The 57671-nt window shown below is 47.4% G+C and carries 49 protein-coding genes (2 of these 49 cut by a window edge); 35 read left to right on the top strand and 14 right to left on the bottom strand.

The window, feature by feature from the left end; genetic code table 11:
- The 3 genes in view from NBH07_RS16420 to trhA are tightly spaced (at most 17 nt apart) and all read left to right on the top strand, a layout consistent with a single transcriptional unit that may run on beyond the window.
- Nucleotides 1-371, top strand: the end of a protein-coding gene (locus NBH07_RS16420) for a heavy metal translocating P-type ATPase (RefSeq protein WP_009275106.1). It extends 1843 nt beyond the left edge of the window; 371 of the gene's 2214 nt are visible here — the last part of the coding sequence; its start codon lies off the left edge, out of view; the stop codon is at nt 369-371.
- 15 nt (nt 372-386) lie between these two features.
- On the top strand, nt 387-593 hold the full coding sequence (locus NBH07_RS16415; protein ID WP_005857310.1) for a heavy-metal-associated domain-containing protein: 207 nt from the start codon (nt 387-389) through the stop codon (nt 591-593).
- Nucleotides 594-610: 17 nt separating this feature from the next.
- The gene (trhA, locus tag NBH07_RS16410) at nt 611-1261 is read left to right on the top strand and encodes a PAQR family membrane homeostasis protein TrhA (RefSeq protein ID WP_009275107.1); all 651 of its coding nucleotides are present in this window, start codon (nt 611-613) and stop codon (nt 1259-1261) included.
- An 80-nt stretch (nt 1262-1341) separates the two neighbouring features.
- Here the strand turns inward: trhA and NBH07_RS16405 are convergent, their stop codons facing one another.
- The 7 genes from NBH07_RS16405 to gadC form a co-directional block, all read right to left on the bottom strand.
- Nucleotides 1342-2661, bottom strand: coding sequence for a TldD/PmbA family protein (locus NBH07_RS16405; RefSeq protein WP_005862700.1), 1320 nt, complete (start codon nt 2659-2661; stop codon nt 1342-1344).
- A gap of 1 nt (nt 2662) precedes the next feature.
- Nucleotides 2663-4195 carry a TldD/PmbA family protein gene (locus NBH07_RS16400; RefSeq protein WP_008779793.1) on the bottom strand — a complete coding sequence of 511 codons (1533 nt, stop codon included), beginning with the start codon at nt 4193-4195 and terminating at the stop codon, nt 2663-2665.
- Nucleotides 4185-5426, bottom strand: coding sequence for an anaerobic sulfatase-maturation protein (locus NBH07_RS16395; RefSeq protein ID WP_005857302.1), 1242 nt, complete (start codon nt 5424-5426; stop codon nt 4185-4187). Before NBH07_RS16395 ends, NBH07_RS16400 begins: the two co-directional genes overlap by 11 nt.
- A gap of 24 nt (nt 5427-5450) precedes the next feature.
- Nucleotides 5451-7217 (bottom strand): ArnT family glycosyltransferase, encoded by a 1767-nt coding sequence (locus NBH07_RS16390; protein WP_039848603.1) that lies wholly within the window; start codon nt 7215-7217, stop codon nt 5451-5453.
- Between the two features lie 98 nt (nt 7218-7315).
- Nucleotides 7316-8872 carry a DUF4435 domain-containing protein gene (locus tag NBH07_RS16385; RefSeq protein WP_156682370.1) on the bottom strand — a complete coding sequence of 519 codons (1557 nt, stop codon included), beginning with the start codon at nt 8870-8872 and terminating at the stop codon, nt 7316-7318.
- 138 nt (nt 8873-9010) lie between these two features.
- A complete protein-coding gene (locus NBH07_RS16380; protein WP_005857296.1) occupies nt 9011-9223 on the bottom strand; it encodes a hypothetical protein in 213 nt (70 codons plus the stop codon).
- Nucleotides 9224-9383: 160 nt separating this feature from the next.
- Nucleotides 9384-10871 (bottom strand): glutamine/gamma-aminobutyrate antiporter GadC, encoded by a 1488-nt coding sequence (gene gadC / locus NBH07_RS16375; protein WP_005857294.1) that lies wholly within the window; start codon nt 10869-10871, stop codon nt 9384-9386.
- A gap of 197 nt (nt 10872-11068) precedes the next feature.
- Between gadC and NBH07_RS16370 the strand changes: the two genes are divergently transcribed.
- The 6 genes from NBH07_RS16370 (at nt 11069) to nhaA (ending at nt 18438) form a co-directional block, all read left to right on the top strand.
- Nucleotides 11069-11815, top strand: coding sequence for a potassium channel family protein (locus NBH07_RS16370; RefSeq protein ID WP_005857292.1), 747 nt, complete (start codon nt 11069-11071; stop codon nt 11813-11815).
- Between the two features lie 156 nt (nt 11816-11971).
- The gene (uvrA, locus tag NBH07_RS16365; RefSeq protein ID WP_005857289.1) at nt 11972-14827 is read left to right on the top strand and encodes an excinuclease ABC subunit UvrA; all 2856 of its coding nucleotides are present in this window, start codon (nt 11972-11974) and stop codon (nt 14825-14827) included.
- Nucleotides 14824-15045 carry a hypothetical protein gene (locus tag NBH07_RS16360; RefSeq protein ID WP_005857287.1) on the top strand — a complete coding sequence of 74 codons (222 nt, stop codon included), beginning with the start codon at nt 14824-14826 and terminating at the stop codon, nt 15043-15045. Before uvrA ends, NBH07_RS16360 begins: the two co-directional genes overlap by 4 nt.
- Before the next feature lie 3 nt (nt 15046-15048).
- A complete protein-coding gene (locus NBH07_RS16355; protein ID WP_005857285.1) occupies nt 15049-15648 on the top strand; it encodes an IMPACT family protein in 600 nt (199 codons plus the stop codon).
- A 107-nt stretch (nt 15649-15755) separates the two neighbouring features.
- Nucleotides 15756-16964 (top strand): cation:proton antiporter family protein, encoded by a 1209-nt coding sequence (locus NBH07_RS16350; protein WP_005857283.1) that lies wholly within the window; start codon nt 15756-15758, stop codon nt 16962-16964.
- Between the two features lie 112 nt (nt 16965-17076).
- Complete coding sequence (gene nhaA / locus NBH07_RS16345; protein WP_009017309.1) at nt 17077-18438, top strand: Na+/H+ antiporter NhaA; 1362 nt, start codon at nt 17077-17079, stop codon at nt 18436-18438.
- Between the two features lie 112 nt (nt 18439-18550).
- Here the strand turns inward: nhaA and NBH07_RS16340 are convergent, their stop codons facing one another.
- Both NBH07_RS16340 and NBH07_RS16335 read right to left on the bottom strand, forming a co-directional pair.
- Nucleotides 18551-18802: a GlsB/YeaQ/YmgE family stress response membrane protein gene (locus NBH07_RS16340; protein WP_005857281.1), complete on the bottom strand. Its 252-nt coding sequence runs from the start codon at nt 18800-18802 to the stop codon at nt 18551-18553.
- Between the two features lie 97 nt (nt 18803-18899).
- Complete coding sequence (locus tag NBH07_RS16335; RefSeq protein WP_121956769.1) at nt 18900-20666, bottom strand: glycoside hydrolase family 13 protein; 1767 nt, start codon at nt 20664-20666, stop codon at nt 18900-18902.
- 105 nt (nt 20667-20771) lie between these two features.
- On the opposite strand from NBH07_RS16335, the gene NBH07_RS16330 reads away from it, so the two are divergent.
- Complete coding sequence (locus NBH07_RS16330) at nt 20772-22214, top strand: alpha-amylase (protein WP_009017311.1); 1443 nt, start codon at nt 20772-20774, stop codon at nt 22212-22214.
- A gap of 8 nt (nt 22215-22222) precedes the next feature.
- Here the strand turns inward: NBH07_RS16330 and pbpC are convergent, their stop codons facing one another.
- The 3 genes from pbpC to NBH07_RS16315 are packed head-to-tail and all read right to left on the bottom strand — an operon-like array spanning nt 22223 to nt 26233.
- A complete protein-coding gene (gene pbpC / locus NBH07_RS16325) occupies nt 22223-24769 on the bottom strand; it encodes a penicillin-binding protein 1C (protein WP_039848605.1) in 2547 nt (848 codons plus the stop codon).
- Nucleotides 24741-25178, bottom strand: a complete 438-nt coding sequence (locus NBH07_RS16320; RefSeq protein ID WP_009017313.1) for a DUF6078 family protein — start codon at nt 25176-25178, stop codon at nt 24741-24743. The genes pbpC and NBH07_RS16320 overlap by 29 nt, the downstream gene beginning before the upstream one ends.
- An 11-nt stretch (nt 25179-25189) precedes the next feature.
- Entirely contained in the window at nt 25190-26233 is a 1044-nt protein-coding gene (locus NBH07_RS16315; protein ID WP_009017314.1) for a virulence RhuM family protein, read from the bottom strand.
- Between the two features lie 168 nt (nt 26234-26401).
- On the opposite strand from NBH07_RS16315, the gene NBH07_RS16310 reads away from it, so the two are divergent.
- Nucleotides 26402-31936 (top strand): alpha-2-macroglobulin family protein, encoded by a 5535-nt coding sequence (locus NBH07_RS16310; RefSeq protein ID WP_250833559.1) that lies wholly within the window; start codon nt 26402-26404, stop codon nt 31934-31936.
- 212 nt (nt 31937-32148) lie between these two features.
- Nucleotides 32149-32520, top strand: a complete 372-nt coding sequence (rbp, locus tag NBH07_RS16305) for an RNA-binding regulator (protein ID WP_009017316.1) — start codon at nt 32149-32151, stop codon at nt 32518-32520.
- A gap of 28 nt (nt 32521-32548) precedes the next feature.
- Here rbp and NBH07_RS16300 read toward each other — a convergent pair whose 3' ends face one another.
- A complete protein-coding gene (locus NBH07_RS16300; RefSeq protein ID WP_009017317.1) occupies nt 32549-33475 on the bottom strand; it encodes a helix-turn-helix domain-containing protein in 927 nt (308 codons plus the stop codon).
- Nucleotides 33476-33695: 220 nt separating this feature from the next.
- On the opposite strand from NBH07_RS16300, the gene NBH07_RS16295 reads away from it, so the two are divergent.
- Nucleotides 33696-35915, top strand: coding sequence for an outer membrane beta-barrel family protein (locus NBH07_RS16295; RefSeq protein ID WP_008779806.1), 2220 nt, complete (start codon nt 33696-33698; stop codon nt 35913-35915).
- Nucleotides 35916-36060: 145 nt separating this feature from the next.
- Here NBH07_RS16295 and NBH07_RS22660 read toward each other — a convergent pair whose 3' ends face one another.
- Nucleotides 36061-36291: a DUF6722 family protein gene (locus NBH07_RS22660; RefSeq protein ID WP_005857263.1), complete on the bottom strand. Its 231-nt coding sequence runs from the start codon at nt 36289-36291 to the stop codon at nt 36061-36063.
- 129 nt (nt 36292-36420) lie between these two features.
- Between NBH07_RS22660 and NBH07_RS16290 the strand changes: the two genes are divergently transcribed.
- The 22 genes from NBH07_RS16290 to NBH07_RS16185 form a co-directional block, all read left to right on the top strand.
- Nucleotides 36421-38763 (top strand): ATP-dependent helicase, encoded by a 2343-nt coding sequence (locus NBH07_RS16290; RefSeq protein WP_011966254.1) that lies wholly within the window; start codon nt 36421-36423, stop codon nt 38761-38763.
- Nucleotides 38764-39174: 411 nt separating this feature from the next.
- Nucleotides 39175-40314, top strand: a complete 1140-nt coding sequence (gene nspC, locus NBH07_RS16285; RefSeq protein WP_005857258.1) for a carboxynorspermidine decarboxylase — start codon at nt 39175-39177, stop codon at nt 40312-40314.
- Nucleotides 40315-40334: 20 nt separating this feature from the next.
- Complete coding sequence (locus NBH07_RS16280; protein ID WP_005857256.1) at nt 40335-40574, top strand: hypothetical protein; 240 nt, start codon at nt 40335-40337, stop codon at nt 40572-40574.
- Nucleotides 40564-40905 (top strand): toxin RelE, encoded by a 342-nt coding sequence (locus tag NBH07_RS16275; protein WP_005857254.1) that lies wholly within the window; start codon nt 40564-40566, stop codon nt 40903-40905. Before NBH07_RS16280 ends, NBH07_RS16275 begins: the two co-directional genes overlap by 11 nt.
- A gap of 23 nt (nt 40906-40928) precedes the next feature.
- Nucleotides 40929-41882, top strand: a complete 954-nt coding sequence (gene ftsY, locus NBH07_RS16270; protein ID WP_005857252.1) for a signal recognition particle-docking protein FtsY — start codon at nt 40929-40931, stop codon at nt 41880-41882.
- Nucleotides 41879-43177 carry a 30S ribosomal protein S12 methylthiotransferase RimO gene (gene rimO, locus NBH07_RS16265; protein WP_005862651.1) on the top strand — a complete coding sequence of 433 codons (1299 nt, stop codon included), beginning with the start codon at nt 41879-41881 and terminating at the stop codon, nt 43175-43177. The genes ftsY and rimO overlap by 4 nt, the downstream gene beginning before the upstream one ends.
- A 77-nt stretch (nt 43178-43254) precedes the next feature.
- Nucleotides 43255-43545, top strand: a complete 291-nt coding sequence (locus tag NBH07_RS16260) for an HU family DNA-binding protein (RefSeq protein ID WP_008778384.1) — start codon at nt 43255-43257, stop codon at nt 43543-43545.
- Nucleotides 43538-44629 (top strand): HU family DNA-binding protein, encoded by a 1092-nt coding sequence (locus NBH07_RS16255; RefSeq protein ID WP_005857245.1) that lies wholly within the window; start codon nt 43538-43540, stop codon nt 44627-44629. The genes NBH07_RS16260 and NBH07_RS16255 overlap by 8 nt, the downstream gene beginning before the upstream one ends.
- 168 nt (nt 44630-44797) lie before the next feature.
- Nucleotides 44798-45793 carry an AAA family ATPase gene (locus tag NBH07_RS16250; protein ID WP_009017321.1) on the top strand — a complete coding sequence of 332 codons (996 nt, stop codon included), beginning with the start codon at nt 44798-44800 and terminating at the stop codon, nt 45791-45793.
- Nucleotides 45794-46663, top strand: coding sequence for a DUF58 domain-containing protein (locus NBH07_RS16245; RefSeq protein WP_005857241.1), 870 nt, complete (start codon nt 45794-45796; stop codon nt 46661-46663).
- 9 nt (nt 46664-46672) lie between these two features.
- A complete protein-coding gene (locus NBH07_RS16240; protein ID WP_008779809.1) occupies nt 46673-47782 on the top strand; it encodes a hypothetical protein in 1110 nt (369 codons plus the stop codon).
- 3 nt (nt 47783-47785) lie between these two features.
- Nucleotides 47786-48772 carry a vWA domain-containing protein gene (locus NBH07_RS16235; protein WP_005857237.1) on the top strand — a complete coding sequence of 329 codons (987 nt, stop codon included), beginning with the start codon at nt 47786-47788 and terminating at the stop codon, nt 48770-48772.
- A gap of 13 nt (nt 48773-48785) precedes the next feature.
- Entirely contained in the window at nt 48786-49805 is a 1020-nt protein-coding gene (locus NBH07_RS16230; RefSeq protein ID WP_009017322.1) for a VWA domain-containing protein, read from the top strand.
- Between the two features lie 12 nt (nt 49806-49817).
- Nucleotides 49818-50558 (top strand): tetratricopeptide repeat protein, encoded by a 741-nt coding sequence (locus NBH07_RS16225; RefSeq protein ID WP_005862642.1) that lies wholly within the window; start codon nt 49818-49820, stop codon nt 50556-50558.
- Between the two features lie 32 nt (nt 50559-50590).
- Nucleotides 50591-52402 (top strand): BatD family protein, encoded by a 1812-nt coding sequence (locus tag NBH07_RS16220; RefSeq protein WP_005857231.1) that lies wholly within the window; start codon nt 50591-50593, stop codon nt 52400-52402.
- A 4-nt stretch (nt 52403-52406) separates the two neighbouring features.
- Complete coding sequence (locus NBH07_RS16215; protein WP_005857229.1) at nt 52407-53174, top strand: tetratricopeptide repeat protein; 768 nt, start codon at nt 52407-52409, stop codon at nt 53172-53174.
- A gap of 3 nt (nt 53175-53177) precedes the next feature.
- Nucleotides 53178-53870, top strand: a complete 693-nt coding sequence (locus tag NBH07_RS16210) for a phosphatase PAP2 family protein (protein WP_009017323.1) — start codon at nt 53178-53180, stop codon at nt 53868-53870.
- Between the two features lie 139 nt (nt 53871-54009).
- Entirely contained in the window at nt 54010-54282 is a 273-nt protein-coding gene (locus NBH07_RS16205) for a hypothetical protein (RefSeq protein WP_005857225.1), read from the top strand.
- A 114-nt stretch (nt 54283-54396) separates the two neighbouring features.
- On the top strand, nt 54397-55515 hold the full coding sequence (locus NBH07_RS16200; protein WP_005857223.1) for a universal stress protein: 1119 nt from the start codon (nt 54397-54399) through the stop codon (nt 55513-55515).
- Nucleotides 55516-55633: 118 nt separating this feature from the next.
- Nucleotides 55634-56398 (top strand): hypothetical protein, encoded by a 765-nt coding sequence (locus tag NBH07_RS16195; RefSeq protein WP_009275124.1) that lies wholly within the window; start codon nt 55634-55636, stop codon nt 56396-56398.
- A 72-nt stretch (nt 56399-56470) separates the two neighbouring features.
- Entirely contained in the window at nt 56471-57076 is a 606-nt protein-coding gene (locus NBH07_RS16190) for a rhomboid family intramembrane serine protease (protein ID WP_009275125.1), read from the top strand.
- 98 nt (nt 57077-57174) lie between these two features.
- On the top strand, nt 57175-57671 hold the beginning of the coding sequence (locus NBH07_RS16185) for an SGNH/GDSL hydrolase family protein (RefSeq protein ID WP_005857217.1). Its footprint extends 952 nt past the window's final position; 497 of the gene's 1449 nt are visible here — the first part of the coding sequence; it begins with the start codon at nt 57175-57177; the stop codon falls past the right edge of the window.

The following is a 57671-nucleotide window of genomic DNA, read 5'->3' as shown; positions in this document are numbered from 1 at the left end:
CCGCCGGAAGGAAAGTGGCTATGGTTGGGGATGGTATCAACGACTCGCAAGCTTTAGCCCGTGCGGATGTGAGCATTGCGATGGGTAAGGGAACGGATATCGCCATGGATGTGGCGATGGTCACGTTGATTACTTCGGATTTGATGTTATTGCCGGATGCGATCCGCTTGTCGAAACGTACGGTTCGCTCGATCCACCAGAATTTATTCTGGGCATTTATCTATAACTTGATCGGAATCCCATTGGCGGCGGGTGTCTTATTCCCGGTGAACGGACTGTTACTGAACCCGATGTTGGCGAGCGCCGCGATGGCTTTCAGTTCCGTGTCGGTGGTATTAAATAGCTTACGGTTGAAATGGAGTAAACTTTAAATAATAAGTAGAGATATGGCAACATTAAAATTTAAGACAAACGCTAAATGTGGCGGATGCGTGGCGGCTATCGGCGCTAAGTTGAATAAATTAGTAAAAGAGGACGCATGGTCGATCGACTTGAAATCTCCGGATAAGACATTGACCATAACGACCGATCTTCCGGCGGAGACCATTCTTTCCGCCGTATCGGAGGCCGGTTTCAAGGCCAGCGCCTTGTAGTCGTAGCGATCGGATGGATGAGAAAACAAAGACAAACTCATGGTGAGGAAGTTGCGAATGTGCTTACGCATGGCGCGGGTATGTTGTTCGGCTTAACGGCGATTATCGTCTTGATGATCGCCGGGATTCGTACAGGTGATCCGTGGGTGATCGGTAGTTTCGCCGTTTATGCGTTGTGCATGACTTCCTCGTATGTGACATCTACCTTTTACCACGCCGCTTCCGATCCCAAGCGAAAATGCCAGTTGCGCCGTTGGGATCATAGCGCTATTTATTTGCATATCGCGGGTACTTATACGCCATTTACCTTGGTGGCTCTCCGCGACGAGGGTTTCTGGGGCTGGGGATTATTTATTACGGTTTGGCTGGCCGCGGTTATCGGCGTATGGTTTAGTTTCCGTCGGATGAAGAAAAAGGATAATCTGAAAACGGTTTGTTATCTGCTGATGAGTTGGGTGGTGATTATCGCTTTCAAACCTTTGATCGATGTTTTCCAGCGTACGGATTCGATGTATGTCTTATATTGGCTGATCGGAGGAGGCTTGTTCTATTCCTTAGGAACGATTTTCTTCTTTCTGGATAAATATAAATATATGCATTCCGCATGGCATTTATTCGTTCTCGGGGGAACGGTTTGCCATTTTATAGCGATCTATAATTTGGTGTAAGGAAAAACAAAGAAGCCGGAACTGTGTTTAGCGGTTCCGGCTTCTTTTATTCTTGTTCTTCCGTATGTTGTTTCTCGTATTTATAATCCGCTAAAATCAACCCCATTGAAAAGCAAGGAAGGGATTCGCCAGCTGGAGGATAGGCGGGGGTCGTTTCCGACTTCCGCTAGGTTACTCCATAGGGAGAGCATATTACCCGTGGCGTTCATCTCGGAGATCGGTTGGGATAGCTTGCCTCTCTCGATCAAGAAACCTTCCACGCCATACGAGAAATCGCCGGTCGTGCTATTGCAGTTTCCACCGTTGAAGCCGGTCACCAATATACCTTTGTCGATAGAGGCGATCAATCCGTCCAGATCCTTATCACCATTCCGCATGGTAAGAATCGAGGGAGAGCCGATCGTTTGTTCCATGCCCATCTTGTTGGCGGAATACGTATCGATATAATACGTTTTCAATATACCCTGCTCGAATACCGGAAGACGTTTCGTGGCAACACCCTCGCTATCGAAATAACGTGCGCCGGAAGCCTTTACCAAATGAGGCTCATCTATCAAGGTCATCTTGTCGCTCGCTACCTTTTGGTCGATCTTATCCAACAAGAAAGAGTTCTTTTGCTGGATGGAGGAACCGTAAATGGCTCCGATTACTGGAGAAAGCAGACGACTGGAGTTCATGTTATCCACGATCATGGTATATTTACCGGACGCCACTTTCCGCTGTCCCAGTTTTCGAAGCACCCGTTCCAGCGCTTTCGTACCGATACCGGTCTTCACCAGCTCGTCATAATACAAGGAAGAGTCGTACCAATAAGACTCGGGACGGGCGTCACCCTCCCCACGGATGCTGACACTCCCCACCAAGCCATAAGAGGAACCAGAAGCCTCGCCTTCGAAACCGTTGCTGGCTACCATGTACTTAAAGTCTTTCTCGTCGCTGTAGGAAGCGTTGGCGGAGATGATCCGGTCGTCCTTGCCCATGATTTCCTCACAGACGCTCATGGCCAACGCTACCTTGTCGTCCGGTTGCACGGAGTCGAAATTCGGGTCGACCAATCGCAAGTCCGCCGCCCCACCTTTATAATACAAGGAAGCGTCCGGCAGCGTGCGAGCCTTGTCCTCGGCGAGGAAACGAGTGGCGGCGATACCATCCTTGATGAACTTCTCCAGCTCTTTCTTATCCAAGCGATTGGTAGAGTAGGAGCCGTAACGGCCGTCCACGAACAAATGAACCACCATGCTGTTCTCGGATGCCTGTTGCAGACGGTCTATTTTCATATCCCGTATCTCAAACGAACTGCTGGAACCATTGTAAAGCGTGACACGTGAAGATTGGCAACCATTCTTCAAGGCATATTCCATGGCCCATTGAGCCAATTTCTTATTTTCGTTTGTTATCATATTAGTTTTCTCCTCCTACTGTAAGTTTGCTGACTAAGGCCGACGGCATACCGCAGGTTACCGGGCAAGACTGTCCATCCTTACCGCAGGTCCATGTGCCGTTATCCATTTTATAATTATTACCCACCATCGTGATATCCGCCAACGCTTTCGGGCCGTTACCGATGATATTGATATCCTTGATAGGTTGGGTAAGCTTGCCGTTCTCGATCAAGTAACCATCCTTCACGAAGAAGGTAAAATCGCCCGCGCCGATCTGTACCTGCCCGTTCGTGAAGTTGGCGGCATAGATACCTTTCTTTACGGTAGAGATGATCTCCTCTTCCGTCACGTTGCCCGCTTCCATATAAGTGGCACGCATACGGGGGATAGGCATCTGACGGAAAGACTCCCGGCGGCCATTGCCCGTAGAGGGGATGCCGTAATGTTTCGCGCTGATACGATCGTGCAGATAACTGGTCAAGACTCCCTCCCGTACGATATAGGTTTTTTGTCCGTCCACACCCTCGTCATCGATATTGACCGAGCCCCGGTTGAAAGGAATCGTGCCGTCGTCCACCACGTTGATATGCTCGTTGCAAACTTTCTTGTTCAGTTGATCAGAGAAAATAGAGGTGTTCTTACGGTTGAAATCCGCCTCGAAAGCATGGCCGATCGCCTCGTGCAATAAGATGCCAGAGCCACCGGCACCCATGACAACGGGCATTTCCCCGCCTTTAGGCTTGATCGCCTGAAATAAGATAGAGGTCTTATCCACCGCCTCTTGGGCAAGCTCGTCGATCAGGTCGTCCGTCAGGAATTCCGCTCCCATACGAAAAGCCCGTGCGGCGTACGAGTTCTCGATCTTCCCGTTATCCTCCATAATACAGACGGCACTCAAAGCACTCATCGGGCGATAATCGTAATAAATCTGCCCTTCCGAGTTACAGAATAAGATATGAGAGGTCGTGTCTCCCAAAGAGGCCATCACCTTGGTGACCCGCTTGTCCTTGGCGAAGATCTGATCGTTCAGTTTCTGCAAGAAAGGCATCTTGTCATTAATGGCTATCTCGTCCCAAGGTGTTTGTACGCTATAGAAATTGTTCGTACACGCTTTTTCCGTCAGGTTTATTGCGGTGGTGTTCGCCGATCCGGTGGCGATCCGTGCGGCCGTGCGAGCCGCCTTCAGCATCTCGTCTAAGGTAACGTTCTCTACGTAGGCGTATCCCGTTTGGTCACCAGCCAAGACTCGTACGCCCATCCCAAAATCGATGTTGGATGAGGCACGGTTTACGGCACCATCCTGCAACCCCACGTTGTTCCTGTATGAATGCTCGAAAAACAAATCGGCATAATCCCCGCCTTTCTCCAAGGCTGCCGCCAATACCTTCCTCAAATCCCCCTCACTCACCTTGAAATAATTCATAGCGAATGAAATACCGGCTGCTTTATCCCCCTCACTACCGGTGCAACTTCCTAGTAAGGAAGGAGCCGCTAATGTTCCAAGCATAACCATACCTCCTGTTTTAATGAAATCACGTCTGTTAATATTCATGTTGTTGTTGTTTAGCCCAATCCATCACGTTTGCGGGTGGACGTTGATTCAATAATTCTTTTTTCATAAAGTCCATGTAAGGAGCTACATGCTTGAAGAATTTCTTGTATCCCTTACATAGATAATTTAGTCCCGGCTCTCCATTCGGCGTATGGAGAAACCGGTTTTTCGGGCACTCTCCATGGCAAGCGAAAAGATATTCGCATTCCTTGCATTGCGTAGGGAGCTTATCTTCTTTATCCGTTCCAAACTTTTGTTGTACCGGACTGTACATCATCTCCGTTAATGTCTTTGTTTGGATATTCCCGAGTTTGTATTCCGGGAATACGAAATGGTCGCAAGCATATACGTCGCCATTGAACTCCATTACCCCGGCGTGACCGCAATGGCGAGCCAAGGAGCAGACCCCGGGTTGTTCGCCTACCCAGTTCGCCAAGGTGGAATCGAATAATTGGATGTAGAACTTGCCGACATCCTCTTTTAGCCACTCGTCGAACAAGGCGCAAAGGAAATCCCCCCATTTCTCGCTATCTACCGAGAACGGAGCTAGCTCGATCGCTGCGTCTTGCTCCTCGGGAGAAGATAGCTTGGTGCCTTCCTTGTGCCGGCCGATACGCTCCACGATCGGGGCGAATTGGATGAAACGGCAATCCAGTTCCTTGAAGAAATTATAGAATTCCAGCGGATAATCCACGTTATAATCATTCACGACGGCCATGGCGTTATACTCTACCCCATGTTTTTTCAGCAACTCGATTCCCTTCATCACCTTATAGAAAGAGGGGAGTCCCTGCCGGTTCCTACGGTATTCGTCGTGGAACTCTTGCGGGCCATCGATAGATACACCCACCAAGAAATTATTTTCCTTGAAAAATTGGCACCACTCATCATTCAATAGGGTACCATTGGTTTGGATACAGTTATCTATTTGCCGTCCTCCCGCATACTTACGCTGCAACTCCAAGGCTTTTTTATAGAAGCTGATCGGCCGCATCAGCGTCTCGCCTCCATGCCATGTAAACAAGACTTCTTGCATGGTTTGGCATTCCATGTATTCCTTGATGAACTTCTCGAGTATCTGATCTGTCATGATGTGATTCTTTACATCCGGATAGAACTTGCTTTTCTCAAGGTAATAACAATACTCGCATGCCAAATTACAAACAGAACCAATCGGTTTCAACATGATGTAGACCGGCTTAGCGAAAGGGGAAATATAGGAACTATTCATGGTATATTATTAGATGTTACATTTCTATTTCAACTCGAACTCGCTAAGTACAATTTTTTGTTTTAGTTCGCTGAACGTTTGATCGGACTTAGTCAGTGTACGGAAGGTATATTTATCCCCGTATGTGGAAAGTACCTTTTCCATCTCATTTTCTCCGATCAAGAAATAACCTTTGGCGGGTGTTTCTTTATCGAAGTCATGGAAGATATTTCCCATATAGAAGTTTAACCCGTACAGATTCCGATAAATCCGAAGGTTATTTACGACATATACATTCTTTTTATTCAATGGATATTCTTTCAGGATACGTTCAGCGAAAACACGGCAAGAATCCCCTTCACGAATACCTCTCATAATGACACCATCAATTAATAAATTAACCGAGAATGTCAAGGCTATCGTAGCGTAGAGAATCTTGATATTTATTTTCTTGAACATCTGGTAATAGACCGTTCCTAATATCAATAGATTTATGAAGATAATACAGATCGTAAGCGTGCTGGGATGAACCAATACTTTTGATACCATTCGTACCATGTCCAAGGTCGATGCGTTTTGTGTATATTGACCGACGATACCAACAGGATCAATAATACCGAATACCGTAAGCAAGATCGCTATCATGACGACACTTACTACGGAAGCTAAAAAGGCAGCGAATACCCGAGTTACTTTCGTACGGTATTCTGTAATATATAAGGCATACTGAGCCAAGAACAAGGCAATGAACGGATAAGCCGGCATTAAATATACGCTTCGTTTACTGGAAGGGATCGAATAGAAGAAAAGGATGCCGATTAAAGCAACCAAACTAAATAAACGAACTTTTTCCATGGAGCGGATACGTTTCCACGTATTCTTTAAGATCTCTTTAATAGGTTGCTCAGGCTTGCTAAGTTTCAGCCCGAATAAAGAGAAGAAAAAGAAAATAGTCCAAGGTATAAAGCCTGCCGCCAACGTCATGAAATTGTACCAAACACCATTCTCATGCCCCAGATCATAGGAAATTTCAGGAGTGTTTAGGTGTAAGAAACGAGCGAAATTCTCCGCTAATACGACATTAAGGAACTCATCTCCCCCCTGCTTCCATGCGGCGGTATACCACAACATCGGTAGGAATAAAGAGGAAATTCCCGCATATAATAAAGTCTTGAATATGGTGAGATAACTGTATTGACCTAACATTAATAGATAAATGCCGAATACGAATAGGGGCAATACTACGCCTACCGGTCCTTTGGTCAGAACGGCGCATCCTAATAATAAAGGTATGAATATGGGAAGTCCTTTCAGCTCTAATTTATCTTCCCATCGATATAGCTGGAAAAGCCCTATGACGATGAAAGTAGTGAGCAACATATCCACCCGAGTCGTCATGGCCGCCCGATGTATCTCTACGCAGGTGACCAATAGGAGGGTCGCTATGAATGCCTCCTGAAACTTTACGATTCGTTTACCGAAAAAGACCAATACGAACCCGATCAAGGAAATAAAGGCTAAAGCCGATGGCAAGCGGGAGGTGAACTCGGAAACATATCCCTGTGGATAGGAGAAAGCAGCCATTAACCAATGCGCCATCGGTGGCTTAAAAGCGAACTCGTTGGCGTAGGATTGTGGCAAGACCCAATTGCCCGTCTCGAGCATGGAGATCGCTACGGCCGCTTCCCGGGGTTCCCCTTTGGTGGAGAAGTCGCCGAGGCCGATCCAAGGTAACACAGATATAATACAGATTACTACCATCATGGTTACCGGCTTTTGCAAGTAAAGATATTGAAGTGTAGGTGTACGCATATGACAATTAATATATAGGGCTTTGGCCCATTAATGTTATAAAACAGTTTGCAAAAGAACAATTTTTTATGGACTTTCCCCGCATTTTTAGAAACTTTTTATGTGCCCAATGAATATTTGATAGCCTTTCGTATCGCTTCCGCATCCTCCTTGTTTTCCTTTAATATGGAGAGAATCAGGTTTAAATAACTCTCTTTGTTACTGATACCGCAGATTGCGCATAGGCGGCTCTGTGGTAACATCCCTTTTTGATTATAAACACGGAGGATGCTTTTGTAGTTCTCCGTTTCTATATAAGACTCGAACTCTTCTTTTATGTTTTTGTATATTTCTTCCACATGGATGTTCAGACGGATACTCTCTACATGTTCGGTTAATTGCTCCACCGTCGTTATCTTGCGATCAACGGTAGTCTCCAGTTTTTTACGGACTTGATGTTTGGCATGAAGGATTACTTGCGAGTCCAGTTCTTTTTGGAAAAGACGTACTACGTTTTCTTTCACTTGCTTGAAAACATCGTCCGGATCTTTCATCAACCGTTTGGCGACCGTCTTGATCACATCCTCTATCATCAATAGGTTCTCCACTTCCGCTACGTCCGGTACATAAATATGTTGTTCCCGTAGATAGTTTATTTCTCCTTGTGTACGCCTATCACGATCTACGATACCTTTGCTATCTAATGTATGGAAGTCTTTCAGTTGGCCGAACGCTTTGGTTGTCTCGATTACTTTTTGGCAACCACCCATCGGTTTCACCAAATAATCGGGGAATATGAAGGGGTAAAGCTTGCTGTCGATACTGTTCGTGTCGGTCCCTTCGATAAACAAGATCGGTTTCCGGCTGCCAAGTATTTCCATATATACTTCTTCCGGGAAACTTTCATTACTCTCGATCAACTCGTAATCCCATACGGAATGATCCGCGTCGTAAGAACGAATCCAGATCCGTTTGCTGTCGGAGCGGGAGGTGGCGAAATCAATGTCATGTGTGAGATAAACAAACGTACAGTCCGGACGTATCGCCTCAATCTCGTCCCAAAGCTGGTTCTTTATGGAGTTGTGGAGAAGGGTTTCCGGCTCTTCGATCACGAGCAAGGCGTTCGGGCATGCGCATAATGCGGCCCCAATCAAGTAGAACACCAGTTTCTCGCTATCGCTCATGCGTCCGGCGGTGTAGGAATTTGAATCACGCCCCGTGGATACAAGCTCGATAAATCCCGACTTTCGTATCAGACGATTATGCGGAAACATCTTTTCCCAGATCGCTTGTATAATATCTATCTTGGTGATCGGAGGATCTACTTCGTTATTAGTCTTGCAGGCTTCCTTGAAATTGACTGCCGCCTCGAACTCCTCGCTCTGGAGTTGCAAAATCAGTTTCTCGTATTCAGAAATACGTGGCATGAACAGTCGTTCTTTGATCATAGACTGTAAACGTGCGAATTCATTGGAGGCCGATAATTTAGATTCGTCATCGCTGATGAATAAGGCATGTATACCGGATATTCTTTTCGCTTGACCCGCATATCTCTCCAATAAATCTCTGCCAAAAGAGCTTTTTCCCGCACCGTTCGCTCCGATCACGACTAATATCTTCGTGTCTAGCATGATGGGATGTGTCACATTAACTTTCGTTGGGAGTGTTAGTTCCATACATGTTATTGATTAGGTTTTCAAAGATAAGCTTTTTCTTTGAAAGTTCGCACGAGACCTAAAAAATAAAGTGCCTTTTCCGAAACATCCTTAAAGACGGGAAAGGCACTTTTATTAAAACCTTAGCAGAGTTTTTTCTTATTTGCTCTTCTCCAAGATAACGCGAGCGAGGCGAGCTTGTATTTGCATTAATGTATTAACATCCTCGTTCTCGAAATTGATGTCAGCTACTTTTAAGCTTCTTTTGGAAACTACCGGAGCCGATTTAGCAGCCATTAATTCTTGTACTAATTCATCTACTTGCTCTTTGATTTTCTCTGCCTTTTTTGAATAATCTACTGTACGTGCCATAGTTCTTTTGATATTTTATTTTATGAATACTATCGCAAAGATAATTACATTTTTATAATACACATAATAAAACGTAAATATTCTGTGCTATTTTTACGAAAAAGTCCGAGCTACAATATTTTCGCAGCCCGGACTAGGTTATTATCGAGATGAATGTGTGTTATGCTTTTGTCGTATTCGTCTCGGATACGTCATTTTTTACTTCCCAATGGAACGGTTCGAATTCAGTGTTCGGATCTACCCAAGATGCTTTCTTAGACGCATAGATAATAAACGGTGCCGCAACGACAACAATTACACCGATGAAGAGAACGGCGAACCAAACCGTATTATTTCCTGTAGAAATCTGGCTAGGAGGAATGAAACTTAATACGAACGCTAATAAGGAACCACAGAATCCTAAACCTCCGATCAACCACATCAAGCCATTGCCACCTTTTCCGATACGGAAAGGACGACCTGCCTTTTTCATCTTATAACGTAATGCGATCGCTCCGGAGAACATCAACATATACATTATTAAATATAAGATCACCGTAAGCTGTGATAAGATCTGATAAAAGCTTTGTACGGATGGCATTACCACGAATAATAAGCTAAGAAGTGTAACAGCCGCTCCTTGGATATAAAGGATGTTTTTCTGTACGCCGATCTTATTGGTCTTCTGGAAGAACGGGGGCAGATAACCTGCTTTACCAACTGCGAATATACCTTTGGAAGGACCAGCGACCCATGTCAATACTCCTGCTAATACGCCAAATGCCAAAGCGATAGCGATAATTGGGGATAACCATGAGGCATGAATGTACTTGAAGTAATTGTCGAATCCCACTAATAAACTTTGCGTAAGATTGATGTCTTTCTCTGGGATAATAATACCCAACGCAAAAGTTCCTAGTACGAAGATTACAACGGTGATCAAGGCACCGATAAATACAGCTTTCGGATAGTTTTTAGAAGGATTGTCAACGTCTTTCACGTGAATACCGCCCATTTCCATACCTGCGTAAAAAAGGAAGATACTTGCGGCTAAGACTAAGTTGTCGAATTTACTGAAGTCGGGGAAGAAGTTACTGTGGAAATCCATATTGGAATGCCCGCCAGTCGCTAGGTATACGATACCTAAAATGATGAGTAACGCCGCTGGTATGATAGTACCTACCATACCTCCGATTTTCGCTACTTTTCCAACCCAACTCAATCCCTTTAGTGAGATAAATGTAGCCAGCCAATAAATAATTAACACGATCGCTAATGTGTAGTATTTGTTATTCGCCAGCAGCATATCTTCGGGATGATCCATACCGATGAAGGCGATGGATACGGCTCCAAAAGTTAATACTGTCGGATACCAGATCGTACTTTCAATCCATTGAACCCAGATAGCCAGAAAGCCTAGACGTTTTCCATAGGCCTCACCTACCCAACGGAATACACCACCTTGTTTGTCTTGGAACATTGCCGCTAATTCCGCTGCCACCAAAGAGGTCGGGATTAAGAATACGATTGCCGCGAATAAGTAATAGAAAGCCGAACTTAGTCCGTATACGGCTTCTGCTGGCAGTCCGCGTAAAGATACTACTGCCGTCACGTTCATGATTGCTAGGGTAAACACACCTAGCTTTACTGTCTTGTTGATATTTGCCATAGATTTATGTTTTAAAAATGAGAATTACTTCTCTCGTTTAAGTCTGAGTTTATAACAGCGAATCAAAGAAGATGTTTTGTTTTTGCTACGTAAAACTTGGTTAATTAACACATTTCGCTGTTTAAACAAATGGTATATGAGGTTTGTTGTCATAAACCAAAATGAAAAGGATTATAATTAAATAAATAGTAACGCTTATGAAAATGGCCGTATTTGATTTCGCATTGAGAAAGAAGGGAGTATATGGTGTGTTACATATCATTATACTATTGTTGTCGCTGTTCTTGGTTATCAGTATCTCCATCGATACATTTAAGAATATTCCCTTTTACACGCAAACTTCTTATAAGAAGATTCAATTATGGATCTGTTTGTTTTTTCTTTTCGATTTTGTTTTGGAATTTTTCCTGTCGAAAGATAAATTACGTTATTTGCGAACGCACTTTATTTTCTTGCTCGTAGCGATCCCTTACCAAAATATAATAGAATATTATCATATTATCACCTCACCCGAGCTTAGTTATTTCTTACGTTTCGTTCCTTTGGTACGGGGTGGGTATGCGTTGGCGATCGTGGTGGGATGGTTGTCGTACAATAAGGCGTCGGGCTTGTTTGTCTCTTACTTGACGATGTTGCTGGCCACGGTTTATTTCTCAAGTCTTATATTTTTTGTCTTGGAGCACAAGGTGAACCCGTTGGTGGCTAATTATGGGGACGCTCTATGGTGGGCGTTTATGGATGTGACAACGGTTGGCTCTAACATATCCGCTATTACGGTTACGGGGCGAGTCCTTTCGGTCGTATTGGCTGCTTTGGGCATGATGATGTTTCCAATATTTACGGTATATGTGACAAGCCTTGTCCAAAAAAGTAACGAGGAGAAAAAAAGGTTTTATGAGAACATGCAGGCTCCTTCTCCCCAGCCAGAGGTGAAGGATAAATAGAAACTCTAGTTCCTACAGTGGATACTGCGAGGTCTTCCCGTAGGGAACAAACAGGCTGGAGGAAGTGGCGGAGATTACACTATGATTTGCTGGAAAGTTTGATTGGCTTCTGTTTTTTTCGTATCTTTACGGCCCCTAAAACCAGATAGGTAAAAGATGATAAAAGATAAGCAGGCATTGGAAGGCGGGCGCATATCCATACTTGGCGCACGTGTTCATAATCTGAAGAATATAGATGTAGAGATTCCGAGGAATAAGTTGACGGTGATTACCGGCATGAGTGGTAGCGGCAAGTCATCATTGGCGTTCGATACGATTTTCGCTGAGGGACAAAGGCGGTATGTGGAGACATTCTCGGCTTACGCCCGGAATTTCTTAGGGAATATGGAGAGACCCGATGTGGATAAGATAACGGGTCTGAGTCCGGTTATCTCCATTGAGCAAAAGACAACCAATAAGAATCCTCGTTCCACCGTCGGTACGACTACCGAGATCTATGACTTTTTCCGTTTGCTTTACGCTAGGGCGGGAGAGGCCTATTCCTATTTGAGCGGGGAGAAGATGGTGAAATATACCGAGGATCAAGTCTTACGGCTGATCTTGGATGAGTACAACGGGAAAAAAACGTATCTCTTGGCTCCGTTGGTCCGTAATCGTAAGGGGCACTATAAGGAACTTTTCGAGCAGATACGTAAAAAAGGATATCTGAACGTCCGTGTCGATGGCGAGTTGAAAGAGATCTTCCATGGGATGAAGCTGGATCGTTATAAGATGCACAGCATCGAGGTGGTGATCGATAAGATGATTGTCTCCGAGGCAGACGAGCGTCGTTTGAAAGAGAGCTTGAAGATCGCCATGAAGCAAGGCGATGGCCTTGTGCTGATACTGGATGCCGAGACTAACGAGGTTCGCCATTATAGTCGTCGTTTGATGGACCCGGTGACCGGATTGTCTTACAGTGAGCCGGCTCCGCATAATTTCTCGTTCAACTCCCCTCAAGGAGCGTGTCCGAAATGTAAAGGCTTAGGACAGGTCAATTTGTTGGATATGGACAAGATCGTTCCCGATCCATCCTTAAGTATATATAGCGGTGGCATCGTCGCTTTGGGTAAATATAAGAATTCGTTGATATTCTGGCAGATTGAGGCGCTTTGCCAAAAGCATGGCGTGACGATCAAGACGCCTATACGGGATATTCCCGAGGAGGCGATGGACGAGATCATGAACGGTACGGACGAGCGGTTGCAGATCAAGAATGACTCGTTAGGATCGTCTAACTATTTTTTGTCGTATGAGGGAGTCGCCAAGTATATCTTGATGCAACAGGAGAGCGAGGCATCCGCCTCGGCGCAGAAATGGGCGGGACAATTCATCAAGATGGCCACTTGTCCGGAATGTAACGGCTGGCGATTGAATAAGGAGGCGTTGAGCTACCGGATAGCGGGAAAGAATATCGCCGAGTTGTCGGCCATGGATATCTCGGAATTATACGAGTGGCTGGAGGGTATCGAGGAGAAGCTGGACCCGAAACAGCTTCGGATCGCTACGGAGATATTGAAGGAGATACGCTCCCGCCTGCGCTTCTTGCTGGATGTGGGATTGGATTATCTTTCCATGAACCGGGGTTCCGCTACCTTGTCTGGCGGTGAGAGCCAGCGTATCCGTTTGGCTACCCAGATCGGAAGTCAATTGGTGAACGTACTTTATATATTGGATGAGCCGAGTATCGGTTTACACCAACGGGACAACGTCCGTTTGATTAATTCCCTGAAACAATTGCGTGATACGGGAAACTCCGTGATCGTCGTGGAGCATGATAAGGATATGATGCTGAGTGCCGATTACGTGGTGGATATGGGGCCTAAAGCGGGCCGTCTGGGTGGTGAGGTCGTCTTTGAGGGAACGCCCAAGGAGATGTTGCGTGTAGATACCTTGACCTCTTCCTATCTGAATGGAAACACGGAGATAGCCGTTCCTGCCGAGCGTCGGAAAGGCAACGGGCAGTTTATTACGATCAAGGGAGCCAGTGGCAATAACCTGAAGCATGTGGACGTGTCTTTTCCCTTGGGTACGCTTATTTGCGTCACGGGTGTGTCGGGTAGCGGAAAGTCTACCTTGATAAATCGCACGCTGCAACCGATCTTGAGCCAGCATTTCTATCACTCGCTGGAAGACCCCTTGGCATACGACGTCATCGAGGGAATCGAGCATGTAGATAAGATCGTGAATGTGGATCAATCTCCGATCGGTCGTTCCCCCCGGAGCAACCCGGCTACCTATACGGGGGTATTCTCGGATATCCGGAATCTGTTCGTGGAACTTCCGGAATCGAAGGTGAGAGGGTATAAACCGGGACGTTTCTCTTTTAACGTATCGGGCGGACGGTGCGAGACCTGTAAGGGAAATGGCTATAAGACGATCGAGATGAATTTCCTACCGGACGTGCTGGTGCCTTGCGAGGATTGTCACGGCAAGCGATATAACCGGGAAACCCTAGAGGTTCGTTTTCGTGGGAAATCAATTGCGGATATCTTGGATATGACGATTAATATGGCAGTGGAGTTCTTCGAGAATATCCCGACGATCTTATCCAAGATCAAGGTCCTGCAAGATGTAGGTCTGGGATATATCAAGTTGGGGCAACCCTCTACTACCTTATCCGGTGGCGAGAGCCAACGTGTCAAGCTGGCTACCGAGCTGGCGAAGCGGGATACGGGAAAGACGCTTTATGTATTGGATGAACCTACCACCGGTCTGCACTTCGAGGATATCCGGGTCTTGCTGGGGGTATTGAACAAGTTGGTGGATAAAGGCAACACGATCATCGTTATCGAACATAACCTCGATGTTATCAAGAGCGCCGATTACTTGATCGATATGGGTCCCGAGGGCGGTCGTCGTGGAGGCAATGTCCTTTTTACCGGAACTCCGGAAGCTTTAGCAAAGAGTGGCGTCGGGTTTACGGCTCCGTTCTTGAAAGAAGAGTTAGATATAGCAAATAAGAAAAAATGAAGAATCCTATACAAATGATCAAGCAGTGCGTGGAGAAGGAGGAACCTTACTTCGTGCTGAGAGGGCAGGACGTATGTGCGTTGGCTGCCATAGAGACCTATTATGAGGAGGTGAGGAATAAGGTGAAAGATCCTTATTTCATCGAGGAGATCGAAGAGATCATGAAAGATTTCCGGGCGTACCGGGAGGAAGTGTCTAACACTAAAATACCGGATTGATTTATGGCAGACGACAGTTACAAGACCATCAAGCAAGTAGCCGAGGGATATTATACCGAGAAGCGCAGCCGCTTTATCTCGTATGCTATCCCCGTGCGTACGGTAGAAGAGGTGAAGGAGCAACTGGAGAAATACCGTAAACAATATTATGATGCCCGCCATGTATGCTGGGCGTATATGTTAGGTCCAGAGCGGCAGACGTTCCGGGCCAACGATGACGGGGAGCCTTCTTCCACGGCCGGGAAACCGATCCTCGGACAGATCAACTCGAATGAGCTGACCGATTTATTGATTGTCGTAGTACGTTACTTTGGTGGAATCGAGTTAGGAACCAGCGGGCTGATCGTCGCTTATCGCACGGCCGCCGCCGAGGCTATCGCCGCCGCAGAGATCGAGGAACGTACGGTAGACGAGGACATCACGGTCGTTTTCGAATACCCATACCTGAACGGGATCATGCGTATCGTAAAAGAGGATAACCCCGCTATCATCTCACAGAAGTTCGAGATGGATTGCGAGATGACGCTTCGTATCCGTAAAGGGGAGGCCGAACGCCTCAAGAATCGCTTGTTAAAGGTTGAGACCGCTTATCTAAAAGAGTAGCAAGCGATCAACTAATTCAATTTTCAATTGTTTTTTGTAGAGACAAGGCTCATGAGGAACCCTGCCCCTGCATTTTATTGTGTAAATATTAATATAGTTTTATCTGAATGAAAAAAGTTCTTTTATTCTCTTTTTTTCTAGTGTTGGGTTTGGTCGTGTCGCAAATGCTTCCCGCTATGGTGGGGGAACAGTATTCGCTGGTAAAGACGATCTCTAATACATTTTTGTTTATTTGCCTTGCGTTTATCATGATTAATGTGGGGCGTGAGTTCGAGATTGATAAGACCCGGTGGAAGTCTTATACCGAAGATTATTTCATAGCGATGGCTACGGCTGCGTTTCCGTGGATATTCGTGGCTTTATATTATATGTTTGTCTTGCTTCCGGGCGATTTATGGGGAAGTTGGGACGCTTGGAAGGAGAACCTGTTGCTAAGCCGGTTCGCCGCGCCTACCTCGGCGGGTATCTTGTTTACGATGTTGGCCGCCGCCGGGCTAAAAGCCTCTTGGGTGTATAAGAAGGTACAGGTATTGGCGATCTTCGACGACTTGGATACGATCCTGTTGATGATCCCGTTGCAAATCATGATGATCGGCTTGCGCTGGCAATTGGGAGTCATTATTCTGGTTGTGGTATTGCTCTTGATTCTGGGTTGGAAGAAAATGGGATATTATAATGTACGTCAAGACTGGAAAGCCATCTTGTTCTATGCTGTCGTGACGTTTGGTATCACGCAAGTGATTTATCTGGTATCGAAACATATGTACGGGGAGGAGGCTAGCATCCATATCGAGGTACTTTTACCTGCGTTTGTCGTAGGTATGATCATGCGGCATAAGCATATCGATACCAAGATCGAGCATCAAGTGTCCGATTTTATCTCTTATCTCTTTATGTTCCTTGTCGGAGTGAGCATGCCGGTGTTTATGGGCGTGGATTTCGCTCAGCAAGCGGCGGAAGTAACTACGGTGACAGGTTCCCAGCCGATGATGTCATGGTCAATGATCGCTTTACACGTCGTAATCGTCTCATTCTTATCCAATATCGGTAAACTATTTCCTTTGTTTTTCTACCGTGACCGGATGAAACGGGAGCGTTTGGCGCTGTCTATCGGTATGTTTACCCGTGGAGAGGTAGGAGCCGGCGTTATTTTCATAGCCTTAGGATATGGATTAGGTGGCCCGATGTTGATAATTTCTGTGTTAACTATTGTGTTTAATTTAATTTTAACTGGTATATTTGTCATCTGGGTAGAGAAACTCACGCGCAGCGCTTATAACCTGGAGCAAGCAGGAAAAGCCAAAGCTGTCAATTAGTAGAAAAACACTTGAAGGTATTTCAAGATGATATCCCGTTTCCCTCTCGGGAGGGAACGGGAATAGTCATAGTACGATCAATTGTTGAAGACCTTCATCTAACTTATTATTTATGGACCGTACGATTAATGTTATCCTTAAACCGTTGCGTCGCTTCGCTATACAGAAGCCGAACGCCAGTCTTTTATTGTTTGCCGCTACCATCGTTGCTATGGTCTTGGCCAATTCGCCTTGGGCACATAAGTATCACCAGTTATTAGCTTTTCCAATCGATCTGCAAGCCGGGCAGTTTAACTTCTTCGCGCATCATGGCGAGACCATGTCTATGCTGGCTTTCGTGAACGACGCCCTTATGGCGGTTTTCTTTTTCGTGATCGGTCTGGAGATCAAGCAAGAGGTATTGATCGGCGAGTTGAGTTCCGTGCGGAAGGCGCTATTGCCTATTATCGCCGCCTGTGGTGGAATGATCGTGCCGGTCTTATTTTATATGTTAGTATGTAATACGCCTCCCGAGGTAAACGGGGCGGCTATTCCGATGGCTACGGATATCGCTTTCGCCTTGGCCGTATTGGGCTTGTTGGGGAAGCGGGTGCCGTTGAGCATGCGTATCTTCTTGACCGCCTTGGCTGTGGTGGATGATATTGGAGGTATCATAATTATCGCCCTGTTTTATAGCGGGCATATCGCTTTCGAGCCTTTGTTGATATCCCTGATAGTCCTCGCTTTGTTGTATGTGGGAGGAAAGTTCCGGGTACACAACCGATTGTTTTTCTATATCGGTGGCTTTATCGTTTGGCTGCTATTTCTGGAGTCAGGAATCCATCCGACAATCGCCGGCGTGTTGATCGCCTTTACGGTTCCAGCCCGTCCGGTTGTTAAGCTAGATGATTTCACGTGTGATATGACCGGGTATTTGAATATGCTGGACTATACCGAGGTTCGTCAGTCGCGTAAAGCGGAAGTACTTACACCTACACAAATTCAGGTATTGAATAACATCCATACGTTGGCGGATAAAACGATCAGTCCGTTGCAGACCATCGCTGATAAGTTGCATCCTTTGGTAAACTATGTGATACTTCCTTTATTCGCTTTCGTGAATGCCGGTGTGACATTCGGGGATATCCAACCCCAGACATTAGTTAATGTACCGTTGGCAGTGTTCGTGGGCCTATTTGTAGGAAAGACATTAGGTATATTCTCTTTCTCTTACTTGTTTGCGTGTACGCCATTTGCCTCCATGCCTACAGGCATGAGTAAGCGTAATTTATTTGGAGTATCCATGTTGGGAGGAATCGGTTTCACGGTCGCTTTGTTTATAGCGAATCTTTCCTTTGACGGCAGTACGGCGGCGGGTGCCGATCTCTTGAATCAGGCGAAGCTGGGTGTATTCACGGGATCGTTTATATCCGGTCTTTGCGGTTATCTGGTATTGAAATGGGTTTTACCTAAAGAAAAAGTGGAAACGATCTAAATAAAAAGGCAGTCCGGCAAGGACTGCCTTTTACATTATATTATGCCGTAACTAAAGTTTCGTGAGATCTTGTTGCCATGTAATATATGATTTGATAATTGAGCACGCCTTCTTAAACCTCTTTGGATTTGTTGAATAGCGAGCCGATCCATAATAACAAAATAGCTCCGACCGTAGAGGTTATCAAGCTCCCTAAGATACCACCGGCCGATATGCCTAGTAAACTGAATACCCAGCCACCCAATACACCTCCAATAATACCTAGGATCAAATTAACAATGACCCCGAAACCTCCTCCACGCATAATCTTACCAGCCAGATAACCGGCTACGATACCGATGATAATAGACCAAATAAATCCCATAATGAATAGTTTTATATTTTATTAAAAAGTTCTGATGCTTTGTATTTAAACACATCCTAAAAGTCTTTAGTTGCGCTTTGTACCTCTTTTTAACGAATCATTCCAAAAGATCTAGCGAATCTATGAAGGATTCATAGACGGGATGGTTCAATTGAAAGACAATCGCTTCGAAAGGACGGAGCGTGATATCTTTTTGAGGCGCCATATGACTTCGGGCCCCGTAATTGTCCAATAGGACGTGTGCGTTACTCATATCTATCCCCGGAGTGGAGATTGCCGCCTTGGGGGAGAAATTGAGCATAATCAGATAAGTGTCGGCCCCAGTCTTGCGTAAGAAGGTATAGGATTGGGGATTCTCCGCATCCAACAAATGATAACTGCCATAAATCAAACTCGGATTCTCCTTACGGAAGCTGACTACTTTCTTAAAATAATTAAGTATGGAGGTCGGATCTTTTTCTTCGTCCGTTACGTTTATCCAAGTATAATCTGGATTTACCTTTAACCAAGGGGTTCCTGCCGTAAATCCCGCTTCCGGCGAGCGATCCCATTGGAAAGGAGTGCGGGCGTTGTCTCGTCCGGTCTCTTTCTGTTCGTCCAATACCGCCTGCGGATCTTTACCCTCTGCTTTCGCTTTCTTATAGCGGTTGATCGTATCGATATCGTTATAATTCTCGATACGGTCGAACCGAATGTTACGCATACCTATCTCGTCCCCGGCGAACCAATAAGGCGTTCCTTTCATCGTAAGCAGAAAAGTAATAAGCATCTTGGCGGACAAGGCCCTGAACTCATCCTTATCGCTACCAAAGCGACTGACCATACGGGGCTGGTCATGATTACCCAAGTAGATCGAGGGCCAACCCTTATCTACCGCCTTATCCCATTCCGTAAACATCTTCTTTAGGGCGATCAAGCTATAGTCTATACCGGATTCCGGATTGTCCGGTAGGGTTGTATTCCGGATGCGGGCGGCGTCGAAATGATAAAGCATATTCAACTCTTCCCGGGCCGGATCGACAAATTTAGCGACATCATCTACCATCACGGCCGAACCTTCTCCAACACTCATACAATCGTATTTGCTTAATACCTGCCGATTCATCTCGTGAAGATAGAGGTGTAGGCGAGGCTCTTTGGCATAGAAAGAAAAGATATCCGGATATTTCTTGGAATCTATGAGAGGGAATGAGGGATCTTTGGCGATAAGAGAGATAGAATCCATGCGAAAACCGTCTATCCCTTTATCGAACCAGAAGCGCATCATATCGAAAATCTCTTGGCGTACCTCCGGGTTCTCCCAATTTAAGTCGGGTTGTTTCCGGGAGAAATAATGCAGGTAATACGAGTCGGTTGGCTTGTTATACGTCCAAGCGTTGCCTTCCTCGTCGAAATAGCTGAGGCGCAAGGGAGGCTCACCTTTCTCGGCCGGCCACCAATGGTAATAATTATAATAGGGATTATGTCTGGATTTACGGGCTTCCTCGAACCAAGGATGCTCGTCGCTGGTATGGTTTACTACCAAGTCCAGTACCAGTCGCTTCTCCCGTTTATGAATCTCTTTCAGGAGGCGGTCGAAATCTTCCATCGTACCGAATTCCCGCATGATTTCCCGATAGTCGCTGATGTCGTAACCATTATCATCGTTGGGAGAGAGAAAGATCGGGTTTAACCAGATGATATCCACACCCAAGCTTTGTATATAATCCAAGCGGGAGGTGATACCGTTTAAGTCACCGATTCCGTCGCCATCGCTGTCCTGAAAGCTACGGGGATAGATTTGGTATATAATCGCTTCTTTCCACCAAGTCTTTTGAATGTCCTCTTGACCGGACGTACTCTCTGTAACATGCTTTGAATCCATCTTATTATTCTTTAGTTTTTTACTATAACAAAAGGATGTGGTGGTTAGTTTCAGCAACTTATGACGCTTGGGAAGTGTTGTTTTATCAACAAATAGAAGAAACATATGGAAAATGGAGTAATGATGCAGTATTTCGAATGGAATCTGCCGAACGATGGAATGCTGTGGAAACGGCTGAAGGATGACGCCTCGCATTTACATGAGATCGGGATCAGCGCCGTATGGATCCCACCCGCTTACAAAGGCCATGAGCAAGCGGACGAGGGGTATGGAACCTATGATCTATATGATTTGGGGGAGTTCGACCAAAAAGGGACCATACGCACCAAGTATGGAACTAAACAGGAACTTCAAGAAATGATCGAGGAACTTCACCGGAACCAGATTGGCGTATATCTGGATGCCGTGATGAACCATAAGGCGGGAGCCGATTATACCGAGTGGTTTATGGCGCAAGAGGTAGATCCTGGGCAACGGGAAAACGCTACCAGCGAACCCCATGAGATAGAGGGATGGACCGGCTTCGACTTCCCGGGGCGTGGCAATATGTATTCTAATTTTAAATGGCATTGGTTTCATTTCTCCGGGACGGACTATGATGTGTCCCGCAAGAAGGAAGGTATATTCCAGATTCTGGGAGAGGGAAAACATTGGAGTGAGGGAGTCGATGATGAGAATGGAAATTACGACTATCTCATGTTCGCCGATCTGGATTTCGATAACCCTGAAGTCGTGCGTGAGATGCAGGACTGGGGGATCTGGGTATCGAACGAACTAAACTTGGACGGTATGCGCCTTGATGCGATCAAGCATATGAACGACCAGTTTATCAAGCATTTTCTGGAGGCGGTGAGAGCGGATCGGGGAGAGGGTTTCTACGCTGTCGGGGAATATTGGAAAAACGATACCGAATCGTTGGAGGCTTACCTGTCGCAAGTAGAATATAACGTGGATTTGTTTGACGTAGCCTTACATTATAACTTGAATGAGGCTTCCGAGAAAGGTCGTGACTATGATTTACGCGATCTATTAAAAGGGACCTTGGTCGAGATATGCCCGGATCAAGCCGTCACCTTCGTGGATAACCATGATTCCCAGAAAAACAGTTCTTTGGAGTCGCAGGTGAAGGATTGGTTCAAACCTTCCGCCTACGGTTTGATCCTGTTGATGAAGAAAGGGTATCCGTGCATCTTTTATGGGGATTATTATGGCGTAAAAGGGAAGAAATCTCCCCATCGTAAGGTATTGGATATGCTATTGCGTGCCCGGAAAGAATATGCGTACGGGGAAGAGGTGGATTATTTTGATCATCCGAACACGATCGGCTTCGTACGCTTGGGAGATCTGGGACATGCTGATTCGGGCTTGGCGGTGGTTATCTCGAACGGGGAAGATGGAGAGAAAACAATGTCTGTGGGGGAGAACCGGAAAGGCGAGGTATGGCATGAGATCACAGGCTCGGTAAAAGATACCGTGGCGATTGATGAGGAAGGGAAGGGCCGTTTCCTTGTCAAGGGAGGCAAATTGGCTGTTTGGGTCAAGGCTTAACGGATGCTTTACTTGACCTCGAATTGTATTTTCTTTTGGTTCCCCTCGTTGTCGATGAGGGTAAGGAGATGTTTTCCTTGGCTCACGGAGCAACTGATCTGGTGATTCTCGGTGGTCTCTCCCAGATAGCTTTCGTCCAGATGCCAGTAAATCGTAGCGTCACGGCGGGCGTGGGCGGCCTTGAAGATAAATTTCTCAGACTTTCCGGAGAAGCCTTTCGGAAGGTAGAGAATGGCGTTATGCTCGGGATAGATCAGTTCGATCTGGCGGTTCAGGTCTTGCCCGCAGCCGGGTTTTACCGGAGGGAGCGGGATATAATCGATGTGATAGTTGCGGTAGTAATACTCCTGCGCGGGAGGAAGCACGAACCACGGGCGGCTGATCATCCGGTCGACAGACTCGCAGGAACTATTGACCCTGTACCGTCCGTCCGCCGATAGATGCACGAGCTTATGGTAGGGGCAAATCCCCGTGTTATTGCCGGACAGCGGCATGTATAAGGTGTCCGTTTGCTCGCAGTAGGGCGAGGCTTTATGTCCGCTGTTCCGGCAGATCGCCATGGGAAGCGTCTCATCGTAGGGCAGGTCGAACCATTCGCCACCGGGCAATAGGGAAAAGAGATCGAAAAGGACCGGGGCGGCGTTGCCGACACCCGTAAGTCCCGGACGGCCCTCGCCGGAAGCGTTACCGGCCCATACGCCGACGACGTAGCGGGGGGTCGTGCCGATCGCCCAAGCGTCTCGTCCCCCGTAACTCGTCCCGGTCTTCCATGCGATCCGTTTCATCGACTCGAATTGTTGCCAGTCGGCCTCTTCCTCGGGACGGTTCAGGGCGGACATCGCCTCGAACGTGTACCACAGGGCCGCGGAGGAAAGGAGAGCCTTATCGGTGAGCCGGCTATCGGTAAGGGAACGGATGGGTTCCTTCCTCTCCGCCGGAAAGGGAGTCAGCGGATGGATATCCGCCGGATTATAGCGTCCGTTGTAAGTACGGTAATGTTTAAGCACACGAGACATGGAGGCATACATACCGGAAAGATCCCATAAGGTTCCCTCGGCCCCTCCCAAGATCAAGGAGGCCCCGTAATGTTCCTCGGAGAAACGTAAGGTAGTCATTCCCCACGATTTCAGTAAAGACATAAAGCGTCCGGTATTATACTGGGAGAGCATACGTACCAAGGGCACGTTCAAGGAGCGCTCTATGGCTACATGGGCCGGTACCGCCCCGTAGAATGTCTTGTTGTAATTATGGGGGGAGAAGCCGTTTATATTCAAGGGCACGTCCGATACCAGCATAGAGGGGAGCAACAGCCCGTCGTGCAGCATACCGGCATACAGGAAGGGCTTGAGGATGCTTCCCGTGCTGCGGGGCGAGGTAATGATGTCCACTTGGTTCCCCCGCCGCTCGTCGGCCGGATAGGTAGCGTTTCCGGCGTAGGCCAATACCTCCCCGGTCTCCACGTCCGCTACGATCGCCGCCAGATTATAGATATGGTTGGAACTGTATTCACGGGCATAACGGTTTACGAGGGCCTGTGTCTGTCGTTGCAGGGCTTGGCGGACGGAGGTTTGGATGCGTTGCCCCGGTTGTTCTGCGGCCAGTCTTTCCAACAGATGCGGGGCATCATTAGGTAAAGGGAGAGGGGCTTCGGGAAGTGGCTCCATGCAGGCCAGCTCGTATTCAGTCTCTTCCAATATACCTTTCTTTTGAAGGGAAGCCAATAAGCGATCCCGCTTCTCCTTCAGTTGTTTCCGGTTTCTCCCGGGGTGGATCAAGGCGGGGGAGTTAGGAAGAACCGCGAGCGTGGCGCTCTCGGCCCACGATAGCTCGGAGGCGCTTCGCCCGAAATAACGCCATGCGGCGGTCTCCAGCCCGATCACGTTTCCCCCGAAGGGAGCGTGCGAGGCATAGAGGTTCAGTATCTCTTGTTTGCTATAGGTGGTTTCTAGAAAGAGCGCCCAGCACATCTCGATCGTTTTCTCGTAGAAGGTCCGGTCTTGGTTTCCTCTCGCTATGCGTGCCAATTGCATGGTCAAGGTACTTCCTCCGCTCACCACACGCCCCGCTTTCCCGTTCAAGCGGATCGCCCGGAAGATGGCGGCGGGGTCTATACCGGGATGGTAAAAGAACCGTTTATCCTCATACGTGAGCAAGCAATCCACGAATTTATCAGGCAAGCTATCCGCCGCCGGGAAACGCCATTGCCCGTCCGGTGCGATACGTGCGCCTAAAAGCTCGCCCTCGGCCGAATATAATAAGGTAGAGCAGGGGGCGGGAAATAATTGCCGGGGCACGATGCCATACATGACACACCACGCCGTCACGCCGATCCCCAAGAGGGATGCGAGGAGGCGCCATGGCACTCGTCCCGGCCTTGGTAATAGCGACTTGGATAGATGGCTGAGGTATCTGCCAGTACTTCGTAGGAAGTACTGTAGTACTGTGAGCAAAGTACTGCGGTACTCCTTACGAAGTACTGCGGTACTGTCCGGCTGAGTATTGCGGTACTTTATAAGGAGTACTGCCTCAATCATACCAATTGACACTCTCCTCATAATGATCGAACCTTAGCTCTTCCGTCACTCCGACCCTTCGCAAGGCGTTTAGCACGATCCTTTGCTCTTTAGGTGAGAGTGGAAATTCGCCCCTTCGCCGCTCGAAGTAGGGGTTACGTCCGAAATGGAACATGAGTATCGACATGAATTGCTGGTATTGCGCCGGGAACATCCGGCTCTGTATTCCGGTGAAACCCCGTGCGTAGGTGACGGGAGCGGAGTCTCGGAAGTAGGGGCAAGCCCCATCCCGGGTACAGAGGGTGGGGTTCAGCAGCCGTAATACGGTTGCCGGTTGTTCGATGAGCGGTTGGTAGGCGATCTGGTGCAGGCACTTTCCGGCCCGAGGGCAATCTTGTTGCTGGCAGACGGCGTAGTCGATGGGGATTTCCTTGTGTAGTTTCTTGGTCATGATGTTGCTATTTATGTATTATCGGGATTGAAATCTGTCGGGAACAAGGTCTCGCTATCGAAACGGTCAAAATCCGATTGGAAGAGACGGTCTTGAATGACCCGATACTTCTCGAACTCGGCTTCTGCGAAAGCTTTGGCTAATTCGGCTGTCACCTTGCCGGCGTTGGTCAATAAGTCATTACCTCCGGCTTCGAGTATCAGGTCGATACGTTTTGCCCAGTCTTCCATGGTCATGGGTATATGTCGTTTAGCCATGCGCTCTGCCATATCCAGAACTGCGTTGACTAAATGTCCCATGTCGTCCAACTCCATCTCGTTAAGGTAGTTCTTGGCAATGGCCACATCTGTTTTTACGATCTTCCCTTTAGGCGCATTTTCCCATGTGGTCAGTCCCATATGTTCTTTTTCCGAGTTGGCTCGGTTCACGATTAACTCGGCGGCGGTATGACCGTGTACGGCATAATGTATCTTATTTTGTACCTTTTGGAAAAAGAGGCGGGTGGTTGGTGCGTCACGATTATAGTCAATAGCGGTAGCATAGATATCGGTCAACTTTTGGTAAAAGTGACGCTCGCTTAACCGTATCTCCCGTATCTCGGCTAGTAGATGTTCAAAATAATCTTCACCGATGAAAGAGCCGTTCTCCATACGCTTCTTGTCTATCACATAACCACGGATAGCGAATTGACGGATGACCGATGTGCACCATTGGCGAAATTGTGTAGCACGAACGCTGTTTACACGATAACCGACAGAAATGATCGCATCAAGGTTATAAAACAATGTTTTTCGGGATACTTGCCGTCCGCCCTCGATTTGAACTACCGAGAAAAACTCGGTAGTTGAATCTTTCCGTAATTCACCGGATGTAAAGATGTTCTTTAGGTGTAATCCGATATTGTCTGTAGAGCAGTCAAACAGGGTAGACATCGCTTTCTGCGTGCACCAGATGGTTTCGTTATGATACATTACCTGTATGCCATCTTCCTTACCTTCTAGCATGAAGATAAGGAATTCCGCCGTGCTATTTCGAATTTCGAATTTCTTCGCCATATACTTTTCTTTCCTCTTGTTTAGCGACTCCTGTACTTCTTTGGTGGCATACTGGTCGCTCCATATTTAAGACAAATGTACGAAAATTATCAGTTTGTCTGAAAGTATAGGAGAGAAATCCTTCTATTTATGTACATTTGTGGATTAACCATTTAAACATTCATGTGTATGATACGGTCTATCGGTTTATTCTGCGTACTTTGTCTCTTGTCTATCTTGACAAGTTGTCATACGACAAGCTCCACGGATCAAGATCTCCCCCCTTATAATCCGAATGTAGAGGCGTTTACTACCGGGAAGATTTCCCGGTATTCTCCCGTTTACCTGATCTTTAATCAAGAGATCCCGGCGGATCGATTAAAGGCGGACCGATTGGGGAAACTCGTGCGCCTCAAGCCCGATGTGCCGGGGAAATGGGCTTTCGAGAATAACCGGACGTTGGTATTCAAGCCGGAGAAAGGCTTTGAGCGAAACACCTCTTATCAGGTGAAAGCCGATTTGTCCGAATGGTTTGAGGCACAAGGTAAGGATAAGTGGTTCGCTTTTGGTTTTACCACGCTCCCTTTAGCCCTTCGGGGGAATCTGGAATCGATGGATATCAACAAGAAAAACGAGAATGGGTACGATCTGACCGCCGTGCTTTTCACGCCGGATAAGGAATCTCCGGAGACCGTGGAGTCGTTGGTGGATTTCTCGGAGAAGGTAGACGCTACTTGGCAACACAGCCCGGATGGGAAGAAACATGAGGTAACCTTATTCAATGTCTCCGCCGGGATGGAGGGGGAACGGACACTCAAGCTTTCCGTATCTTCTAATAAACTAGGCGTGGAAAAGGCCGATGTCGTGACAGTGAGCGTTCCGGATCAGAATGATTTCTCGGTGTACGACGTGACGTATGTGTCCGAGCCGGAGCGTTACGTGGAGGTCGCTTTCACGAAGTTATTGGATGTGGGCCAAGATATGAGAGGTTTGGCCTTTATCGCCGAGAATACGTCGGAGACCGTAACCGTGGACGGAAACAAGCTACGCCTATATCCGGATGCCGATTTGTGGCAAAAGGGCGTGATGAATATCCACCTGAACCAAGGCATCCGCAGCAAGAGCGGCTTGAACCTGAAAGAGGCTGTCGTGCGTCAAATAATCCTAGATGAGCAGAAACCCGGCGTCCGTTTTATCGGGAAAGGAGTGATCATCCCGCAATCCACGCAATTATCCGTTCCTTTCCAAGCGATTTATTTGCGAGGGGTTACGGTGAGCGTTATCAAGATATTGGAGCAGAATATCGGTCAGTTCCTGCAATCGAACAACTTGGATGAGTCCGGGGAGCTGATGCGTGTCGGGCGCTTGATCGCCCGTAAGACGATCTTCTTGGATGAGGAGGATCTTGACCTGTCCCGGTGGAATACGTTCGCGGTCGATTTAAAGCGGTTGATCGAGCCGGAACCGGGCGCTATCTACCGTCTGGAGCTTTCGTTTGACCGGCCTTTGTCGGCCTATCCTTGCGGGAATGATACGGTGAAGATCTCGAAGGAGCAGATCTTGGCCTCGGACGAGATCCGTTTCAAGGAAGAGTCCGCCCGTTTTGACGAGGGAGCGTATTATTACCGTCAATACGATTGGTCTAGTTATAATTGGAAAGAATGGAACGATCCTTGCTCGGATAGTTATTACTTTAATAAGGTAGAGGGAAAGAATATCTTGGCTACCAATTTGGGACTGGTCGCCTTGATGGGGCAGGATAATGATATGACCGTGTTGGTGCATAATATACAGAATACGGAGCCGGAGCGAGGAGTTACGGTTACCGCCTATAATTACCAACACCAAGCGTTGGCCTCGGGCACGACCGATGACAAGGGACAGGTACGGCTGGATCTCTCCTCGGGACGTCCGTTCTACCTGATCGCCTCACAGGGAACCCAACGTTCCTATCTGCGGGTGGATAACGGATCGGCTCTCTCGCTCAGTTCGTTCGATGTATCGGGCGAGGTCGTCCAGAAAGGGATCAAGGGCTTTATCTATGGCGAGCGAGGCGTATGGCGTCCGGGTGATACGTTGCATCTGGGCTTTATGCTGAACGACCGGGCGAAGCAATTGCCGGCAGAGCATCCGGTGGTGATGGAGCTGTACAACCCGTTAGGGCAAATGTATGCCCGTAAGACGCAGACCCGTGGCGAGCTGGGGCTTTATGTCTTCGATTTCGTTACCGAGGCGGATGCTCCCACGGGTGCGTGGAATGTGAAGGCGCAAGTGGGTGGGGTCTCTTTCTCGAAGCGCTTACGCATCGAGTCCATCAAGCCGAACCGCCTGAAGATCGCCTTATCCATGCCGGAGAAGACCTTGTTGCGTGGTGAGCCTATGGATGCCCGCCTGCATGTGGAATGGCTGCAAGGAGCTATCGCCCGTAACTTGAAATACGATATACAAGGTACCTTTATCGCCACCCCGACTACCTTCGAGGGCTATAAGGGTTTCTATTTCGACGATCCTTCCCGTGTATTTAATACGGAAGAGAGCAAGCTGATCTCCGGCGTTACCAATGAGCGGGGCGATGCCACGGTACAAGCCCGCTTCGAGCTGGGTTCTACCGCTCCCGGAATGTTGCTGGCAAACCTAGTGACCCGGGTCTATGAGGAATCCGGAGATTTCAGTATCGACGCGGACCGGATGCTTTACTCGCCTTATCGCCGGTATGCTGGTATCAAATCTCCGCAGAAAGATAAGGAACAACTAAATACCGGAGCCAATTATACCTACGAGGTCGCTTCTGTTGATTATTTAGGGAAACCGCAAGCGAATACGGAATTAGACGTGAAAGTATATAAGGTCTATTGGTATTGGTGGTTGGACTCCAACAGTAGCGGTCTGGCCAATTACGTATCGGATTCCTACAATAAGCCGGTAAAGACATTTACCGTCCGTACGGATGGGGACGGCCGGGGTACGTTCCAGCTCTCTTTCCCGGATAAGGAGTGGGGAACGTATTTCATTTCCGTGAAAGATAAGGAGAGCAAGCACTCTACGGGAGTGATGAGTTATTTCGACTGGCCTTATAACGAGGGCCGACGTAACACCGATGGCAGCGAGTCCGCCACGATGCTTAGTTTCAAGACCGATAAGGATAGTTATACGCCCGGCGAGAAGATGGTAGTCACCTTCCCCTCTACGAAAGGAAGCCGTGCGATTATCAGTATAGAGAACGGCGTGCGTGTCCTTTCCTTGACGGAACATACGTGCGAGGATAAACAAACGACCGTGAGACTGGATGTGACGAAAGATATGCAGCCGAACGCTTACGTCTATATCACCCTTTTGCAGCCTCATGGCATCACGAAGAACGATTTGCCGATCCGCTTGTACGGCGTGGTCCCGTTCACGGTAACTTCTCCGGAGAGCCATCTGACTCCGATTATCCAATCTCCCGCCGAGCTGAAACCGGATGCCTCTTATACCATATCCGTCTCCGAGAAGAATGGAAAGGAGATGGCTTACACGCTGGCGATCGTGGATGAGGGCTTGCTGGACTTGACCCGTTTCCGTACGCCGGAGCCTTGGAAGGCGTTTAACGCCCGGGAAGCGTTGGGCGTGAATACATGGGATTTGTATAACTACGTGGTTGGCGCTTATGGCGGCCGTATCGAGCAATTGTTCAGTATCGGCGGCGATGATGCGCTGAACAAAGGCCCGAAAGCGATCGTGAACCGCTTCAAGCCCGTGGTGCGATTTGACGGCCCGTTCTTGCTGAAGAAGGGGAAGACCGCCCGGCATACCTATCAGATGCCGAATTATAACGGGCGTGTCAAGATCATGGTGGTAGCCGGAAACGGGGAGGCTTATGGACATGCCGATAAGAGCGTGATGGTACGTAAGCCCGTAATGCTGCTAGGAACCTTGCCCCGGGTGATCGGCGTGGGCGAGGAGATGGTAGTACCCGCTACGGTATTCGCTACCGAGGATGGCGTAGGAGCCGTGAATGTATCTATCGCTTGCAGCTCGAATATGGAAGTGGTCGGCGAGGCGACGAAGAGTTTGAGCTTCGAGCGGAAAGGGGATCGGCAGGCCTCGTTCCGTATCCGGGTGAAGAAGAACCCGGGTATCGGGAAGGTAACGATAACCGCTACGGGTAAAGGGGATAAATCCGTTTATGAGACGGAACTGGAGATCCGTACGGTACGCCGCCCGCAAGTGAAAGTTACCGCCGCTACCTTGGAGGCCGGCAAGTCTTGGAAAAAGACGGTTGCGATGCCGGGTGCCACGGGTACGAACCAGTTGACTTTAGAAGTGTCGGATATCGCCCCCGTGAACTTATCCTCACGTCTATCTTATTTGTTGGGTTATCCGCACGGATGTCTGGAACAGATCACCTCGAAAGGATTCCCGCAGCTTTATATCTCCTCGTTTACGGATTTGACCCCTCAACAGGCGAAATCCACGGAGGAGGCCGTGAAAGAGGTGATCCGCCGTCTGCGCTCTTACCAGACCGTAGATGGGGCTTTCGCCTATTGGCCGGGTGGAACGAGCAGCAATGGCTGGGGTACGGTTTACGCTACTCATTTCTTGCTGGAAGCCTCGAAGAAAGGCTACTTGGTTCCCGAGGTCATGAAACAAAGCGTATTGAATAATCTACGCCGGGTAGCCCGTAATTGGAAGCCGGCTACCTCTTATTATATGGATTCGGAAGAGACTACCCAAGCCTATCGCCTGTATGTATTGGCTTTGGCCGGGTCGCCGGAGATGGGTGCCATGAACCGCTTGAAAGAGATGAAAGACTTGGCCTCCATGAGTCGCTGGTCGCTAGCTTCCGCCTATGCCTTGGTCGGCCGTGAGGATGTCGCTCAAGACTTGATCAGTAAGACGACGGCTCTTCCTTCCGGTTATTCCGAGTATGACGAGACGTTCGGCAGTGATGTCCGGGATCAATCCATCCAGTTAATGACGCTTTGCTTGTTGGATAAAGGCAAGGAGGCCGCTACCTTGGTGGAAGAATTGTCCAAACAACTTTCTTCGGATGATTGGTTGAGCACACAATCTACGGCATTCGCTTTAGTTGCCTTGTCGGACTACCTAGCTAAATATCGGGTAGACGGGGCCATGGATTTCACGTATGCTTGTGGCGGAAAGGATGGACAGGTGAAAACAGATAAGAATATATGGTCCGAGACCTTATTGGATAAGGCGGGGACCTCGGCGAGCGTCGAGTTGAAGAACACGGGTAAATCTACGCTCTTCGCCCGTATCATAACCGAGGGAATACCGGAGCAGGGAGAGGAAAAAGCGTATGCGAATGGTGTCTCGTTGGCGGTTAGCTATGTGGACTTGAACGGACGTCCGGTCAATGTCGCCCAATTGGAGCAAGGTACGAATTTCTCCGCCGTGGTTACGGTAAAGAACCCTTCGGCCCGGGGATATAATAATTTGGTATTATCGGAGATCTTCCCTGCCGGATGGGAAATACTGAATACCCGTTTCTTGAATGAGTCCGCTACGGACAGCTTGAGCGCCGGAGTGAATTATCAGGATATTCGTGACGACCGTGTTTATAGTTATATAGACCGTCTGCCGGCAGGCAGTCAAGTGACCGTGAAGATCAATCTTTGCGCAGTCTACCCGGGCCGCTTCTACCTGCCTCCGGTGTATTGCGAGGCGATGTACGATTATTTAATCCGTGCGAATACCGCGGGACAAGAAGTTACCGTATTCTAATTTCGTGGGGGGCGGGCAGACCCCGCCCTTATATTTTTTCGAAATTTATTGGATTTATAGTTGTATGCTCGAATAAAACCATTACATTCGCAGCATATTTGAGATTGATTTAAGTTAGTATTAGAAAGTATTTGCTCACAACTTGATTTGTTAGGTAAACTTTTTTAGTCGACATACTCAGCTCAATTAACCATTTAATTAAAGTTTACAAAATGAATCTTTACATTTCAAATCTAAGTTACAACATCTCTGATGCGGACTTAAGACAGTTATTTGCTGATTACGGTGAGATTACTTCAGCAAAAGTTATTATGGATAGAGAAACTGGCCGTTCAAGAGGCTTCGGTTTCGTTGAGCTGAGCGATGATGAGCTAGCTAAGAAAGCTATCGAGGAGTTAAACCAAGCAAGTTATGACGGCAAAGTCATCAATATAACAGAAGCCAGACCTAGAGAGGATAGAGGCGACAGAGGTGGTCGTTTCAATAACAACAGAGGTGGCGGCTACGGTTCCAACAGAGGCGGTGGCTATGGCTCTAACAGAGGTGGCGGTTATGGTTCTAACCGGGACGGTGGAAGATATTAATTCTATCTAGATAAAAAGGAAAGAGCGATCAGAGATGGTCGCTCTTTTTTATTTCAAGCACATAGGCTCGTCCACGGTCTGTCGTGATCTTTAGGTTACTGTTTTCCTCCACTAAAGGCCGTAGCCTTCGGATCAAGGTGTTCAAGGTCTCGTCGGCGTTGATCTTTCCCGGCCATAAGCTCTCGCAGATATCCGAGCGGTTCAAGATATGAGTAGGCGATAGGAAAAACATCTCCATCAAGGCATATTGCTGAGGGGTGAGTTTTAGTTTCTCCTCATTCTCCTTATAGAAGGAGGCGGTCTCGCAAGAAAGGTTCAAATTACCGAAAGAGATGGTCTTTTCCGGATGGATAGATTGGGGCATTATCAGCTCCTTTCTATAACGTTTAAGCAATAAGGGCAGGGTAGCGGATAAAAAGGCAAGCCCGAGGAATAGGCCGGGCAAAGATTTGTCCGATAGCCCGATAACCGCAAAGGTGGAGCAATTGGCGTACCCTTGGAATGAGATCCCGATATGATCCGTGGTAGCATTGGGGCTGTTCGCTATGGATGATGCCCAGATAATCGTATCGCTGGCGATATAATATTCGTTGAGTTTCTTGTTGGCATTAGCGGGAGCGTTTTCGGTTTGAGGATCTTTATTGAGTACGTGGATCACGATTCCCGTTTTCTTCTTGTCGGGCGTATAACTCAATGCGTCGGAAAAGTCCTTGTTATAACTTTCTATGGATACCGGATTGCCGAAAAGCTTGGATAGATTGGCATAGGTGCGTATGGAATCTTGGCTCATCCATAGGTGGGAATTTTGCAGGATCGTTTGTTGCAACGCTTGGTTCAAGTCTGTCACGATCGTTTTCTTAGCTTCCGTATAACTATGGAAACCAAAGCTGAACGAGAGAATCAGCATTAAGGAGGTACCCAAAACAGATAGATTGGCCGATAGTCGTGTATTCATTATTCGCTAGATTAGAATTAACATAAAAAGAACGTTCGAAGGTACTAAATATTATAGAAGGAAAGTATCCTTTTCGATAGGATTCGGGATGAAATAGACATAAATCCAGCTAAATGACCGGATGTCATGGAAATGTCAGCTACTTATCCGGCGATTATTTATGTTGTTGTTGTCTGTTGCCTCTACTTTTGCCCGAAAACAAATCAAATAAGATGCAGATATGAAAAGATTTCTGATGATGATGACCTTGATAGGGCTTGTGGGAAACTGGAACTCGACGTTGACCGCCCAACTCGTCTCTCCCGATTCATTGTATTTGAACGAGGACTTACCCGAGATAAACATTGTTGCCGTGAAACCCTTGATAAAGGCGGAGGCGGATAAGACTACTTACAGTATCGCCGAGGACCCGGATTCCAGAACCTATACCCTGCTGGAGATGTTGCGGAAAGTCCCTCTAGTGACCGTGGATGGCGAGGATAACGTGAAGGTAAACGGACAATCCAGTTTTAAGATTTATATGAATGGGCGTCCCTCGAATATGTTCTCCAATAATCCCAAGGAGGTCTTGCGTAGTATCCCCGCCAGCATGATCAAGAAAGTGGAGGTGATAACAGATCCCGGTGCCCGTTACGATGCGGAGGGTGTCAGCGGAATCTTGAATATCGTGACGAAAGGAGCGGAGTTCGAGGGATATAACGCGAGTATAAACACTACGGTGATGAACTTATTTAAGAGTGTCGGTGGTTTCGCTACGCTGAAATATGGCCGATTATCGCTTTCCGGAAATTATACGTTTAGCCAACAGTCATCCGAGAGCGAGTCAGATTATCTCCGTACTCAGTCGGAAGACGGTGGGAAGCTCCGGATGCTCTCAGACGTAGACGTGAAATATCCGGCTCATTATGGAAGTCTGGAAGGCAGTTTCGAGATCGATACATTGAATTTAATCTCCTTGTCCGGAAACTTGAATATCGGAAACAGCAACTCTATTTGGAATAGCCATTATAGCAGGCTTGATAAAGAGGGGGAAGAAATCTATGCTTATAACGAGGATATGAGTAAAAAGAACGAATGGGGTAGCGCCTCCTTAAAAGCGGATTATCAGCGTTTATTCAAACGAAATAAGGAAGAGATGCTAACGCTTTCCTATCAGTATGATTATATCCCGAACGATATCTATAGCGTGTTTTACGATAAGGATAAGATGGGTAATGTCTCGTTACCCCAACTGGAGGCCGATTATACCCGGCAAATCAGTCATGCCCGCACCCATGAGCATACGGCCCAGCTTGATTACGTGAATCCTTTTACAAGTATACATTCCATCGAGGGAGGTTTGAAGCTGATTCGGCGTAGCAGTACGAGCCACGCTACTTCGGAGGTAAAGGAGTTGGATGAGGGTGTCTGGTTACCCGCAGATTTACAGCCTTTGGTGGAATATCGGCATGTGCAGAATATATGCTCCGCCTATGCGGGATATGGATTTAAGTATGGTAAATGGAGCTTGAACCCCGGCATTCGTATGGAACATACTTGGCAGGACGTGACTTATAAACAAGGCGAAGGCAAGGATTTTAATTATCGTGTAACGGATTGGGTTCCTTCTTGGACCTCCGCTTTCCGCTTGGATGACCGGAGTTTGTTTCGCTTGGCTTACAACTTACGTTTACGTCGCCCGAATATCAGCTATTTGAATCCTACGGTGTTCGTGTCTGGGACCTCTATCTCGTATGGAAATCCGGGATTGGTATCGGAGAAACATCATCGTCTTTCGGCGTCATACAGTTATTACGGAACGAAATTGAATGTGCAAGCTTCCGTGCTCTGCACCTTGGGAAAAGGGGTGATTGATGAGTATCTGTTCATTGATTCGGCGAATGTGGTGAATAGTACGTATGATAATCTCGTGGACGTGAAAGCAGCGGGAGGAAACCTTTATCTAAGCTATAATCCTTCGCCCCGGACAAGCGTGTCGCTGAACAGCATGTTGCATTATCTGGATTTACGGGCGCAGGAGGGGAATGAGGTTTACGATACGGATGTGCGTAATTCCGGCTTTTGTGGCTCTGCTTTTGTCGATTTCTCGCAGAAGTTTAAGTACGGGTGGCGTTTTGTCCTGTCGGGTGGGTACGTGCGTTCCGAGCCGAATGTGGGGATGGACTCGTACGGCTTTTATTTTTACGGCTTGAGTGTGGTAAAGAGCTTCTTGAAGGATAAATTGACTTGTACGCTGCGGGCGCAAGATTTTCTGGGAGATCATAAGACGATACAGATTAACGAGCGATATCCGGACTTTCATATCCGGCAGACCGAGCGTATGTTTAGTCGTGGTTTCGGCATCGCCATTAGCTACCGGATCGGTGATTTAAAAGCGAGCGTGAAGAAGGCGGGGAGAAGCATAAGGAATGATGATCTGTTGGACGCCCTAGATAAGTAGGGCGGGCACAGGCCCGCTCCCTACGGTATCATAACTCGTCCAGCCATTTCTTGCCGGGCTTCGTGTAAAGCCAAGCGATAAATAAACCTGTAATAACTCCTACTACTAAGAATAGGGCACTTAATGGATTTAATATCATATTCTTTTATTTTAAAATTTTATTTCCTAACCAAGCTAATGAATAGGTGACACTAAGACCTGTCATTATCATGACCCAACAACTCTTATCAAAAACATTCTCTTGCAAAAGGAGTATTTCTCCCAATACTATAGCGGCGAAAACCAACTTAGCCAAATCAAAAAAGAACTTCCCTAAAGTCTCCCTCCTGATCTTGTCCCGCTCTTTCTTAATAATTATTTTCTCAAAATTTCCCATTTCCCCATAGTCTCTTGTTTTGGTTAATACTACTGATTATATGTAGGCAAATGTATATATTATCGGCGACCTGCCCAACTTTTTTATGTGGAATCGCTTATTTTCCCTAATTTTGTATCCCTAAAACGGATGAATGTGGAAGAGTATTTGAATCAACTGAATGAGAGCCAGCGGGAAGCGGTGGTTTACAATGAGGGGCCATCCTTGGTCGTGGCCGGGGCTGGCTCCGGTAAGACAAGGGTACTGACCTATAAGATCGCTTATTTATTGCAATTGGGATTGCCTCCCTATAGTATCTTGGCGCTGACCTTTACCAATAAGGCGGCCCGGGAGATGAAAGAGCGTATTGCGGCCATCACCGGTGACCAAACGGCCCGTCGGCTATGGATGGGAACGTTCCATTCCATCTTCTCCCGTATTTTACGGAACGAGGCGGAGCATATCGGTTATCCTTCCAATTTCACGATTTATGACGCCACTGATTCCAAGAGCTTACTGAAATCCATCATCAAGGAAATGCAATTGGACGATAAGGTGTACCGCCTAGGAATGGTGCAGAGCCGGATCTCCAACGCGAAGAACTCCTTGATAACTTATACGGCCTACGAGCAAAATAAAGAGCTCGTGGAAAGCGATATGAATGCCAAGGTCCCCTTGCTTCGGGAAATCTACAAACGTTACCAGAGCCGTTGCCTGCAAGCGGGAGCGATGGATTTCGACGACTTGTTGCTGCAAACCAATATCCTGTTCCGGGATCATCCGGCCGTCTTGGAGAAATACCGGAACTTCTTCCGGTATGTATTGGTGGATGAGTATCAAGATACGAACTTCGCCCAACACTTGATCGTGCAACGGCTTTGCGAGAGACACGGCCATATCTGCGTGGTAGGGGATGACGCCCAGAGCATCTACTCCTTCCGAGGCGCTAATATAGATAATATCCTGCAATTCAAGAATCTTTATACCGGTTGCCGTATCTTCAAGCTGGAACGGAATTACCGTTCCACCCAGAATATCGTGAACGCTGCCAATAGCTTGATCGACAAGAATACACGTCAGATACCCAAAACGGTCTATTCCGAGAAAGAGGCGGGCAACAAGGTGAGTGTTTTCACCTCGTACTCCGATTATGAGGAGGGCTACACCGTAGCCGCCCGAATCAACGAGATGCACGGGATATTAGGGAAATTCTCGTATGCTGATTTCGCTATCTTGTATCGTACCAACGCCCAGTCCCGTATCTTGGAAGAGGCGTTGCGAAAGCGGGGCATCCCTTACAAGATTTACGGCGGTTTGTCTTTTTACCAGCGGAAAGAGATCAAGGACGTGATCTCTTACTTCCGCCTGATCGTGAACCCGCACGACGAGGAGGCCTTGAAGCGAATCATCAATTATCCCACCCGGGGAATCGGGGATACGACGGTAGGTAAGCTTGTTGGCGCCGCTACTGAATACGGGGTAAGTCTATGGACCGTGCTTCAAGCCCCCTTGGAATATTCGCTACCGATAAATAATGGTACAGCTAAGAAACTGAGCGATTTCCGTAGTTTGATTGAAGTTTTCATTGAAGAGAATAAAAAACTCTCCGCAGAGGAATTGGCTACCTTGGTGGTGAAGCGTAGCGGCATCGTTTCCGACCTGTTTCAAGACCGTTCCGTAGAGGGCGTGAGCAAGCAAGAGAACTTGCAGGAGTTGCTGAAAGGTATCGCTGAGTTTTGCGAGATCCGGCGTGAGGAGGGCATGGAGCAAGTCGCCATGTCCGACTTCTTGGCGGAGGTATCCTTGCTCACCGATCAAGATAACGATAAAGAGGAAAACTCCGATAAGGTCACGATGATGACCGTACATGCCGCCAAGGGATTGGAATTCACGAATGTTTTCGTGGTAGGCTTGGAGGAAGACCTATTCCCCTCGTCCCTGTCGAAAGATAACCCGAGAGCGGTAGAGGAGGAGCGTCGTTTGTTCTACGTGGCGATTACCCGTGCGGAGCAAAATTGCGTATTGAGCTATGCGAAGAGCCGCTATCGTAATGGGAAGACGGATATGTGTACGCCCAGCCGTTTCTTGAAGGATATAGACGCTAAGTATCTGGATATGCCTTCGGATGCCGGCGCTTCAGATGCATTCGCCTCGGCCCGTGAACGCTACGGGCGCCCGGCTTTTGCCTCTCCATTCCGGCAACCAAGGGCGGTTGAGGATGATTTCGTGTCGCCGGTGAAGCAAGCGGCACAGCGTCAAGGGCATCTTACGAAGTTAAAAAACACGATGGAATCGTCCTTTTCGGCGGCTCCAGCCACAGATCTATCGGGGTTACATGTGGGTTCCAAGGTTCGCCATGATCGTTTTGGGGAAGGTGAGATTGTCTCGATAGAAGGAGAGGGTGGTAACGCGAAGGCTACAGTGGCCTTCGATCATTTCGGACAAAAGCAGTTACTTTTGAAGTTCGCTAAACTTACTATGTTGAATGATTGACGGTTAGCTTATGGCATGTCTGGGCATGCTACGAGCCGCATCGTATTTCGCACCGCATTTCGCACTACGTTTCGAATGACCAAGGTGTTGGTTTTTAGTTGATTGAATGAAAAAGGTATCGCTTTTTCGCACTGCGTTTCGCACTACTATATATAAGTATATTAGGAAAGATAAGAAAAAAAGAAGAGGCGACGTCACGTCGCCGTTTTTTCCCTTTAAAACACACAATAGTGTTCACGGTTGAATACAATAATGTTTGCCGCCAAACACAATAGTGTTCGTGGCTAAACACAATAGTCTTTAAATGAAAAATATAGTTGTATTTTTATTGCTTTTTCGGAGCGGAAACCTTGCTTTCTCCGAATGTTTTCGCTATATTTGCATATTTATTATGAAATATTGAGATACAGCATGATAGACATCAACAAGATACCCTCGCCTTGCTATGTGATGGAGGAGAAATTACTGAGAAACAACCTGTCCTTGATCAAGAGCGTAAAAGAACGTGCGGGAGTGAATATCATATTGGCTTTTAAGGCTTTCGCTTTATGGAAAGCGTTCCCGATCGTACGTGAGTACATTCCTTTTTCGACAGCGAGCTCTAAATTCGAGGCCCAGTTGGCCTTCGAGGAGATGGGAAGTCCGGCGCATACCTATTCCCCGGCTTATACGGAGGCTGATTTCCCGTTGATCTTGAGATACAGTAGTCATGTCACGTTCAACTCGCTCTCTCAGTTCCATCGTTTTTATCCGATGGTGCGGGCGGATGGTAACCGGGTGTCTTGTGGATTGCGGATCAATCCGGAATACTCGGACGTGGAGACGGACCTGTATAATCCTTGCGCCCCGGGTTCCCGGATGGGGGTGACCGGCGACTTGCTGGGAGATAAGCTGCCGGAGGGTATCGAGGGGCTGCATTTCCATACCTTGTGTGAGTCTACCTCCTATGATCTGGAGCGGACACTGGCCGAGGTGGAGAGGCGTTTCGGCCGTTTCCTGCCTCACGTCAAGTGGCTGAATATGGGAGGCGGCCATCTGATGACCCGTAAGGGCTACGACGTGGAGCATTTAATCGCTTTGCTGAAAGGCTTTAAGGAAAGATATCCGAACTTGGAGTTGATCATGGAGCCGGGTAGCGCCTTCGCTTGGCAGACCGGGTTCTTGCTGACAACCGTGGTGGACATCGTGGAGAACCACGGTATCAAGACGGCGATTATCGACGCCTCGTTCACCTGCCATATGCCGGATTGCCTGGAGATGCCCTACAAGCCGGCTATCCGTTTCGCCACGGATGCCGTGGAGGGGAAACCTACGTACCGGATCGGGGGGAATAGCTGTTTAAGCGGTGATTATATGGGGGATTGGTCGTTCGACAAGCCTTTGGAGATCGGCGACAAGCTGATTTTCGAGGATATGATCCACTACACGATCGTGAAAACGAATATGTTCAACGGCATCCCGCATCCTTCCTTAGCCCTTTGGAGCAAGGACGACCAGCTGGTGATGTACCGTACGTTCGGCTATGAGGATTATAAGAACAGGATGGATTAAAAACAAGCAAAGGGAGGAATATGACCATGACAGCGAATGAGTTGAAATATACATACATGGAGGAAGCCATGAGTATCTTGGATAATGAGGAGCTTATGCGTAAGGCTTTATCGCTCTTGCGGAACTTAAAAGAGAAGACCTTCTCGCCTGCCAAGCGAAGCGAGCGGGAGGTGCTGGAAGAGGCTTTCCAGAGCGTAAAAGACTTGAAGGCGGGAAAAATAACCTCTCGCCCATTGGAGGATCTATTGAATGAGTTATAAGATTGAGGCATTACCGCCCTTCGCTAAGGAGGTGAAATATTTGGCGAAACGATATAAGTCGTTGAAAGAAGATATCCTAAGGTTGAGGGACGAACTGCTGGAGAACCCTTTGTCGGGAACGGATTTGGGAGGTGGCCTCCGTAAGGTCCGGATGTCCATCCGTTCGAAATCACAGGGCAAGAGAGGGGGAGCTCGGGTGATAACTTTTACGGTACTTGTCAGCGTTGATGAAGGAACAATTTATCTTGTGACGATGTATGATAAGAGCGAGATTGAGTCTATGTCCGTTAAGGAGATCCGGAAACTACTTGATAAGTGTGATTTGAAGTAAATAAAAACAGAAACAAAATAAATATGGGTATTTTTAGCTTTTTCAGTAAGGACAAGAAGGAAACCTTGGATAAAGGTCTGTCGAAGACGAAGGAGAGTGTTTTTTCCAAGATTACCAAGGCGATCGCCGGTAAGAGTAAGGTGGACGACGATGTGTTGGATAATTTGGAGGAAGTACTGATTACCTCGGATGTCGGTGTAGATACCACGTTGAAAATCATCGACCGTATCGAGAAGCGTGTGGCCCGTGACAAGTATGTCACCACCCAAGAATTGACCACCCTGCTGCGTGACGAGATCGCTAGCTTGCTGACAGAGAACAATACGGAGGATGCCGAGGGATTCGCGCTTCCGGAGGGCAAGAAACCCTACGTGATCATGGTTGTAGGCGTGAACGGGGTGGGTAAGACGACCACGATCGGTAAGCTGGCTTACCAGTTCAAGAAAGCCGGCAAGAAGGTCTATCTGGGCGCCGCCGATACGTTCCGTGCCGCCGCCGTGGAGCAACTAGTGATCTGGAGCGAGCGGGTAGGCGTACCTATCGTGAAGCAGAACATGGGCTCGGACCCCGCTTCCGTGGCTTTCGATACGCTGAGCTCCGCCAAGGCGAACGATGCCGACGTGGTGATTATCGATACTGCCGGACGTCTGCATAACAAGATCAACTTGATGAACGAGCTTACCAAGATCAAGAACGTGATGAAAAAGGTGATTCCGGACGCCCCCCACGAGATCTTGTTGGTATTGGACGGCTCTACCGGGCAGAACGCTTTCGAGCAAGCGAAACAATTTACCGCCGCCACCGAGGTGAACGCCTTGGCCGTGACCAAGTTGGACGGTACCGCCAAGGGGGGTGTCGTGATCGGTATCTCCGACCATTTCCGTATCCCCGTGAAATATATCGGACTCGGCGAGGGGATGGAGGATTTGCAAGTATTCCGCAAACGTGAGTTTGTCAATTCGTTATTTGGAGAATGAGAAAAAATAAAGTAGATATTATTACGCTGGGGTGTTCGAAAAACCTAGTGGACTCGGAGCAACTTATGCGCCAATTCGTTGCCAATGGCTATACGGTAGAGCATGATCCCCATAAGATCAATGGCGAGATCGTGGTGGTGAATACCTGCGGTTTCATCGGCGACGCTCAAGAGGAATCGATCAATATGATCCTCGAGCTGGGCGAGCAAAAGCAGAAAGGACGGATCGGGAAGCTCTTCGTGATGGGGTGCTTGTCGGAGCGTTTCTTGAAAGATCTGGAGAAGGAACTTCCCGAGGTAGATCGTTTCTACGGGAAATTCAATTGGAAGGAGTTGATCTCCGATCTGGGCAAGTCGTACCATCAAGAGCTGGCTACCGAGCGTGTGCTCACCACCCCGAGGCACTACGCTTACGTGAAGATTGGGGAGGGATGCAACCGTACTTGTTCTTACTGCTCGATCCCGATCATAACCGGGGCTTATCAATCCCGTCCGATGGACGAGATTGTAGACGAGGTTCGTGGCTTGGTCGCGCAAGGCGTGAAAGAATTCCAGATGATCGCCCAAGATCTTACGTTTTATGGCCTCGATCGCTATAAGCGAATGGCCTTGCCGGAACTGGTGGAGCGGGTATCCGACATCCCGGGCGTGGAGTGGATTCGTTTGCATTACGGGTATCCGTCTCATTTCCCCTATGACCTGTTGCCGGTGATGCGTGAGCGTGATAACGTTTGCAAGTATATGGACATCGCCCTCCAGCATATCAGCGACCCGATGTTGAAGATGATGCGCCGCAATATCACGAAGGCCGAGACCTATGAGCTGTTGGAGCGTATGCGCCGGGAAGTGCCGGGCATTCATCTACGCACCACCTTGATGGTGGGTCATCCCGGCGAGACGGAACAGGATTTCGAGGAGTTGATCCGCTTCGTGAAAGATATCCGTTTCGAGCGTATGGGCGCTTTCGCTTATAGCCATGAGGAGGGTACCTATGCTTATCAGCATTATAAAGACGAGATCCCGCAGGAGGTGAAGCAAGACCGACTGGATTACTTGATGCGTGTGCAAGAAGGCATCTCCGCCGACGTGAACGCCTCGAAAGTAGGGCAGACCTTTCGGGTGATCGTAGACCGGGAGGAGGAGGATTTCTACGTGGGACGTACGCAATACGACTCGCCCGAGGTAGATCCGGAAATATTGATTTCCAAGGATACTCCCTTGAGTCCGGGTAGCTTTTACCAAGTAAAGGTGATTGACGCACAAGCGTTTGATCTGTATGGTAAAGTGTTGAATTGATGTAAAAACTGTCAATATATTTGTCGGTTAACGAAAAAATAACTAATATAGCAGCACGAACTGTTATGGAATTAGATATGAAAAACAAGGAACTTATAACGGAATTGGCGAATCGCATGGATTGGACCTCGAAGGAGGTATCCGACATGCTTTCTGCGCTCAGTTCCGTCGTAAGTTCGAAATTAGTGGATAACGATACGATCTATCTGCAAGGCTTCGGCCAGTTCGAGGTGAAAAAGAAAGCGGAACGTATTTCCGTGAATCCGGCGAACGGGAAGCGATATCTGGTTCCCCCTAAATTAGTTCCCGTGTTCAAGCCCGGAACGACCGTGAAGAATCGTTTAAAGGAATTGGGTGATCATGAATAACCGGCTGAATATACAAGATTTAGCCGGTTTATTATCGGAGCGTACCGGCAAGGACAGAGGAGAGGTAGAGCGTTTCTTGAGAGATTTTATCTCGGTGGTATCCGAAGGGGTCTATACGGATAAGATCGTAAAAGTAAAGGGCTTGGGTACTTTCAAGATTATCTCTGTGGAGAAGCGGGAGAGTATCCACGTGAATACCGGTGAACGTTTCTTGATCCCCGAACATTATAAATTCTCTTTCCTGCCGGATAAAGACCTGCGGGAACAGGTAAACAAGCCTTTCTCTATCTTTGAGACGACAGAGATCAACGAGAACGTGGATTTCTCGGACATGGATGAGTCCGTAGAGGAGAAGGAAACGGAAGACGAGTCCGTGGAGGAGGTAATGCCGGATAAGGAAATCCCTTTGGCAAATACTCAGCCCAAAGAGAAGCCCGAACCGATACTAGAACCTGAACCTGAACCATTGCCTGAGCCAGAGCAAGCGTTTGATCCGGAGCCGTCATCGGTATCTGAACCGGAACGTGGATTGGAACCGGAACCGCCCGCGGAGCCATCTCCCATACCAGAGAGACCGGAAGAGCAAGCCCGTAGGAAACCGGAGGAAAAGGGGGTATTAATGATCGTCGCCTTTTTGATAATCGTAATCTCTGTATTCTTCTATCTGGGAAGAAATAATTGGAAACCGGCGCCTGCCCAAGAAGAGGTGATAACGGAAGCCAAGAATACGGCCAAGGACACGGTTCAAGAATCAGCTTGGATGCTTCATCCGGACTCGGTAGCGGAGAAGACCCCGCATACGGAACCGGAGCCTTATGTGGAACCGGCGCCAAAACCATTGGGGCAGGTGAAGATCAAGCATGGCGACCGCCTCACCGTGATCGCCTTGGAATATTATGGCAATAAATTATTCTGGGTGTATATTTACCAACATAATAAGGCTGTTATAAAAGACCCGAACAACGTCCCGATCGGTACCGTGATCGAGATACCCGCACCGGAATCGTATGGCATCGATGCCAAGAGCCGTGAGTCGCGGGAGAAAGCCGCCGCCCTACAAACAGAGATACTTGCCGGGGAGTAAGAGAAATCCCCCTTTTTTAAGTAAAATAAAACAAAACGAGGAAGTGTTGGTTAGTATTATTTAACTGCAAAAGTGAAGGATACGAATTTAACATTTCTAATTTTGTGCATCCTAAAAAATCAACGTAAAATTGGGACAATATAATAACAATATAATAGAATAAATCTTATGAGTCAGACAGTAGACATTCGTGAGTTGAATGAGCGAATTGAAAGTAAAAGCTCGTTTGTGAACATGATTACGATGGGTATGGACAAAGTAATCGTCGGACAAAAGCATTTGGTTGAATCCTTGTTGATCGGTTTGCTTTCGGACGGACATATCCTGTTGGAAGGTGTGCCGGGTTTGGCTAAGACACTTGCCATTAAAACATTGTCGTCGTTGATCGACGCTAAATACAGCCGAATCCAGTTCACCCCGGACTTACTTCCGGCCGATGTGATCGGTACGATGATTTACAGTCAGAAAAGCGAAGAGTTCCAGGTAAAGCAAGGCCCGATCTTCGCTAATTTTGTGTTAGCGGACGAGATCAACCGTGCCCCGGCGAAAGTACAGAGTGCCTTGTTGGAGGCCATGCAGGAGCGTCAGGTCACGATCAGCGAGCATACCTACAAGTTGCCGAAGCCTTTCTTGGTAATGGCTACCCAGAACCCGATCGAGCAGGAGGGTACGTACCCGTTGCCTGAGGCGCAGGTAGACCGTTTCATGTTGAAGGTGATCATCAATTATCCGAAGAAGGAGGAAGAGAAATTAATCATACGCCAGAATATATCCGGAGAACGTCCGGAGATCAAGCCGATCTTGACGAAAGAGGAGATCCTCGACGCCCGTAACGTGGTTCGTGAGGTTTATTTGGACGAGAAGATCGAGCGTTACATCGTGGATATCGTCTTCGCTACCCGTTTTCCGGCTGAGGCTGGTTTGCCGAACTTGGCGAACATGATCTCTTTCGGCGCTTCCCCTCGTGCGTCTATCAACTTGGCGTTGGCCGCCCGTGCGTACGCTTTCATCAAGCGTAGGGGCTATGTGATCCCGGAGGATATCCGTGCGGTATGCCACGACGTGATGCGCCATCGTATCGGCTTGAGTTATGAGGCCGAGGCGAACAACTTGACTTCAGAGGAGGTAATCAGCGAGATCTTGAATAAAGTAGAAGTTCCTTAAATGGAGACAAGTGAATTATTAAAAAAGGTCCGCCGTATCGAGATAAAGACCCGTGGTCTTTCCCGTAACATCTTCGCCGGCCAGTACCATTCGGCTTTCAAGGGCCGTGGTATGGCGTTCAGCGAGGTAAGGGAATATCAATACGGCGATGATATCCGGGATATCGACTGGAACGTCACCGCCCGCTACGTCCGCCCCTACGTCAAGGTGTTCGAGGAGGAGCGTGAGCTGACGGTGATGCTGCTGATCGACGTGTCCGGTAGCCGTGACTTTGGCTCCGTCAACGTCATGAAGAAGGAGGTGATCACCGAGATCGCCGCTACCTTGGCTTTCTCGGCGATACAGAACAACGATAAGATCGGCGTGGTGTTCTTCTCGGACAAGATCGAGAAGTTTATCCCGCCCCAGAAAGGAAAGAAACATATCTTATATATTATCCGGGAGCTGATCGATTTCCATCCGGAGGAGACGAGGACGGATATCAGCCAAGTGTTGAAATACTTGACCAACGCCATCAAGAAGCGTTGCACGGCTTTCCTCATCTCCGATTTTATTGACAAGGAGGGTTTCAAGGACGCCTTGACGGTGGCCAACCGCAAGCATGACATGGTAGCCATTCAGGTGTACGACCGTCGTGAGACCGAGCTTCCCGCCGTAGGCCTTATGAAGATCAAGGACGCCGAGACCGGGAAGGAGCAATGGATAGACAGTTCCTCCGCCCGTGTGCGTGCGGCCTATAAGGAATGGTGGGAGAAACGGCAGGCGAAGATGAGCGATACGTTCAAGAAATGCCGTGTAGACTCCGTCTCTGTCCGTACCGAGGATGATTATGTGAAAGCATTGATTGCTCTTTTTGACAAACGTAATTAAAGCAAGCAGATGAAATTGATAAAGAAAAGTATCCTGTTTCTGGTCGCCGCCGCTTCCCTTGCGGGGGGAAGGGCATATGCGCAAAGGCCGTTGATCGATGTCGCTATAGACTCGGCCGCCATATTGATCGGAGAGCAGACTACCTTGCACCTTACGGTAACGGCGGATAAGGATCGCCCCGTGCAGATCGTGATCCCGAACGATACCTTGATGACGGGTGTGGAGGTACTGAATCTCTCCAAGGCGGACTCTACGGAGATCGAGAACGACCGGCTCGTTATCAAGCAGGATGTATTGATTACCTCGTTTGATTCGTCACTCTATCTGTTACCTCCGTTGAAGGTGATAGACGGGGTGGATACCGTATATTCCAACCAAGTCGCCTTGAAGGTCTCCACGATTCCCGTGAACGCAGACAAGCCGGAGGAGTTCAACGACATCAAGACCGTATGGAAGCCGCCTTTCGTATGGGCCGATTATTATCCGATCATTTACGGGATCTTGCTGGCCCTGTTCTTGATTTGCGTGATCGCCTATATCGTGAAACGGATCCGTGCGAAGAAGTCGTTGATACCATTCAAGAAAGAGGAGCCGAAGCTCCCGCCTCACGAGCAGGCCATCAAGGAACTGGACGAGATCAAGCAACAGAAACTCTGGCAGCAAGGACGAAGCAAGGAGTATTACACCTTGATCACGGATACGCTGCGTAAGTATATCGAGGAACGTTTCGGTATCAATGCCATGGAGATGACTTCCGGTGAGATCTTGGACCTGATCCGCAAGAACTCCGAGGCGCAGAGCGTGTACGAAAACTTGAGGCAGATTCTGCAATTGGCCGACTTCGTGAAATTCGCCAAGATGAACCCGCTGCCGGATGAGAATGATTTGAGTATGATGAACGCGTATTTGTTCGTGAACCAGACGAAGGAGGAGGAGATGGTGGAGCTGGTTGACAGTCCCCTGTCAGATGAGCTGACAGCCTCGGGTCAAGAGGAGCGACAGCCTGCTGTCAAAGCCGTTGACAGCCCTCTGTCAAATGAGCCGGTAGCCCCGTGTCAAGACGACTTGACACGCTATCAGCCCAAGTCTACGAACGATACAACTAATTTAAAGGATTAAGAGATGGTATTTGCGAATCCTAATTATTTATATTTATTGTTGTTGCTCATCCCGATGATCGGATGGTATGTCTACAAGCTGAGCAAGAGTCAGGCCAGCTTGCAGGTCTCCTCGTCGGAGGCGTTCGAGGCGCCGGGAGCGGTATCATGGATCGTGTACTTGCGTCACGTGCCTTTCGTGTTGCGTATGGTAGCGGTAGCGCTGCTGATCGTGATCTTGGCCCGTCCGCAATCCACGAATAGTTGGTCCAATTCTTCCACGGAAGGTATCGATATCATGTTGGCGATGGATATCTCGGGGAGTATGCTGGCGCAAGACTTGAAACCGAACCGCTTGGAGGCGGCGAAGGATGTGGCTGCGTCGTTCATCAACGGCCGTCCGAACGATAACATCGGTCTCGTGGTCTTTTCTGCTGAGAGCTTTACGCAATGCCCGTTGACAACCGATCATACGGTCTTGCTGAACCTCTTCAAGGATATCCAAAGCGGTATGATCCAAGACGGAACGGCAATTGGGTTGGGCTTGGCGAATGCCGTGAGCCGTATTAAGGACAGCCACGCTAAGTCGAAGGTGATTATCCTTCTGACCGATGGTTCGAACAACGCCGGCGAGATCGCTCCGGTTACCGCTGCCGAGATCGCCAAGACGTTCGGCGTGCGTGTCTATACGATCGGAGTCGGAACGAAAGGCATGGCGCCGTATCCGTTCCAGACCGCATTCGGCGTGCAGTACCAGAATATCCCGGTGGAGATCGACGAGGCTACGTTGAAGCAGATCGCTTCTACCACGGGAGGGCAATATTTCCGTGCTACGGACAACGCCAGCCTGAAGGAGATCTATTCCGAGATCGACCAGATGGAGAAGACCAAGATCAGCGTACAAGAGTACAGCAAGAAGCAGGAGGAGTATAAGAACTGGGCCTTGCTGGTGTTCGCCCTGTTGCTGGTGGAGATCTTATTGAGAAATACATTGTTGAGAAATATACCATAAAGATAAAAGGCTTATGTTTCGATTTGCGCATCCGGACTTTTTATATTTGCTTTTTCTCCTTCCCGCGTTGGTGGCGTTCTACGTGTACACCATGATCGTGAAGAAGAAAGCGATAAAGAAATACGGTAACCCTACGTTGTTGGCCGAGTTGATGCCCGAGGTATCGACCAAGCGCCAGCATCTGAAGTTTTGGCTGTTGTTCGGAGCCATTACCATGGTTATCTTTATTATAGCGGGGCCTCAATTCGGCTCGAAACTGGAGACGGTGAAGCGTCAGGGAGTAGAGATCATGGTGTGTCTGGACGTATCCAACTCCATGTTGGCCGAGGACGTGTCGCCCAACCGTTTGGATAAGGCCAAACAGATGCTATCCCGATTGACGGACGGCTTTACGAATGATAAGGTAGGCTTGATCGTGTTCGCCGGCGACGCTTTCACGCAGTTGCCGATCACCTCGGATTATATCTCCGCCAAGATGTTCTTGTCCTCTATCAACCCGTCGATGGTCTCTACGCAAGGTACGGCGATCGGTGCCGCCATCAACTTGGCCGCCCGTTCCTTTACCCCGGACGAGACGACCGATAAGGCGATCATCTTGATCACCGACGGCGAGAACCATGAGGACGACGCTATCGGTGCCGCCAAAGCCGCCGCCGAGAAGGGCATCCACGTGAACATCGTGGGAATGGGTGATCCGAAAGGTTCTCCGATCCCCATCCAAGGAAGCAATAATTATATGAAGGATAAGGACGGAAACGTGGTGATCACGAAGCTGAACGAGCAGATGGGTCAAGAGATCGCCGCCGCCGGAAACGGTATGTACGTACGTGCGGACAATACGAACTCCGCCTTGAAAGCCCTTCAGAAAGAAATCGAGAAAATGAACAAGACGGAGCTGGATAGCAAGGTCTATTCCGAGTATGACGAGCAGTTCCAGATTTTCGCTTGGATAGCTTTGTTCCTCTTGATCGCCGATTTCATGACCTTGGATCGTAAGAACCATATATTTAGGAAAGTAAAATTATTCTCTTAATTCGACGAAGTGATGAGACGTATATATAAATCTATGATATGGGTATCGGTCTTGGCGCTCAGCGCTGGGGCGGTCTCTGCCCAGAAAGCGGAACGGAAGAACGTGCGTGAGGGGAATAAGCTTTATGAGAGCGAGAAATACACCGAGTCCGAGATCGCTTATCGCAAGAGCTTGGAGGTGAATCCCCGCTCTACGGAAGGAACCTATAATCTGGGGAATTCCCTATACAAGCAAGGCAAGTTCCCCGAGGCCGCCGAGCAATATCAATTGATCGCCGGGCAAGGGGAGAAGATGGTGGCTACGCCGGAAGGGAAGGCACGCTTGTCGGAGGTGTATCATAATATGGGGAATATCTTCATGCAGAACAAGGATTACGGCAAGGCCGTGGAGGTGTATAAGCAATCGCTTCGCTTGAACCCGAAAGATGACGAGACCCGTTATAACTTGGCCTTGGCCCAGAAACTGCTGTCGGATCAGCAGAATCAGGATCAGAGCCAAGATCAACAGAACGACGACAAGCAGGAGAACAAGGATCAGAAGGACGATCAGCAGCAACAGCAACAACAACAGCCGCAAGACGACCAGAAGCAGGATAAGACCCAAGAGCAACAGCAATCCAACGAGCAAATGAGCAAGGACAATGCCCAGCAGATGTTGGACGCCTTCCTGCAAGACGAGAAAGACACCCAAGAGAAGGTGAAGAAGGCGCAGATGCAGCAGCAACAACGCCGGAAGACCGAGAAGGAGTGGTAAACTGGATAATTAACGAAAAAATGAGATACACAATGAGGAAATTAATTTTCTTATTCATCCTGATGTTAACGGTAGGGGTGGCGACAAAGGCCGCGGATGTGACCTTCAAGGCCTCGGCGCCCCAAGCGGTGGTAATGGGAGAGCAGTTTCGCTTGACTTTCACCGTCAATGCCGAAGGCAGGGATTTGAGAGTACAGGAGATGCCAGACTTTGACGTATTAATGGGTCCCTCCCAATCCACCTCCTATAGCAGTAGCTGGGTGAACGGGAAGAGTACCAGCGAGACAACCGTTACGTATACGTATGTCTTGATGCCGAAGAAGGAAGGTACGTTTAATATCGCTCCGGCAACGATCAAGGTGAACGGCTCTAATTATACATCGAATGGCTTGGCCATCAAGGTGCTTCCTGCTGATAAGGCGGGTAAGCAAGAGGCGGAGACAACGACGGCGAGCGGGGCGATCTCTAACGATCGGCTGTTCGTGAAGATGGACGTATCCAAACGAAGCGTGTTCGAGCAAGAAGGTTTCTTGGTGACTTTCAAGGTCTATTCCTTGGAAAATTTCTCGATTACGGGATTGAAATATCCGGAGTTCGAGGGTTTCTTGGTACAAGAGGTTGAGTTGCCGCAAGAGAAACAACTGACCTTGGAAAACTACAACGGGCGTAACTACCAGTCGGCCGTAATGCGTCAAGTGATCCTGTATCCCCAACGTTCCGGTAAGATCACGATCGAAGGTGGAAAGTATGATGCCGTGGTGCGTGTCCGTATGCAACAAGCGGGCGGCGGTAGCATCTTCGATAGTTTTTTCGACTCGTATCGGGATGTGAGCAAGGTGTTGACCACTTCTCCGGTTACTATCGACGTGAAGCCTTTGCCCTCCGGTAAGCCCGCTTCTTTCTCCGGTGCCGTAGGTACGTTCTCCATGACGGCTGATATCAGCTCGAACAACGTCAAGACAGACGAGGCTGTAACCATAAAGGTGAAAATCACGGGTAACGGAAACGTGAAGTTGGTGAAGAATCCGGAAGTGGTTTTCCCGAACGATTTCGATGTCTACGATCCGAAAGTAGAGATGGACATCAAGACCACGACCGCCGGTGTCAGTGGAAGCAAGACGATCGAATATATGGCGATACCCCGTTACGCAGGTGATTTCGAGATCCCGGCGATCGCTTTCTCCTATTTCGATATCAAGTCCGGTTCGTACAAGACCATCAAGTCCGAGCCTTATAAGTTGCATGTGGAGCAAGGTAAGGGCGGTAGCGGTTCTTCCCCGGTCGTATCGAACTTTAGTAATAAAGAGAGCGTGAAATACTTAGGCAAGGATATCCGTTACTTGAAGACGAAAGATTTCTCCTTTATCGAGGGAGGTGATGGTATTTTCTTCGGTTCCTTTATGTATTATCTTTGCTATATCGTACCAGCTATCTTGTTTATCGTATTCTTCTTTATTTATCGTAAGCAGGTGAAGGAAAACGCCGACATCGCCTTGGTTCGTACCAAGAAGGCGAACAAGATGGCGGTTAGACGTCTGAAGAACGCTGGCAAGCTGATGAAAGAGAATAAGAAGGAAGAATTCTACGACGAGGTGCTGCGTGCGTTGTGGGGCTATTTGAGCGATAAGCTGAGTATCCCGCAATCCGATCTGACCAAGGATAACGTAGAGATAGAATTGGCTAAATACGGTGTAGACGAATCCTTGACGAATGAGTTCATGGATATCTTGAATACTTGTGAGTTCGCTCGTTACGCTCCGTCCCAAGCGTCGGACGCTATGGATAAGTTGTATGAGCTGACGGTAGACGCTATTGGTAAAATGGAGAATACAATTAAAAAGTAAGAAGATGAAGATGACTATAAATTTAAGAAAGGTATTGTTTTTCTTATTGACTCTATGTCTGATAGGATCTGCTTATGCGCAAGATACCGCCTTGAAGGAGGCCGAGGTCGCTTACACGAAAGAAGATTACGCAAAGGCGATCGAGCTATATGAGGGAATCTTGAAGAGCAATGGCGAGTCTGCCGCCGTTTATTATAATTTGGGAAATACCTATTATAAGGCGGGTAAGATCGCTCCGGCTATATTGAACTACGAACGTTGTCTTCTGCTGGATCCGGGTGATAGCGATGCTCGCTTCAATTTACAGATGGCCCGTCAGAAGACCATCGATAAGATTGAGCCGGTTGGTGATTTCTTCTTGGTCAAATGGTTTAAGAGCGTGGAGAACCTCGGTTCCGCAGACTCTTGGGCGAAGACAGGTATCGTGTGCTTCCTGTTGTTTATCGGTTGCTTGATCTTGTTCTTTTTCTCTCGTTGGGTACGCTTGAAGAAGATCGGTTTCTATTTGGGTGTCCTATTTATTATCATGGTTGTTTTTGCCAATATATTCGCCAGCGACCAGAAGGATGAGATGATAAACCGTAAACACGCTATCGTATTCGCCCCGACCGTTACGGTGAAAAGCTCGCCTGACGCTAGCGGTACGGATCTTTTCGTATTACACGAGGGAACGAACGTGACCGTGAAGAGCACGCTCGGCGAATGGAGCGAGATCGAGCTTGAGGACGGGAACGTAGGATGGATGCCTAGTAAAGACATAGAAAAAATCTGATACATGCTAGAACAATTATTGGTTTGGGAACGTGATGCGTTCTTTATGCTTAACGGTAGCGACTCCGCTTTTTTAGATCACTTTATGTGGATCTATTCAGGCAAGGCGGTTTGGCTACCGTTAGCCTTTTTTATATTGGTGGTATTGTGCTATAAGAAGAACTGGAAGGAGTGGTTGTTGATCTTATTGGCCATTGTCTTGACGATCACGTTATGCGACCAGTTCGCTTCGCATGTTTGTAAACCCATCTTCACCCGTTTCCGTCCGACTCATCACCCTGACTTTATGGATCAGGTAAGGGTGGTGTTCGGTTATCGGGGCGGTATGTATGGATTTATCTCCAGCCATGCGGCGAATGCTTTCGGCTTTGCGACCTTGATGGCGCTGATCTTCAGGAATAAACTATTCGGATGGACTATTTTCTTTTGGGCGATTTTGACTTCCTATACTCGTATTTATTTAGGAGTGCATTTTATCACGGATATTATTCCGGGAGCTTTATCCGGTCTGCTATTCGGGTATCTTGTATATCTGTTATACCACTATATAAGGCCTAAATTGATTCCGGCAGATTCTTGGGTATGTCCGGAGGCCATTTACTCGGATATCCGGAAACGCTGGATCACCTATGCGATTTGGTTGACCATCCTTTTAATAGCCCTATTTAATGAGCAATTGGTATCGTGCTTAATATAAGAGATTTTCGTTAAGTATGTCGTAAAGCATATTTGTTTTCAGCTCATTTTCTCAATAATAATTTGTTTCAATGCTATTAAATGACTAAGTTAGTGCCATAATATTAAACAAAAGTATTAACCTTCAAAATAAGAAAGCCATGACAAAGACGATTACATTTAACGAACTGAGAAGAATTAAAGATTCGTTACCTGACGGAAGTACACAACGCATCGCCGATGAGCTGGGATTAAAGGTAGAGACAGTTCGTAACTATTTCGGTGGACATAATTTTCAAGATGGACGGAGTTGTGGTTTCCATATCGAGCCCGGTCCGGACGGAGGGTTGGTTGTTTTAGATGACACGACTATTTTCGAGCGTGCTTTGCAGATACTGGCCGAGAGTCAGGATGCCGAAGCACAAAAAGCGTAAGAGAAATTCATTCGTATAAAAAATCCCATAGCTAAATGAAAGAACGCTTTGGGATTTTTTTATATTCAACAATTCATAAATCCCGATTGTTTCATCTATAAAAATGTATTGAGTATGGAAGATAAATTAGTGACATTGGCTATCCACACGTTCGAGAAAGCCCAGATTCTCAAGACAATCCTCGAAACAGAAGGCATAGAGGTCTATATACATAATGTAAACCAGATTCAGCCGGTCGTTTCGGCAGGAGTGCGTGTGCGTATTAAGGAGAGTGATTTACCGCATGCTTTACGCATTATTGAAGACAATAAGTGGTTTGAGGAACCAAAGGAGGAAGAGGCGAAGGTTAATGCGGTCAAGAAAGTTCTGATCCCGATTGATTTCTCGGATTATTCCGCCAAGGCTTGTGAGTTGGGAATTAATTACGCTCATGCGGTAGGTGCGGAGGTGATGATCATGCACGCCTATTTCAGCCCCTATTTTCCATCCGCTATCCCGATGGGAGATACTTTGGCTTACCAAGTAAACGAGGAGGAATCCGTACAGCATATCTTACAACGTGTCCGTATCGATATGGAGAATATTTGTACGCATATCAACCGGAAGATGTCCTCTGGTGAATTACCAAAGGTAAAATACGATTATGTATTACGTGAAGGCTTGCCGGAAGAGGAGATCATCGCCTATAGCAAGGAGTATCATCCGACATTGATCGTGATGGGAACGAGAGGTAAGAGCCAAAAAGATATGGATCTGATCGGTAGCGTGACCGGAGAGGTAATCGAGGTAAACCGGGTTCCTGTATTGGCGATACCGGAGAATGTTCCTTTCACGGATTTGAGAGACGCTAAGAATATCGCTTTCGCTACATCGTTTAACCAGAGAGATTTGGTTGCGTTTGACGAGTTTATGGAAATCATCAAAGGCTTTGATCTTAATATCCATCTATTCAATATCTCTACCAGTAATGATGAATGGAATGAGATTCGTTTAACGGGCGTTCGTGAATATTTCAAAAAACAATATCCACATGCCCATATTTCCCATACGGTTCTAGCCGATGGTGACTTGCTGTTAGCCATCGAGAAATTTGTTCGTGATAAACAAATTGATGTTATAGCCCTAAGCACATATCGCCGTAATATCCTAGCCCGGATGTTCAATCCTTCGATCGCGAGAAAGATGTTATTCCACACCGATACTCCGTTATTGGTAATCGATAGCAAGAAATAGCTTCTTATTCAAGTAACAAATAAAAAGTGGATATGAGAAAAGGCTTATCCACTTTTTTATTATATACCATGTGCTTAAAGCAATCTTTGTATCTTTGGCGAAAAAATATAAGGATAGTATGTGGGAAAGAATGTTTGATCTGGTACTTGGATTAAAGAAAGAACATAGATTAATGATAGTTATAACATTGATTTATGCGGTGACCCTCTTTGGTATTACTGTAGATGTAGAAGCGATGGAGAATTGGCTGCAATTAGTGGGGTATACCATACGTACTTTATGTATTGCTTGTATTATACAGCTTAGTGTGTTCTTTTTGACAAATATTTTTTGGAAGGAACTAAACAGAGGCTTGAATAAAACATTTGTTGTTATTAGTGGTAATGTGTTGTCTTTAGCTTTCTTACTTTTCCCTTTTTCTATATCATATATAGATATGACTGCTGAAAGTATGAAATTGAGTTCTTTGAATACAGAAAGAAATAGAATTGATAGTATGGTCCGGTACTATGAGAATTTAAAAAGTCTAGATTCTTCTTTTTCAGAGAATCTAGATTCTTTAATATTGGAAGAAAAGAAAACATTGATTCGGGTTATAAAAGAGATTGACTTAAAGCAATTTAAAATAGAAGAGAAACAGAAAAGATATGAAAAGCCATTAGTCTCCATCCTATTTCTTTTGCAAATATTCGGTTTTTATATATTGATTCTATATTCTTCCTATTTTGATAGGACGAATAAGGTGAATCGTGTTATCGCAGTGGAAAATATTCCTTATCGAAAGAAAGTAAGGAGCTATTTTTGCGATAAAGTTTTGAAGCCTTTGGTTTTACTGTTATCTGTTTTTCTTTGGGGATTCTTGTTTTTCCTTTGGCTTAGATAATATATACCTGATATTTGTATAAACCGGAATTTATGCTTTGCTTTGTGGCTCATCAGAAAAATAATAGAATATATGATTACTTATTTGATTATTGGAATAACAGTGGTTCTCTCTTTTATCTGTTTTAGTAATAGGGAGTTATTTATGAAATTAGCGTTTATCCCATATCGTACGATCCGGAATCATGAATATTATCGTATCGTGACACATGGATTTATCCATGCGGATATGACACATTTGCTAGTGAATATGTTCACGTTCTGGTCATTTGGTCTCTATATTGAACGAACGTTTCGATATATGGGATTCGGCAGTGGGGCTTATCTGGCTTTTTATTTCGGGGGAATGATCGTGGCTTCGCTTTATGATTTGATAAAACGACGTAATGATCCGTATTATGTCTCTATCGGTGCGTCTGGAGCGGTATCGGCGGTTCTATTTACCTCTATATTCCTTGATCCTTGGGGAAAGATCTTGTTTTTCGCCGTGCTGCCTGTCCCCGGAATCGTATTCGGCTTGCTATATCTGGCCTATTGCCAGTATATGGCGAAACAAACAGGAGATAACATAAATCATAATGCCCATTTCTACGGGGCTATTTATGGATTGATTTTCCCAATGCTGCTGGAGCCTTCGTTATTGCATCTCTTTTTGTCTCAACTTACGTTTAAGGGATGATCCACCCTGAACGGATAATTTAAGGTTATTTTTTGTCCGAAGATTATTTCCGGGTAGGTAAACTTGTCTATCTTTGTCCCCTTATAAGCAAAAGTTAGATGAACAAAGATAATAATTTGGGTAGAGTGTTAGCGTTACTGTCGCTGACGTTGTTGATGAGCTTTGGTTTATATAGCCTTCCGGATACATTGTTCGGGTATAAGATCAAAAAGGTAGATCTTTTATCGGATTTCAAGGTGAAAGAGGAAAAGCTCTCCTTGGATTCTTTGAAACAACAATTGGAACAAGCGGACACCCTTCAAGTAGATTCGGTAGCATTAAGGGATTCTATCATGCGTTCCGCCGGAATAGATTCTGCGGCTTTGGCCCTTCGTGATTCGTTATACAAAGCGGTCTATGCTGTTCAAGGGGCGGATTCGCTGGGGGCTCATATCGAGGACTATTCTCTTGGACATATCGGTTTGCAACGATTTTTCGCCGCCTTAAAAAACAGGCGGGAATTGAATCGTCCGGTACGTGTGGCCTTCCTTGGAGATTCTTTTATCGAAGGAGATATTATGGTGGCCGATTTCCGTTCCGGGATGCAAAAGGAATT

The sequence above is a fragment of the Parabacteroides sp. B2-S-102 genome, from assembly GCF_023656665.1.
In the GTDB taxonomy this organism is placed as follows: domain Bacteria; phylum Bacteroidota; class Bacteroidia; order Bacteroidales; family Tannerellaceae; genus Parabacteroides; species Parabacteroides distasonis.
The sequence above is the reverse complement of the archived record's forward strand: the minus strand, read 5'-3'. Positions and strand labels throughout refer to the sequence as shown.

What these genes read in the sequence shown, in the direction of transcription:
- NBH07_RS16415 (WP_005857310.1), top strand. Translation starts at nt 387, where the DNA reads ATGGCAACATTAAAATTTAAGACAAACGCTAAATGTGGCGGATGCGTG.
- trhA (WP_009275107.1), top strand. Translation starts at nt 611, where the DNA reads ATGAGAAAACAAAGACAAACTCATGGTGAGGAAGTTGCGAATGTGCTT.
- NBH07_RS16405 (WP_005862700.1), bottom strand. Translation starts at nt 2,661, where the DNA reads ATGATAACAAACGAAAATAAGAAATTGGCTCAATGGGCCATGGAATAT.
- NBH07_RS16400 (WP_008779793.1), bottom strand. Translation starts at nt 4,195, where the DNA reads ATGAATATTAACAGACGTGATTTCATTAAAACAGGAGGTATGGTTATG.
- NBH07_RS16395 (WP_005857302.1), bottom strand. Translation starts at nt 5,426, where the DNA reads ATGAATAGTTCCTATATTTCCCCTTTCGCTAAGCCGGTCTACATCATG.
- NBH07_RS16390 (WP_039848603.1), bottom strand. Translation starts at nt 7,217, where the DNA reads ATGCGTACACCTACACTTCAATATCTTTACTTGCAAAAGCCGGTAACC.
- NBH07_RS16385 (WP_156682370.1), bottom strand. Translation starts at nt 8,872, where the DNA reads ATGGAACTAACACTCCCAACGAAAGTTAATGTGACACATCCCATCATG.
- NBH07_RS16380 (WP_005857296.1), bottom strand. Translation starts at nt 9,223, where the DNA reads ATGGCACGTACAGTAGATTATTCAAAAAAGGCAGAGAAAATCAAAGAG.
- gadC (WP_005857294.1), bottom strand. Translation starts at nt 10,871, where the DNA reads ATGGCAAATATCAACAAGACAGTAAAGCTAGGTGTGTTTACCCTAGCA.
- NBH07_RS16370 (WP_005857292.1), top strand. Translation starts at nt 11,069, where the DNA reads ATGAAAATGGCCGTATTTGATTTCGCATTGAGAAAGAAGGGAGTATAT.
- uvrA (WP_005857289.1), top strand. Translation starts at nt 11,972, where the DNA reads ATGATAAAAGATAAGCAGGCATTGGAAGGCGGGCGCATATCCATACTT.
- NBH07_RS16360 (WP_005857287.1), top strand. Translation starts at nt 14,824, where the DNA reads ATGAAGAATCCTATACAAATGATCAAGCAGTGCGTGGAGAAGGAGGAA.
- NBH07_RS16355 (WP_005857285.1), top strand. Translation starts at nt 15,049, where the DNA reads ATGGCAGACGACAGTTACAAGACCATCAAGCAAGTAGCCGAGGGATAT.
- NBH07_RS16350 (WP_005857283.1), top strand. Translation starts at nt 15,756, where the DNA reads ATGAAAAAAGTTCTTTTATTCTCTTTTTTTCTAGTGTTGGGTTTGGTC.
- nhaA (WP_009017309.1), top strand. Translation starts at nt 17,077, where the DNA reads ATGGACCGTACGATTAATGTTATCCTTAAACCGTTGCGTCGCTTCGCT.
- NBH07_RS16340 (WP_005857281.1), bottom strand. Translation starts at nt 18,802, where the DNA reads ATGGGATTTATTTGGTCTATTATCATCGGTATCGTAGCCGGTTATCTG.
- NBH07_RS16335 (WP_121956769.1), bottom strand. Translation starts at nt 20,666, where the DNA reads ATGGATTCAAAGCATGTTACAGAGAGTACGTCCGGTCAAGAGGACATT.
- NBH07_RS16330 (WP_009017311.1), top strand. Translation starts at nt 20,772, where the DNA reads ATGGAAAATGGAGTAATGATGCAGTATTTCGAATGGAATCTGCCGAAC.
- pbpC (WP_039848605.1), bottom strand. Translation starts at nt 24,769, where the DNA reads ATGAGGAGAGTGTCAATTGGTATGATTGAGGCAGTACTCCTTATAAAG.
- NBH07_RS16320 (WP_009017313.1), bottom strand. Translation starts at nt 25,178, where the DNA reads ATGACCAAGAAACTACACAAGGAAATCCCCATCGACTACGCCGTCTGC.
- NBH07_RS16315 (WP_009017314.1), bottom strand. Translation starts at nt 26,233, where the DNA reads ATGGCGAAGAAATTCGAAATTCGAAATAGCACGGCGGAATTCCTTATC.
- NBH07_RS16310 (WP_250833559.1), top strand. Translation starts at nt 26,402, where the DNA reads ATGATACGGTCTATCGGTTTATTCTGCGTACTTTGTCTCTTGTCTATC.
- rbp (WP_009017316.1), top strand. Translation starts at nt 32,149, where the DNA reads ATGAATCTTTACATTTCAAATCTAAGTTACAACATCTCTGATGCGGAC.
- NBH07_RS16300 (WP_009017317.1), bottom strand. Translation starts at nt 33,475, where the DNA reads ATGAATACACGACTATCGGCCAATCTATCTGTTTTGGGTACCTCCTTA.
- NBH07_RS16295 (WP_008779806.1), top strand. Translation starts at nt 33,696, where the DNA reads ATGAAAAGATTTCTGATGATGATGACCTTGATAGGGCTTGTGGGAAAC.
- NBH07_RS22660 (WP_005857263.1), bottom strand. Translation starts at nt 36,291, where the DNA reads ATGGGAAATTTTGAGAAAATAATTATTAAGAAAGAGCGGGACAAGATC.
- NBH07_RS16290 (WP_011966254.1), top strand. Translation starts at nt 36,421, where the DNA reads ATGAATGTGGAAGAGTATTTGAATCAACTGAATGAGAGCCAGCGGGAA.
- nspC (WP_005857258.1), top strand. Translation starts at nt 39,175, where the DNA reads ATGATAGACATCAACAAGATACCCTCGCCTTGCTATGTGATGGAGGAG.
- NBH07_RS16280 (WP_005857256.1), top strand. Translation starts at nt 40,335, where the DNA reads ATGACCATGACAGCGAATGAGTTGAAATATACATACATGGAGGAAGCC.
- NBH07_RS16275 (WP_005857254.1), top strand. Translation starts at nt 40,564, where the DNA reads ATGAGTTATAAGATTGAGGCATTACCGCCCTTCGCTAAGGAGGTGAAA.
- ftsY (WP_005857252.1), top strand. Translation starts at nt 40,929, where the DNA reads ATGGGTATTTTTAGCTTTTTCAGTAAGGACAAGAAGGAAACCTTGGAT.
- rimO (WP_005862651.1), top strand. Translation starts at nt 41,879, where the DNA reads ATGAGAAAAAATAAAGTAGATATTATTACGCTGGGGTGTTCGAAAAAC.
- NBH07_RS16260 (WP_008778384.1), top strand. Translation starts at nt 43,255, where the DNA reads ATGAAAAACAAGGAACTTATAACGGAATTGGCGAATCGCATGGATTGG.
- NBH07_RS16255 (WP_005857245.1), top strand. Translation starts at nt 43,538, where the DNA reads ATGAATAACCGGCTGAATATACAAGATTTAGCCGGTTTATTATCGGAG.
- NBH07_RS16250 (WP_009017321.1), top strand. Translation starts at nt 44,798, where the DNA reads ATGAGTCAGACAGTAGACATTCGTGAGTTGAATGAGCGAATTGAAAGT.
- NBH07_RS16245 (WP_005857241.1), top strand. Translation starts at nt 45,794, where the DNA reads ATGGAGACAAGTGAATTATTAAAAAAGGTCCGCCGTATCGAGATAAAG.
- NBH07_RS16240 (WP_008779809.1), top strand. Translation starts at nt 46,673, where the DNA reads ATGAAATTGATAAAGAAAAGTATCCTGTTTCTGGTCGCCGCCGCTTCC.
- NBH07_RS16235 (WP_005857237.1), top strand. Translation starts at nt 47,786, where the DNA reads ATGGTATTTGCGAATCCTAATTATTTATATTTATTGTTGTTGCTCATC.
- NBH07_RS16230 (WP_009017322.1), top strand. Translation starts at nt 48,786, where the DNA reads ATGTTTCGATTTGCGCATCCGGACTTTTTATATTTGCTTTTTCTCCTT.
- NBH07_RS16225 (WP_005862642.1), top strand. Translation starts at nt 49,818, where the DNA reads ATGAGACGTATATATAAATCTATGATATGGGTATCGGTCTTGGCGCTC.
- NBH07_RS16220 (WP_005857231.1), top strand. Translation starts at nt 50,591, where the DNA reads ATGAGGAAATTAATTTTCTTATTCATCCTGATGTTAACGGTAGGGGTG.
- NBH07_RS16215 (WP_005857229.1), top strand. Translation starts at nt 52,407, where the DNA reads ATGAAGATGACTATAAATTTAAGAAAGGTATTGTTTTTCTTATTGACT.
- NBH07_RS16210 (WP_009017323.1), top strand. Translation starts at nt 53,178, where the DNA reads ATGCTAGAACAATTATTGGTTTGGGAACGTGATGCGTTCTTTATGCTT.
- NBH07_RS16205 (WP_005857225.1), top strand. Translation starts at nt 54,010, where the DNA reads ATGACAAAGACGATTACATTTAACGAACTGAGAAGAATTAAAGATTCG.
- NBH07_RS16200 (WP_005857223.1), top strand. Translation starts at nt 54,397, where the DNA reads ATGGAAGATAAATTAGTGACATTGGCTATCCACACGTTCGAGAAAGCC.
- NBH07_RS16195 (WP_009275124.1), top strand. Translation starts at nt 55,634, where the DNA reads ATGTGGGAAAGAATGTTTGATCTGGTACTTGGATTAAAGAAAGAACAT.
- NBH07_RS16190 (WP_009275125.1), top strand. Translation starts at nt 56,471, where the DNA reads ATGATTACTTATTTGATTATTGGAATAACAGTGGTTCTCTCTTTTATC.